The following is a 41,011-nucleotide window of genomic DNA, read 5'->3' as shown; positions in this document are numbered from 1 at the left end:
TCGGCGTGCATCCCGGCCCGGTTCAGCAGCTGGGGCCAGAGCAGCTCGTCCTCGGGGGGCCGCCACCGAGCCTGACGCCCGCTCAGGCGCCGCGATGCCCGAGCGGGTGGGCCGCCACCGGGCCTGACGCCCGCTCAGGCGCCGCGCGCCGCGACGCCCGAGCGAGTGGGCCGCCACCGGGCCTGACGCGCGCTCAGGCGGCGCGGGGGACGACGACGACCGGGCGGCAGGCGCGGCGCAGCAGCCGCGTGGAGACCCCGCCGAGCAGGACCCGGCGGGCCGGGCCGTAGCCGCGGGAGCCGCAGAACAGCACGTCCACCTCGGCCAGGTCGGCCAGCGTCTCCACCACGTCGCCGGAACGCAGCTCCCAGTCGGCCCGGACGCCGGGCACCGACTCGGCGGCCTTGCGCAGCGCTTCCTCGTACGTCTCGCGGGCGGTGTCCAGGAAGGCCCGCTCGGCGTCGTCGCCGAGCAGGAACGGCACCGCGGCGTCGCCGCGAGCGACGACCGTGACCAGCAGCAGCGGGCTTCCGGTACGCCGGGCCAGCCGGGCCGCCTCGTCGAGCGCGGCCCGCCCGTCGGGGGTGTCCACGTAGGCCACGCCGATCCGGCCGAGCGCGCCGGGCTCGTGGGGCATCCCGGCCGGGGCGATCGCGACCGGGCAGACGCTGCCGGCCAGCAGCCGCTCCGCCGTGCTGCCGGCGAACAGCCGCGCGGCCGGCCCGGACGAGCTGGAGCCCACCACCAGCAGCGCGGCGCCGACCTGCTCGGCCAGGTCGTGCAGGCCGTGCGCGGCGGAGCTGGAGGCGAGCACCCGGTACTCCACGCCGGTCGGGTCGCCGAGCGTGGCGCGGGCGCCGGCCAGCACCTCCTCGGCGGCCCGGTGCCGGTCGGCGATCCACTCGGCGTCGATCCGGCCGGAGCCGAGCGCCGACGGCGCCGGGTGGACCGCCGAGACGATCAGCGGAACCTCCAGCAGCCGGGCGGCCCAGCTGCCCAGGGCGAGCGCGTCGGCGGCGGCCGGGCCGTGGTCGACGCCCACCACGACCGGGCCGGTGGGCGGGGCGGTCACGGCTTGCCTCCGTCCCCGTCCGGCCGCGGCTCGTCGGGACGGCTGGCCGGCACCGCGTCGGACGACTGGCGCAGGCGTGAGTGGCGGTAGCCGTAGACGGCGTAGATCACTATGCCGAGCGCCAGCCAGCCGATGAACCGGATCCAGGTGTCCAGCGGCAGGTCGGCCATCAGATAGACGGCGAAGACGATCCCGATGATCGGGAGCAGCGGCGACCACGGCACCCGGTACGGCCGCGGCATGTCCGGCCGGGTCCGGCGCAGCACGATCACCCCGATGTTCACCAGGACGAACGCGAACAGGGTGCCGATGTTGACCAGCTCCACGATGGTGCCCAGCGGGACCAGGGCGGCCAGCACCGAGATCAGTAGACCGAGAATGATCGTGAGGCGGGCCGGGGTGCCGTACCGCTGGTTGACGGTGGCCAGGCGGCGCGGCATCAGGCCGTCGCGGCACATGGCGAAGAAGATGCGGGTCTGGCCGTAGAAGATCACCAGAACCACGCTGGTGATCGCGACGACCGCGCCGAGGGCCAGGATCGCCGCCGCCCAGTTGAGCCCGGCGCCCTCGTCGAGGGCGGTGGCCAGCGGCGCGTCGCTCCCGGACATCTGCTCCGGAGTGGCGATGCCGATCGCGCCGGTCACCGTCAGCACGTAGAACACCGTGCAGATCAGCAGCGAGCCGATGATCGCCAGCGGCAGGTCCTTGGCCGGGTTGCGGGCCTCCTCGCTGCCGGTGGAGACCGCGTCGAACCCGATGTAGGCGAAGAAGATGATCGCCGCCGCCGCGGTCACCCCGTCCACACCGGCCGGGGCGAACGGCGTGAAGTTGCCGGTGCTGAAGTTCGCGAACGCCACCACGATGAAGAAGATCAGCACGGCCAGCTTGACGACCACCATGATCAGGTTGACCCGGGCGCTCTCGGTCACGCCGCGGACCAGCAGGAACGTGATCGCCAGGACCACCAGCACGGCCGGCAGGTTGAAGACGCCGCCGTCCTCGGGTGACGTCGCGATCGCGTCCGGCAGGGCCACGCCGAACGCCGCGTCCAGGAAGGCGTTGAGGTTGCCGCCCCAGCCGACCGCGATCGCGGCCACCGACACCCCGTACTCCAGGATCAGGTCCCAGCCGATGATCCAGGCGACCAGTTCGCCGAGGGTGGCGTACGCGTACGTGTACGCGCTGCCGGACACCGGGATCGACGAGGACAGCTCGGCGTAGGAGAGCGCCGAGAAGGCGCAGGCCACGGCCGCCAGCACGAACGACAGGATGACCGCAGGCCCGGCGATCGCCGACCCCTCGCCGATCACCACGAAGATGCCGGTGCCGATGATGGCGCCGACGCCCATCGCGGTCAGCTGGGTGGCGCTGACCGCCCGTTTGAGCTCGGTCCCCGTCTCGTGTGTCTCGGTGACCAGTGATCCGACGTCGCGGATCGCGAAGATCCCGGCCCGCTTACCCGGTCCGGCCATGGCGCGCCTCCCCCCGGGGCGGCCGCGTCGCCGCCGTTCTGACACCGTGGCCGAGGCGTGCCGGGCGCCGCAAGATGATCGGCGCGATGCGCCGAAACCGGTCGTCCGAGTTGCCGAGCCGGGAGAACAGTGGGAGAAAACCCGTTCGGCGTACGCCCTGTGCGCTGGACGCACGGAACCGCGCGGCAGCCTGCGAGGTGCGTGTCGACAGTTGTACGGTGAGGCGAACGGGCAGGTCGCCCGGCTCGGAGGGCGTGATGGGCGAGGCCGTGATGACCACACGGCGGCAGGCCGACGGCGGGATCGTCGTCGAGGTCCGCGGCAGTCTGGACGCGGCGACCGTCGACGCATTGCGGACAGCGCTGCTCGACACACTGCAGCGGGAGCGACCCGCTCTGATGATCGTGGACCTGACGTTCGTGACGTTCATGGACTCGATGGGGATCGGCACGCTGGTCGCCGGTTACGAGGCGGCCCGCGACATCGGCGCCCGGTTCGTGCTGCGCAACCCGAGCGAGTTCGTCCACCGGCAGCTGCGGGTCACCGGGCTGGCCGAGCTGTTCGGGCTGCCGCCGGGCTCGGCGTCGGCGCGCAGTTACACCGTCTGAGCCGGCACTCGCCGGGAGGCGGTCACCGGGAAGTGGATCGGGCCGCGGATGATCCCCGCGTTGCGGCGGCGCACCGTGCCGGCCCGGGCCAGGCCGGGCATCCGCTCGGCCAGCATGCGCAGCGCGATCACCGCCTCCAGCCGGGCCAGCGGCGCGCCCACGCAGTAGTGGATGCCGCTGGAGAAGGCGAGGTGGTCGGCCTCCGGGGTGCGGTGGATGTCGAACCGGTCGGGATGCGAGTAGACCTCCGGGTCCCGGTTCGCCGCGGCCAGCAGCGTCACCACGAACTGGCCGCGCCGCACCGTACGCCCGGCCAGCTCGACCTCCTCGACGGCGCACCGCGCCGTGCGCTGCACGGGTGGATCCCAGCGCAGCGTCTCCTCGACCGCGGCCTCGGCGAGGCCGGCCGGGTCGGCGCGCAGCGCCGCCCACTGCTCCGGGTGATCGAGCAGCGCGTTGACCGCGTTGCCGATCAGGTTGACCGTGGTCTCGAAACCGGCCACCAGCAGCAGCCGGCACATCGGCAGCAGCTCGTGCGATCGGATCTGATCGCCCTCGGCGGTCAGGATCCGGCTCACCAGGTCGGTGGCCGACTCGGTGTCGGCCGGCTCCCGGCGGCGCAGCACGAAGAGCCTGGCGAAGACGTCGTCCAGCTCATCGCTGGCGGCCTTGAGCCGGGCGCCGTGCCGCAGCGACCGGATGCCGTCCAGGGCGCTGCCGATCGTCGCGCCGTGCCGGGCGAACCGGTCGGCGTCCGCGTCCGGCACACCCAGCAGGTCGGTGATCACCGTGATCGGCAGCGGCGCGGCGAACTCGCTGACCAGGTCGAAGCTGCCCTTCGCCGCGGCCGCGTCGAGCAGCTCGCCGACGCGCTGCTCGATCCGGCCGGCGTAGTCGGCCATCCGCCGCGGGCTGAACGCCGGCTGGGCGAGGCGGCGCAGCCGGGTGTGGTCGGGCGGATCCCGGTCCAGGAACGACATGTCGACCTGCTGATCCGGCGTTGCCCGGCCGGTCAGCTCCGCGGCGCGCACGCCGAACCGCCGGTCCCGCAGCACGGTGTTGCAGACCCGGTGGCTCGGCGTCACGAAGTTGCCCAGGCGGGTGGGGACCAGGTCCCCGCCCGCCCGGATCCGCTCATACATCAGGTACGGGTCGTGGCGGCCCGGTCTGAGCTGCAGCAGGGCCATCGGGTCCCGCCGCACGTATCCGTGAAACATGAAGTCCAGCCGCCGGGCGTACAGCGCCGCGGCGAATCGCAGAGCCCGCACACCCGGCAGCTTAGGACCGTCAGTCCACTTCGGCCACGTAGGAACTCAGCCAGGCCAGCGCCGCGTTCCAGTTGATCGTCAGTTCGTTGGTGGACCAGGACTGGATGTCGTCGATGTAGCAGAACTGCCCGACACAGCCGGCCAGCTTCTGCTGGGCGACCGGGTCCTGGATGGACGAGTTCGGACCGCCGGACAGGGTGCCGGCCGGCGGGTGCGGCAGCGACGGGTCGAGCTGCGCGGCGTACCAGCGGCTGTGCTGGTTCTGCGAGCTGACCTCGCCGTACCCGGTGACGTAGGAGATGTTGAGCGCGTTGCGGCCGAACAGGTAGTCCATGCCGGTGAGCACGCCGTTGCGGTAGCGGTCGAGGCCGGTCAGCTTGTGCGCCGAGGCGAGCACCACCAGGTTGTTGGCGATGATGCTGCTGGAACCCCAGTCCCACACGTTGTTGGTGGGCGCGTAGGCGACGCCGTAGCCGTGGCCGCGCTGGACCGCCAGGTACTCCTCGGCGCCCTTGACCACCTGGGCCTGCACCAGCAGGCGGCCCGGCAGCTTGTTCGGCAGCAGGGCGAGGTCGATCTTGGCCGCGGCAGCGGTGGCCGCCCAGTCGAAGGCGACCGGGCCGAACACGTCGGCCTTGTGCTCCGGCGAGTTGAGCACGTCGGTCGCGTACTGCTTCTCGCCGGTGGTCAGGAACAGCTCGGCGGCCGCCCAGTAGAACTCGTCGGTCACCTTGTCGTCGTTGTAGGCGCCACCGCCGACACCGTCGGTCACCGGTGCGTACCGCGCGGGGTTGGCCTTGGCGGCGACGTAGGCGGTGCGCGCGGCGGCCAGCGCCCGCGCGGCGAAGGCCGCGTCGAACGGCTTGTAGATCCGCGCGGCCTGCGCCGCGGTCGCGGCCAGGTTCAGCGTCGCCGCGGTGGAGACCGGGTGCAGCTCGCGCGGTTGCGGGTCCAGGTGCGGCAGCAGCGGCAGGCCGGTCCAGGCCGCGTCATGGATCTTGTGATGGGCCATGCCGGCGTACGGCTTGCCGGCCGGAACCTGCATGCTCAGGAGGAAGTCCAGCTCCCACCGGGCCTCGTCGAGCAGGTCCGGGGTGGTGTTCCCGCTCTCCGGGATGGTCAGGTTCAGCGTGCGGGAGCCGCGGTTGTGCTCGTACTCGCTGAGCAGGCCCCAGACCGAGATGCCGCCGTTGACCACGTACTTGCCGTGGTCGCCCGCGTCGTACCAGCCGCCGCGCACGTCCAGGGTGTAGTCGCAGACACCGGGCTGGCAGGGGACGTTGCCGTCACCCTGGTTCGGGGCGACGTCGACGTGACCGGCCGGGCGGGCGTACCCGGGGCGCAGGTCGTCGCGGATCTCGATGCCGGAGCGCTGCGTGTAGTAGAGCTTCAGTGCGTCGGTGCGCAGCTTGTCGTAGGCGTTGCCGCCGATGTCGAAGGGCCGGGAGGTATCGCCGTCAGCGGTCAGGGTGAAGCCGGTGCCGGCGCGCTTGTACCTCCCGAAGTCGATCGTGTGCACGTTCTGGCCGGACGAGACGTCGACGCCGTGCGGCTTGGTGCTGCCTTTCGCTACGGTCTTGCCTGCTTTGTCCTTCAGCTCCCACGGCAGGGCGGTGGTCTTCTCGGTGACCACGGTGGCGCCCTTCGGGCCGTTCTTCACGTAGGCGACCTGGTTGACTCTCACCCTGGGGCCGGTGTCAGGCTCGTACTGCTCGGGCGGGACGCCGCCGACGAGGGAGACGTTGTCGACGCAGAAGCGCCACGGGTCGGGGCTGCCACCGACCTGGAAGGCGACCTGCCCCTGCGCGGTGGAGGTGTTCGCGGTGAACGTGTACTCGTAATGCGTCAGGTCGCCGAGGACCGGCGACTGCTCGAAATAGGTGTCGTAGGGCGCGACCGAGAGACCCGTGACCGCCCGGACCACGTGGCCGGCGGTGCCGCTCGCGTCGAAGCTGAACCGGTAGGACTCGCCGGCGACCAGATCGATGTCGTTCTGGCCGATCGCGACGTCCCAGCGGTTGGTGGTGCCGCCCGGCACGTCCAGGCAGGCCTGCCCGTCCGTCAGGGTGATCGGCACGCCGGCGGTGGACCAGAACGGGTCGGCGGTGCTGTCGAAGCCGCCGTTGACGACCTGCTCGACCTCGTCGGCCTGAGCGGGCGCGGCGACGCCGAGCGTGAGGAGGAGTGTGGCTGTTCCTATTTTTAGGGAGCGCTCCCATAGAGGCATGCAGACATATTGATTGCGGGTGTGTTACCGCGTCAACGCCCTTGGTCGCGGATCCAGGCGTCGATCAAGCCACCGAAGTGAGCGAGGAACTTCTCGTGCTCGTGCACCGGATACATCGCCCGGACAGTCTCACGCAGCAGCGACCGGAACTCCTCGGAGATCACCCAGTCGTAGACGATCTCGTCGACGTTGCTCAGGTGCTTCGCGCAGAACTCCTGGTAACGGTCCACCTCGAAGTAGTCGTCGGCCAGCTTGCGGTACGCGGACAGCTTGTCGGCGTACGACAGGCCCGGCTCGTCGGCGATCGTGAAGTACTCCGACGTGTCGGTGTCCAGCCGCGCCCTGCGGCCGGTGACCACGCAGTAGACGGTCCAGCGCAGCAGCGCGGTCATCGCCCACGGGAAGTAGTAGTGCAGCGAGGTCAGCGCCACGTCCGGGCAGGCGTTGGCGTAATCGATCGGGTGCACCTGGTCGCCGCGGACCAGCGACTCGCAGGAGTTGAACTCCCAGCGGAAGAAGGCGTTGATCAGGCGGGAGATCGTCACCACCTCGTCGCCGGCCGACGCCGACAGGAAACCGTGGTCCACCTCGTAACGGGCGTGCATCGGCTGGTCCGGGCGGAACTTCATCACCATCGTCTCCGGGCCGATGCTCAGGCTCCGGGCGAAGACGTCGTAATCCTCGACCGACGCCTGAAGGTGCATCAGCCGCTCACCGGACGCGTCGTACGCGGCGTGCAGCTCGTCGGCGTTGCGGATCCGGGAGACGCCGACCCAGGCGCCGCCGTCGTAAGGCTTCATGTAGAGCGGGTAACCGACCGACGCGGCCGTCGCCTCCAGATCGAACGGCCGGTTGTACCGGGCCGCGGTGTAAGCCCAGCGCGAGTTCTCCAGGGGGTTCTTGAACGGCACCAGCACCGTCTCCGGCACCTTCAGCCCGAGCCGCATCATCGCGCAGTAAGCGGCGTGCTTCTCCATCGACTGGAAGGTGAACGGGCTGTTCAGCAGGTACACGTCGTCCATCAGCGCGATCTTCTTGAGCCACTCGCGCGGGTGGTAGTACCAGTGCGCCAGGCGGTCGATCACCAGGTCGTGGCGGGGCCGGTCACGCAGGTTGAAGGGCTCGATCGTGACGCGGACCGACAGCGACCGGTGGGTGCGGCCGTCCGGCCCGGACACGGTGCCCAGCCGGCGCAGCAGCGCCTCATAGGCGCGTGGCCAGTCGTCCTCGGTGCCCAGCAGCAATCCGATGGTGTGCTCGACGTCGGCCACAGCCGCCTCCCTTGGTCAGATCAGTTCGGCCACACCTGCCGCAGCAGTGAGGTCAGATGCGGGTCCAGGGCATCCCGCCAGCCCACCCACGTGTGCGCGTCCGGGTTCTCGGCGTGCGTGATCGGATACCCCTGTTTCGCCAGGGCATCCACCATGTCGCGGTTGTTCGCCAGGTTCTCCTCGGCGGCGCCGCACGTCATCGCCGCCGGGACGGCCGGGCCGCGGCGCGCCCGCAGGGTCCGGGCGGTGAACCGGACGATCCGCCGCCAGTGCTCGAAACCGGACTCCTGGCTGTCATGACGGGGCTGGAAGAAACTGCCGGACTGCAGGAACAGCCCGGCGAAACCGGCCGGATGCCGGCGCTGCGTGTGCAGCATGGCGAGCGCGCCCAGACTGGCCCCGGCGCCGATCACCGGGCCGCCGTCCAGGCCGGCACGCAGGCGCGGAATGATCTCCCCGGCCAGCGCCAGGGCGTAAGCGCGCGACGCCGAGTACCACTGCAGGCGGTCCCCGGCCGGCAGCAGCACCAGGTGGTACGGCGCGAGCCGCCCGGCGCCGATCATCCCGGCGGTGTAGCGGCCCAGCTCGCCGAACCGGTCGTAATCGGGGCCGTCGTGCGCCACCAGGACCCGGCCGGTCGGCTCGCCGGGGGACCAGATCCGCACGCTCAGCTCGGTCCGCAGCCGGCGGACCGGCAGCCGCACGGTCCGCCAGGCGCCGGGCGCGGGCGGCAGCTCCCGCCAGGAGGGCGCCCGGTAACCGGGGCAGAGCAGCACCGACGAATCACCGAAACCGCCGGGCGCGCGTTCCGGGTTCGCCGGATCGCAGACCGTCTCCGACGTGCCGTCGGCGTGCCGCAGCTCCAGCCGGTACTCCAGGCGCTGCAGCGGTGGCGTCCGGTGCCGCAGCTCCCAGAACCCGCCGTCGGCGAAGGTGAGATCGGCGCGGAAGGCGGAGCTGAGCACCCGGACCCCGGCCAGCTTCCGGGCGGGATCCGGGTAACGGAACGAGAGCGTGGCGCCCTCCCACCGTGCCCCGCCCGCACCCGCCATGAACGCACCCTAACGCCGCGCCCGGCCACCCGCCCGGTATGCGCCGCCTCAGCCGAGCGCCGCGAGGAAGCGGGACACGAAACGGGCCCGCAGGTCCGAGGTCTCCAGGTTGTCGGCCGGCCACCACGGGCAGGCGACGTGCACGGCGACGACCCGGCCGGTCGCCAGCAGACGGCCGGCGGCGGCGAGCACGTCGTCCAGCGACGGTCCGCCCGGCGCGGGGAAACGCAGGCCCGGCAGCTCGCCGGGATCGACGACGTCGGCGTCGAGGTGCAGCAGGAACTCGCCGGACGGGGTGGTCGCGGCGGTCACCTCCGGCACGGTGACCCGGCGGACCGCGCCGGTCGCCAGGTAATCGGCCTCGGCCGGATCGGTGTCCCGGGCGTCCACCAGGACGGCTCGCTCCGTCGGCACCGGGCGGAGTCCGAAAAGGCCCGCGTACCGCTCCGGGTGCGCGCCGGTGACCAGCCGCAGCGACAGTCCGCCGAGATAGCCGGAGGTGGTGGTCTGCAGGGTGTGCAGGTCGGCGTGCGCGTCGAACCAGACGACTCCCGGGTCCCGGCCGGCCCGCTGCAGCCCGGCCAGGACCCCACCGGCGACCAGGCAGTCGCCGGAGAAGACCGCCGGTGGGGAACCGCCCGCGGCCGAGGCGGCCACCGCCGACGCCACCGCCTCCTGCACGGCCGCGATCCGCCGCCACGAGTCCGCGGCGGACGACGGCGCGCTGACGGTGACCGCCGCCCGCACCGGGACGTCACCCGGCGGCAGCGGCTGATCTTGGTGGTACGGCACCATAATGATCGTCACGCCGCCCAGACTGGCACGATGGACGGCATGGCGCTGCCCCCGGACAGTCACGTGCACAGCGAGTGGTCCTGGGACGCGCCGCTCGGCTCGATGGAACGCACCTGCGCCCGCGCGGTCGAGATCGGCCTGCCGGCGATCGCGTTCACCGAGCACGTCGACCACACCGCGTGGCCGGCGCCGGTCGACGGTCCCTACGCGAACGAGCGGATCACCGCCCACGCCGACGCGGCCGGGCTGTTCACCCCGCCGGCCTTCGACGCCGCCGGATACCTGGCCGCGGTCGAGCGCTGCCGCGACCGCTTCCCCGGGCTGCACATCCTCACCGGCCTGGAGATGGGCGAACCGCACCGGCACACCGCCGAACTCGCGGCGATCCTCGCCACCGGCCGCTTCGACCGGGTGCTCGGCTCGCTGCACTGCCTCGCCGACGGCGACCACTACGCGGAGCCGTGGGGCATCTTCCCGCACCGCGACCCCACCGAGGTGGTCCGCACCTATCTGGCCGAGGTGATCCGGCTGGTCGAGACCGCCGACAACTTCGCCGTGCTGGCGCACATCGACTACCCGGTCCGCTTCTGGCCCACCCCGCCCTTCGCCCCGGCCGCCTTCGAGGACGAGTTCCGCGCGGCCCTGCGCGCGACTGCCCGCTCCGGCCGGGCGCTGGAGATCAACACCCGGCTGCCGCTGCACGAGACGCTCCTCGGCTGGTGGCGCGACGAAGGCGGCCTGGCAGTCACCTTCGGCAGCGACGCCCACCTGCCCGGCGCGGTCGGCCACGGCTTCCGCGAGGCCGCCGCGATGGCCGACGCCTACGGCTTCCGGCCCGGCGCCACCCCCTACGACTTCTGGCGCCGCTCGGCATGAAACTCACGCTGGTCAGCTTTTGAGGTACGCGTTCTGCGAAGCTCGGTGCCACCCGCGCGATCACCCAGCCACTCCAGGCCCCACCGCGACCGCCGGGCGTAAGCACCGGCCGAGCCGCCAGATCCGCGCCCCGGCCGGGCAGTCCCGTCGCCAAGCCGGGCACACCCTCGCGGCCCGCACCCGCCGGCCGCGGCCGGGCAGTAGGCCACCTCCGCGCCGGTATCGCCCGCCCTCCGGCGGCCCGCAGCCGGTGCGGCGCTCACTGCTCACCGTTCCGGCGCCCGCCGCGCACCTGGCCATTGCCGGGACTTCGGTGGGAACCTGCTCAAGCCCGGCGGTCGCGGTGGGGCCTGGAGTGGCTGGGGGATCGCGCGGGTAGCACGGGGCTTCGGAGAACGCGTACCTCTGGGTGGGTTTTAAGGTCTTTTCATGCGTATGCGGATCGAGGGGCATGACCTGCCGGGCCGGGCCGGCGCCCCGCAGGCTGAGCAGCTGCGGCTCGGTGGGGTGCATGTGGGTGTGCAGCGCAAGAGCGAGGTCGTCGAGCGGGTGCCGGTGCACGCGGAGCGGGCTGTCTGGGAGTTCGAGGTCGCTACCCGTGAGGTGGACGGGCTGGTCGATGTGGGCGGGCCGTGGGTGCACGGGCGGCCGGGGGCTCGCTTCCTCTATCTGAGCTGGGGCGCGGTGGACGGGGAGGAGTTCGCGATGTTCCGGCGGGCGAAGCTGCTGTTCGGCGACATTCCGGGGGCGCTGCTGCGCGAGGCCGCCGCGGGCCGGGGTGTGCTGGTGGGGCGGCTCGGCTTGACCGATGCCGATGGTGGTCCGCGTTGTGCCCGGGTGCGGCCGCCGGATCTCGCCTGGACGCTGGAGTGACCGCTCCCCGGCTGGTGGCCGCAGACCGCCGGCTCGCCACGGCCCTCGGCGGTGGCTGAGCAGGGCGTTCGGGAAAGTGTCAGAGGGGCGGCCTAGAGTCGGCGACGTGCTGAACCACCGTGGCTTGCCAGTTCACCGCCCCGTTTCGCCGGTTGGCGCCGGGCGGTGGCGGTCGTGAGCGCGCTGGTCGCGGTGGCGGCCGACGAGGTTCGGGTGCTGCACGGGTTCCTCGGGCCGGGTGGCGTGATCGGGCTGTGGGCCGAGACCGATGCGGAGCCGGGGGCGGTGGCGGGGCGACGGCGTGGCGCCGTGCCGGAGCATCCGTTCGCGGTGCCCGCTGAGGGGCTGCCGGCGGGGGAGACGTCGCGGTCGGCCGCGCTGATGCTGCCGTCCACCGGGGCCGGCCCGCTGCCGTCGCCGCAGCTGGGGTTGCCGGCGCGGCGGGGGACGCCGCGGCCGCGGGTCTGGCGGGTGCCCGCGATGGAGGTGCCGTTCCTCGATGCTGATCTGGTGGCCGAGTTCGACGGGCGGGTGGCGCCGTCGGTCGGCTGGCTGGTCGAGTTGTGCGGGTTCGCGGCGAGCCTGGTGCGGCGGGGCCGGGTGCTGCCAGGCGTGCGGATCGACGGGGCCCGCCCGGCGGCCTGGTGGCGGCCGGTGCTGATCGGGGCCGACGCGGTGCGGCACGCGTCGCTGCGCGAGCGGATGCCACCGGCCTGCCGGGCTGAGCAGGCAGCGTCCGGTCCGGCGGGGGCGGAGCTGCTCGGGGCGGCGCTGGAGCGCCTGGTGGATGGGCTGGTGCGCACCCGGCTGGCCGAGGCGGGGGTGGGCCTGGCTGACTACGGGTGGCTGGCCGCGCTCACCGGGGAGCCCGAGTTCGAGGCGGCGCCGGCGCTGGTCGACGAGTTGACCGGGCGGCTCGACGCGTGGTTCGGGCAGGCGGCGCGCGGAGCCGAGGTGCGGGTCTGCTTCCGGCTGAGCGACCCGCGTGAGCACGAGCCGGTGATGCCCGACGACGTGCCGCTGCCGGAGGACGCGTGGCGGCTCGAGTTCCTGCTGCAGGCGGCCGACGAGCCGAGCGTGCTGGTCAGCGCCGCCGACGTGTGGCGCGATCGATATGCACCGTTGTCCCGGTGGACGTCGCATCCGCAGGAGCGGCTGCTCGCGGGGCTGGGGCGGGCGGCCCGGCTCTATCCCGACCTCGGCGAGGCGCTGCGCGGCGCCCACCCGGTCGAGATGCTGCTCGACACCGAGGGCGCCCACCGCTTCCTCAGCCATGCCGGGCTGCTGGAGGAGGCGGGCTACGGGGTGCTCCTGCCGGCCTGGTGGCAGCGCCGGCCGGGGCTCGGCCTGTCGCTGCACGTGCGCGGGCGTGACCCGGTCTCCACCGTGCTGCGTGACCGGGCGGTCGGGCTGCGCGAGATGGTCGACTACCAGTGGGGGCTGGCGCTCGGCGGGCGCACCCTCACCGCCGACGAGCTGACCGACCTGGCCCGGGCCAAGGTGCCGCTGGTCCGGCTGCGGGGGCGCTGGGTCTTCCTCGACCAGCGGCGGCTCGCGGCGGGGCTCGACTTCCTGCGGCGCGGCGGCGGCACGATGACCGCGGGCGACGCGCTCAAGGTGATGCGGCTGCTCCCGCCGGAGGAACTGCCGCTGCCGGTGACCGACGCGCGTGGCGAGGGGTGGCTGGCCGACCTGCTCACCGGGCGTCTCGACCAGCGGCTGGAGGTTCTCGACCCGCCGCCGGGGCTCAGCGGTGAGCTCCGGGCGTATCAGACGCGGGGTTTCTCCTGGCTGGCGTTCCTGGATTCGCTGGGGCTGGGCGCCTGCCTGGCCGACGACATGGGGCTGGGCAAGACCGTGCAGCTGCTCGCCCTGCTGCTGCACCACCGGGCCGGGCCGGCGCTGCTGATCTGCCCGCTCTCGGTGCTGGGCAACTGGCAGCGCGAGGCGGAGCGGTTCGCGCCGTCGCTGCGGGTCCGCGTGCTGCACGGCGCCGACCGGGAGGACCCGGCCACCCTGGCCGACGGCGCCGACCTGGTGCTGACGACCTATGCGACGGCCGTTCGTGACGCCGACGCCCTCGCCGGGATCAGCTGGGACCGGGTGGTGCTCGACGAGGCCCAGCACATCAAGAACGCCGGCGGCGCCACGGCGAAAGCGGTCCGCCGCTTCCCCGCGCGCAACCGGATCGCGCTCACCGGCACCCCGGTGGAGAACCGGCTCTCCGAGCTGTGGTCGATCCTCGACTTCGTCAACCCGGGCCTGCTCGCGTCGGCGCACACGTTCCGGGCGCGCTTCGCGGTGCCCATCGAGCGCTACGGGGAGGAGGCCGCCGCCGCCCGCCTGCGCCAGGCGACCCGGCCGTTCCTGCTGCGGCGCACCAAACTGGATCCCGCGGTCGCCGGTGAGCTGCCGACGAAACGGCACGTGCGGCACCTGTGCGGGATGACGACCGAGCAGGTCAGCCTCTACCGGGCGGTCCTCGACGAGTTGCAGGACCGGCTCGCCGAGCCGGGCGAGAAATGGCGCAAGGGCCTCGTGCTGGCCGCCATGACCAAGCTCAAACAGGTCTGCGTGCACCCGGCGCTGCTGCTCAAGGACGGGTCGCCGCTGCCCGGCCGGTCCGGCAAGATCGACCGGCTGGAGGAGATCCTCGACCACGCCCTCGGGGCGGGGGAGAGCGTGCTGTGCTTCACCCAGTTCGCCCGCTTCGGCGGCATGCTGACCCCGCACCTGGCCGCCCGCTTCGGTGTGCCGGTCCGCTTCCTGCACGGCGGCACCCCGCGCGGCGCCCGGGATGCCATGGTGGCGGAGTTCCAGCGGGCCACCCGGCCGGGCGTCTTCGTGCTCTCGCTGAAAGCCGGCGGCACCGGTCTGAACCTGACCGCGGCCAACCATGTCGTGCACGTGGACCGCTGGTGGAACCCGGCCGCGGAGACACAGGCGTCCGACCGGGCATACCGGATCGGCCAGCGCCGCGACGTGCACGTCCACAACCTGGTCTGCCTCGGCACGCTGGAGGAGCGCATCGACCAGCTGGTCGCCGACAAGGGCGTGCTGGCCGAGCGGGTGGTCGGCAACGGCGAGGGCTGGCTGAGCGCCCTCTCCACACAGGAGTTGCGCGAGCTGTTCGCGCTGGCGCCGGAGGCGATCGTTGACTGAGCCGACCCGCGGCGGGAAGCCGGTGCAGACCCACAGCGAGTTCCCGGTGGCGTTCCTGGGCATGTTCGAGTCGCTGCGGATGGGGCCGACGTTCGCCCGGGGCCGCCGTGACGAGCGGGCCGGGCACGTGCGCAGCCTGACCGTCTCCAGCAGCCTCGCCGTCGCCCTGGTGCGTGGCCCGGAGGATCCGGCGGCCTTCCGCTCCCGGATCGCGGTGCGGGCGTTCGGCGCGTCCGACTGGGCCCGGGTCGAGAAAGCCCTGGTCGCCGAGGCGCGCTATGTCGCCGACCTGCTCGACGGGCGGATGCCCGCCGGGATCGAGGCGGTCTTCGCCGGCGCCGGGCTGGGGCTGCTGCCGCTGTCGCTCGACGAGGTGGCGATGGACTGCAGCTGCGAGCGGTGGCCGATGCCGTGCATCCACCTGGCGGCGACCACCTACGCGCTGGCGCGGGCGTTCGAGACCGACCCGTTCGAGGTGTTCACCTGGCGCGGGCGCTCCCGCGACGAGTTGCTGATGCGGCTGCGCCGGCTGCGGGAGTCGGCCGCGGTCGACGTGCTGGACACCGGGTCGCCGGCCGCCGAGGAGCCGGCACCGCCGGTGCAGCCCGTGCCGCTGGTCGACCCGAACGATCCGGCCGCCTTCTGGGGTGTGGAAGCCGCCGGGGCGCCGGAGCCGGAGAGCCCGGCCGGGTTGCGGCCGGACGCGCTGCTCGACCAGCTCGACCCACCGGCGCTCAGCCACCACGGGAGACCGGTGACCGAGGTGCTGCGTCCGGCCTACCAGGCGTTGAGCGACGAGGTTGCGCGGCCCGGCTAGGGTGGGGCCGTGATCTGGTGGGAGGCCCTCTGGCGCTTGGTCGGCGTGCTGACCGAGTCGGGCCCGACCGGTCTGCTGCTCGGCGCCGGTGCGATCGCCGGTGTGCTGCTGGTGACCGTGCTCTCCGCGAGCGTCCTGCTCGGTGCGCGGCTCACCGCCGCCGACCCCACGGTCAGCCGTCGCGTGCTGCGCGACCGCGCCCGGCGCACCGGGGTGCCGCGATACCGCGACCCCGACGCTGACGGGCGCGTCCGGCCGAGAGGACCCACCGCGGCCCTCGCGGCCGCCTGAGCGATCCCTTTTCCCGGCCCGCTCGCCGGCCGCTGGTGACTGTTCTCGTCCCAGCTCCCCGAGGGGTTCCTTCTCCATGTCCTCCGTCATGGCCGCCGTCTACACGGCGATCTCCGCAATCCTGCTGTTCTGGCACGCCGCCTGGCACCGGCTGGTCGGCGACGCCAGCGCCTGGCACACCGACTGGGCCTGGGTGCTCGGCATCGTGTTCCTCGTCCTGACCGTCCGCATCGCACTGTTTCCCCTGGTAGTAAGGCAGATCCGATCCCAGCGCGCGGTCCAGCGGCTGCAACCGAGGATCGCCGAACTGCGCGACCGGCATCGCGGTGACCCGCAGACGATGCAGGCCGAGCTGCTGAAGCTGTACCGCGCCGAGAAGATCAAACCGATGGCGAGCATCCTGCCGCTGCTGCTGCAGGCGCCGATCCTGTTCGGTCTGCTGCACGTGCTGCGCCACGTGCGGCCGAGCGTCACCAGCGAGGCGTCCCGCACGCTCTACGGGTGGACGCTGACCCAGTTCGACAGTGCCGTGCACGCGAAGCTGTTCGGGGCGCCGATCGTTGCCGGCTTCACCTCCGGCGCCGATCAGCTGAGCGTTCTGGGGGCCTCGGCGGTGACCGTGAAGCTCGTCGCGGCGGCACTGATTCTGATCATGACGGTGACGACGTATCTGACGACCCGGCAGATGATCAGCAAGACCGGTCCGGCGACGGATCCGCAGGGGCGGCTGGTGCAGCGGATGATGCTGTACGGGTTTCCGCTGTCCCTGCTGGTCTCCGGGGTGATCTTCCCGATCGGGGTGGTGCTGTACTGGGTGGTGCAGAACCTGTTCGCGCTGGGGCAGCAGGCGTGGATCCTGCGCAAGTATCCGCCGCCGGCCGCGGCCGGCCAGGGTGGGGATACACGGGCGGGCAAGGCCGGCCTGGCGTCCGCGGCTGGTTCTGCCGGGGCGGACGGCTCCGGCCGGTCGGGTGTGGAGGCGCCGAGGGTCGGCGCCAGGCCGGCGCGGTCCAAGCGCCGCCGGCGATGACTCAACCCGGGTCCGGCCCGGAACGCCGGGAGCGGCGGCCGCCTCAGCGCGTCCTTGCTGATCAGGGTGGCGCCCAGTGCGGGGGCGAGCCGCGCGGCCAGGGTGCTCTTCCCCGAACCCGGCAGGCCGTTGATCAGTATCAGTCGGTCGGCCACGCCGGGAAGGATCGCACGAGCCTGCCTTTACGGCCCCGGCCGGGTCGTCCAAACGGTCAGCATTCCGGCAAAGGCCTCAGAGCCTATTGCTGAGCGTGATGAGCTACGCACGTCATGGCGTCTTTGTCCGGAAAAGGTGTGACATGAACAAAGCAATGCGTTTGCTGGCGCTGGCCGGGGCGAGCCTCGCCGCCGGCGCGATGATCGGATCCGGTCCGGTCCAGGCCGCGCCGGCCGCGGCCCCGTCCACCGGCTCCAGCACCGGGAACCACGTGCAGAGCTGGGCCGACGACTACGACTACGTGGTCGGCTACTACCGCTGGCAGCGGGCCTGCCGCAACGCCGGCTGGACCGGCGTGAAGTTCGGCGCCTGGGACAAGTTCAAGTGCTCTCCCGTGCGGATCGGCTGGCACCGGTGGGCCTGGGAACTCGAGGTCCGCCAGCAGTACTGGAACTGGGACGACTGGGACGGCTTCTGGCCCGGTCACTGGCCGAACAAGCCGGACTTCATGGGCGGCCCGTTCGACATCGGCAAGCCGTACAAGCACAAGGGCTTCCCGTGGAAGCACTACAAGGGCAACAAGTTCGACGACTGGAAGGACAGCCCGAACGGGCCGGGCGAGCCCTGGAAGGTTCCGCAGGGTCCGGGCGGCATCAAGGATGGCGGTGACCCGTGGAAGGGTCCGCAGGGCCCGGGCGACATCAAGGGCCAACCGTGGAAGGACGACCACAAGGGGCCGGACGACATCAAGGGCCACCCGTGGCAGAACCAGGGCGATGACAAGGGCATGCCCTGGAAGACCGGTCCGAACACCTGATCGGTCACCGTACGAACCGGGCCGCACCGTACCCACGGTGCGGCCCGTTCGTTTCCGGCTCACCAGGCGACCGGGAGGTAATCCTTCAGGAAGCAGCCGTACACGTCCTCGCCCTGCTCACCGCGGACGATCGGGTCGTACACCCGGGCCGCGCCGTCGACCAGGTCGAGCGGGGCGTGGAACCCCTCCTCGTGCAGCCGCATCTTCGTCGGGTGCGGCCGCTCGTCGGTGATCCAGCCGGTGTCGACGCTGGTCATCAGGATGCCGTCGGCGAACATGTCGACCGCGCTGGTGCGGGTCAGCATGTTCAGCGACGCCTTCGCCATGTTGGTGTGCGGGTGCCCGGCGCCCTTGTAGCCGCGCGCGAAGATGCCCTCCATCGCGGACACGTTCACCACGTAGCGGCGCGGGAAGGGCGACGCCAGCATCGCCGCGCGCAGGCGGCTGACCAGGATGAACGGTGCGGTCACGTTGCAGAGCTGCACCTCGAGGAGCTCCAGCGGGTCCACCTCGTGCACCCGGTCGCTCCAGCTGTTCGTCGGCGTGGTGTCCGGCACCAGGCCGCCCGCGTCGATCGCTGTCGAGCGGGCGGTCAGCGCCAGCTCGGTGATCTGCTGCGGGGACAGCGACGTCGAACCGGCCGTCAGCGCGGCCGCCGGGGACGTCCCCGCGGTGCCGAAGTACTCCAGCTCCGGGAGCTTCCCGCCGGGCAACGGCTCGGCTTCCGCCGCGGCGATCGCTGCATAGGCGCCTGACGTACGCCGTACGGTCTGCGCCGCGTTGTTGATCAGGATGTCCAGCGGCCCGCGGGCCGCGACCGAATCCGCCAGACCGACCACCTGGGCGGGGTCGCGCAGGTCGATGCCGACGACCCGCAGCCGGTGCAGCCAGTCCGCGCTGTCCGGCATCGCCGCGAAGCGGCGGACGGCGTCGTGCGGGAAGCGCGTCGTGATCGTCAGATCCGCGCCGTCGCGCAGCAGGCGCAACGCGATGTACATGCCGATCTTGGCGCGGCCGCCGGTGAGCAGCGCCTTGCGGCCGGTCAGATCGGTACGCGCGTCGCGGCGCGCGTGGTTCAGCTCCGCGCACGACGGGCAGAGCTGGTGGTAGAAGGCGTCGACCACGGTGTACCGCTGCTTGCACACGTAGCAGCCGCGCGCCTGCTTCAGCACCCCGGCCGTCGCGCCCCGCGTCGTGCTGCGCAGCGGGATCCCGGCCGTCTCGTCGTCGATCCGCCCCGGCGCGCCGGTCGCGGTCGACTCGGTCACCTCCCGGTCGTGCGCCAGGACAGCGTCGCGGCGCTCCCGGCGCCGCTGCATCTTCGCCGTCTTGAACAGCCCACCGACCGCCCGCCGGACCCGCACCGCATCCGGATGCTCCACCGGCAGCGCCTCCACCTCGGCCAGCACGGCGAGGCATTCCGCGAGGCGGCGCGGATCCACACCCACGGCGTCGCCCGTCATTCGTTCGTCCCCCTCTGTTTCCACCGCAGGCACTGTACTTTCCCGGCCGTCCTATCGGCCGCCGGCGGCCTCGGGCAAGGGGTGCCGGTCACCTTCCGGCGCCGGGCTGCTCACGCAGCCCGGCGGTCAGCTGTGCGCGGGTCCGGGTTCCGGTTCGGTCGCGGTGGGCTCGCCGCCGGCCCGCGATGCGGGCCCCGGGTGGTCGGCCAGCGACGACGGGCGCCGGGCGGGCCGATCGTACGTGTTGTCGCCCGCCCCCGTGGCACGGGAGTGGGGTCCACCGTTCCCGGCCCTGCGGCGCCGGGCCGCCTCGTCATCGGCCAGGGTGGCGGGGCGGGTGCCGCGGGGCCGGTCCTCGGTGGGCGTGGCTCCGCTGAGCCAGTCGTCGAGGGTCTTCGGCCGGCGGATGCCGCCGGTGGTGGTGGTCAGGTCGCCGAGCGTGCCGGGGCGGTCGGAGGCGGTGGCCGGCTCGGGTTCCGGGGAGATGGGGCCGCCCTTCAGCCACTCGTCCAGCGTCTGCGGCCGGCGGATGAAGCCGGGGGCGCCGCTGACGGGCGCGGTCGGCTCGGATGCTTCCGCCTCGGATGCGTCCGGCTCGGCGGGCGTCTCCCGCTCGGCGGGCGTCTCCCGCTCGGCGGGCGCCTTCCGCTCGGCGGGCGTCTCCCGCTCGGCAGGGGTCTCCCGCTCGGCAGGGGTCTCCCGCTCGGCAGGGGTCTCCCGCTCGGCGGGCGTCTCCCGCTCGGCGGACGTCTCCCGCTCGGCCGTAGCGGCGTCGCCGTTCACCGGTTCTTCCGCTTGTTCCGCGCGCATGTGCGGGGCGGCGGTTTCCTGACCGACCGGAGCTGCTTCGTTGGTCTCCGGCTGCTCCGGGTGAGCCTCCGTGGCCGAGGCGGTGGGCACGTCCGGGACGGAGATGCCCGCTTCGTCAGTCGCGGGTGAGGGAGCGGGACGGTTGGAACCGGGGCTGACCGGGGCGATGGAGAGGTCGCCCAGGGTTTCCGGGCGGGAAGGGCGCTTGTTCTCCGCGGCTGTGCCGCTCAGCCATTCGTCGAGAGTCTGCGGGCGGGCTGTGGTTGCTGGAACCGCGCTGACCGGCGACGCCAGGTCGTCGAGCGTCCGAGGGCGGTTCGGGTCGGCGGCGGGGCGGCCTGTGCTGTGCGAGGCCGCCGGGGTGCTGCCGGCGAGGTCGCCCAAGGTCTGCGGGCGGGAGCCGCCGGTCGGCTCAGCCTTGGCCGATTCTTCGCCGGCCGGTTCCAGCTCGGCCGGTTGCTGCCCGGCCGGTTGCTGCCCGGCCGGTTGCTGCCCGGCTGATTCCTGTCCGGCCGGGGCCGGTTGGGCGAGCCAGTCGAATCGATCGGTGGCCGGGGTGATCAGGCTGGCGAGCCTAGGATCGGATCGCCAGGTGAACAGATCCTCCACCTCGGCGGGCACGTTGGCCGGGCCGACGGCCGCTACCGGCTTGTCTCCGGCTGCGGAATGGCTCGCCTCGTCCGCGGGCGCGGCTCGGGCGATCTCTGCCTCGGGCTGGGCGAGGTCGCGGTCGTCCGCTGATCCGGCCTGGGCAGCGGGGAGCGCGTCGGTGGGCCTGGTCTCCGCGGCGTCGTGGCCGGATGCCGATTCGGCCTCGGTAGAGGCGGGCGCGTCGATGGGCTCGGACCGCGTGAGGTCGCGGTCGTCTGCCGACTCGGCCTGAGCAGCGACGATCGGGTCAGCGGGCTTGACCTGCGGGGTGGCGACGTCCTCCGTGGCCTCGGCCTGCGCGGGAACAGTCAGGTCCGCGGGCTCGGCGAGTTCGGCGTGGGTGTCGGCGGGTTCGGCCTGCGTGGCCGTGACCTGGTCCGGCACCGGTGTGCGGGCGTCCTCGGGTTCGGCCGGCGTGGTGCGGGCTTCCTGGGGTTCGGCCGGCGTGGTGCGGGCTTCCTCGGGCTCGGCCTGCGGGGTAGTGACGTCCTTCGGGTGGTCGGCCGGCGCAGGGGTGAGGGCGTCCACGGACTCAGCCTGCGCGGGAGCGTCCACGGATGCCACCTCGGCATCAGGAAGAGCCTGTGCGCTGGCGAAGGCCTGCGGGAAGGCCGGAGCGGCGGCCGGTTCTTCGGCTGAGTCGCGGGGGGAGGAGGGCGCGGCGGGAGCGAGACGGGGCTGCTCCGCGTCAGGGTCCACGGGCGGTTCGGTCGCCTTCGGGGCAGCTGTGCTGGAGGAGGGTTCCGGCTCCGGGGAAGTGGAGGAGGCGGGCTCCGGCCGTGGCGAGAGCTCGATGTCGGCGGGATCGGGCGAGGGCGCGGCTGGGACGCCGACCTCGGGGGTCACCGTGTTCGACGTCGCGGTGGGTTCGGGGTCGGCGGTGAGGGCGGGGCCCTCCAGGACTGGGGTCGCTTCGATCTCGTCTCCGGTCACGGCGTCGCGGGATGCGGGCTGCGACCCGGAATCGGCGGCGTCGTTCAGGTCAAGCTCGGAGACTGCCTGGTCGAACAGCGGCGGCCGGTCCGTGTCGCTGAGCACAGCCTCGGCGGGCGAGGTGTCGCTCAGGTGGAGGTCGGTGATCGTCTGGTCGAACAGTGGGGGCAGGGCATCATCGTCAGCCGGCTCGCCGAGCCTGTCGAGAGGGGGCGCTACCAGCGGCGATGCCGCGGGTTCGGGGAGCGTCCGGTCAGTCAGGTCGTCGGCGGCAGCCTTGAGCGGTGCGTCGTCGCCGGTGTCCGCTGCCACGGCTTCGGACGCCGGAGCGGCGACCGGAGAAAGAGGAGCGGGAGATTCGGCCTCGGCGAGGGGACCGGACGTCAGGTCCATGGCGGAGTCGAGGGGTTCGGCCGCGGGCTCGACTGCGGAGTCGGCGGTCGAGGGGAAAGGCTCCGCGGCCGAGGGGAGAGGCTCGGCTGCCGGGTCCGTGGCTGCGGAGGGAGGCTCGGCAGCGGCCTTGGCCTCCTCCTCGGCCTCGGCGTCGACGGTGTCCTCAGCGAAGAGCGACGGATACTCCGCCGCGCCCTCGGTCAGCTTTTCCGGCTCCAGGCCCAGCAGGGACGTCACCGGCAGGTCGACGACCTCCGGCTCCTCGTCGTCGGAGGTGGCGGGCGCGTCGTCCGTACCCCGGACCAGCGGAAGCACGGTGGTGACCTCGCCCGGGCCGGCGGGCAGGGCCGGGACCGGCCGCGTCAGCGGCGGGGTGCCGGACTTCTCCTTCTCGGCGAGGTAGTCGAGCACCGCCTCGTAGTCGAGCACGACCGTCTGCGACGCCGACGGGCCGGCGGGCAGGGCGCCCGCCGCCGCGAAACCGGCCGGCAGGGCGAACGTGACGGTATCGTCATCGGACAGGAAGGCAGCCGAGGAGGAGGCAGCGGGGGACAAGGCAGCGGAGGAGGAAGCAGGGGAGGAGAAAGCGGGGGACGGCTTCTCCACGTGCCAGTCGGTGATCTCCGCCTCGCCGGCGTGCTCGGCCAGGCCGGCGCGCTCCTGCAGGCGGCGCAGCGGGCCCGGCGCCCACCAGGCCGCGTCGCCGAGCAGGGCGAGCACGGACGGGACGAGCAGCATGCGGACGACCGTGGCGTCCAGGACCAGGGCGACGATCATGCCGACGCCGACGAACCGCATGGTGGTCACCGAGGAGAGGGCGAACGCGCCGGTCACCACGATGAGCAGCAGCGCGGCCGCGCTGATCACCCGGCCGGTCCGGCTGAGCCCGATGGTCACCGCCTCCGCGCTGGTCGCCCCGCGCAGCCGGGCCTCCACCATCCGGGACAGCAGGAAGACCTCGTAGTCGGTGGAGAGACCGAACACCACGGCGGCCATCAGCACCACGATGCCGGCTTCCAACGGCGCCGGCGTGACGTCGAGCAGCCCGGCGCCGTGGCCCTCCTGGAAGATCCAGACGAGGATGCCGAAGGTGGCGCAGAGGCTGAGCGCGCTCATCAGCACCGCCTTGACCGGCAGCAGGACCGAGCCGAACGCCAGGAACATCAGGATCAGGGTGGCCCCGGCGAGCAGCCCGATCATGAGCGGCAGCCGCTCGGCGATCGCGGCGAGGCTGTCCACGTTGCGGGCGGTGGCGCCGTCGACGAGCACCTCGGTGTTCGCCGGCACGGGCAGGGCGCGCAGGTCCTCGACGGCCTGCCGGGCCTCGGGGCTGAACGAGTCGGTGCTCTCCAGGTCGGCGTTGAGCACCACCACGTCGTCCCCCGAGCCGGAGACGGTGACCTCGACGACGCCGGGCACGTCGGCGGCCGCCTCGGTGAACTTCTCGACGTCCGGCTTCTTGCCGTCGGTGCCGCGCACCACGAGCTGCACGCCGTCGGTGCTGAACTGCGGGTAGTCGGCCTTCAGCGTCTCGATCGCCACCCGGGACGGGTCGCCGGCGGGCAGGACACGTTCGTCGTTCTCGCCGAACCGGGCGTCGGTGATCGGCAGGGCCAGCACCAGCAGGCCGGCCAGGATCGGCAGCGCCACCAGGAACGGGCGGCGCAGCACGGCGCCGGCCAGCCGCTCCCACCCGCTGAGCCGGTCGCCGTCCGCCTGACGGCGGCCGGGCAGGCGTACCGGGAGCTTGTCGACGCCGGGGCCGATGATCGCCAGGATCGCCGGCAGCAGGGTGAGCGAGAGCAGCATGGCGAGGAAGACGGCGGCGAGGCCGCCGTACGCCAGGGACTTCAGGAATCCCTGCGGGAAGAGCAGCAGGCCGGCCAGGGCGGTCATCAGCAGGGTCGCCGAGAACAGCACGGTACGGCCGGCGGTCGCGACCGTACGCCGGACCGCCTCGGCGGTGCTGTGGTTCGCCTGCTCCTCGCGGAAGCGGCCGACCATGAACAGGCCGTAGTCGATCGCCATGCCCAGGCCGAGGAGGCTGGCCACGTTGACCGCGAACGAGTTGACCTCGTGGTTGAGCGCGACCGCGTTGAGCACGCCGAGCGAACCGAGCACCGCGCAGCCGCCGACGAGGACCGGCAGGGACGCGGCCACCAGCGAGCCGAAGATCAGCAGGAGCAGGATGAGCACGATCGGCAGCGAGATCAGCTCGGCGAGTGCCAGGTCCTTGGTCGAGCGCTCGGAGGAGGTGTGACTCAGCGGCACGCCACCGGCGAGCTGGACGTGTGCGCCGGGAACCTGGAAGTCCTCCTCGATCTCCCCGTACGCGTCGGCCTTCGCGGCGTCGTCGTCGCCGGCCAGGGTGATCACCGCTACCGCGCTGGACTTGTCCTCGGCGGCGTAGTTGGCCTTCGCTGCCGCCTTGACCGTCCAGTACGAGCTCTGCGCGGTCACCACCGACTCGGGCAGGGCCGCCAGCCGCTCCTTGATCCGCTTGGTGAGGGCGGCGTCGTCGATGGTCCCCTGGTCCGGGGTGTAGATCGCGATGACGTCGCCGTCCGGCCCGTCGAGCGCCTCCGCGACCACCTCGGCGGCCCGGCCGGACTCGCTGTTCGGGTCGTTGTAGCCGCCCTCGGAGAGACGGTCGAACACACCGAATCCCCACACCCCGGCGCCGAGCACCGCGACCAGCGCGACGGCCAGCACCGACCAGCGGAGACGGGCGACCCGCGTTCCCCAGCCCGCGAACACAAGCTCCCCTTTCCCGGCCACCGCGACTCACGCCGGGCCGGTACGTGTCGTTTTTGCGAGTTACCGCAGTTCAGCGCAGGGCTGCGGCGAGCAGGACGACCCCGCCGCAGTCATCGTCGAAGGACTCCTCGGTGATCCACTCCACCGAGATCTTGCCAGTAGCGGTGGCGCCGTAGTGCACGGTGTAAACCGCCGTCGAGAGCTGCGATCCGCGCTGCGCCCACCGGTCGGTCCAGGCCTTGCCACCGGTGGACAGCCGCAGCCGCAGGCGGCCCTCACCGGACGAGACGCCGAGATAGAGCAGCAGCGTGCGGCTCTGCGCGCCGGCCGGCGCGGAGAGCGTGAAGCCCTTGCCCACTCCGCAGGTGCGCACCCCGCTGGTCACGCCGGTGGCCCGGGCCATCGGGCTGCCGCCGGTCCACCGGTATCGCTGCGGGCTGTCGTCCAGCCGGGCCCGCGGGGCGTCCGGGGTGTCCTCGAGAATGGCGAAGTTGCCGTTCGCCTTGCGTTCCAGCGAGTATTCGCCCTGTTCGCCCCAGTGCACCCAGTCGGCCTCGCCCTCGGCGGCCAGGTTCACGGTGTCACCGACCGGCACCCGCTCCACGGTGATCGAGTTCAGCAGCCGGATCGAGACCGACGGCGAGGGGCTGGGCAGCGGGATCGGCACCTGGGCGGCGGTCGGCTCGGCCGGGCCCGGCGTGGTCGCCGCCGGGGCGGCGCGGTCGGCCGAGCGGGCCCGGACGACCAGGCCGAAGGAGAGCACGGCGAGCACCCCGAGCAGGATCACGCCGGCCGTCGCGAAGTGTTCCTGCCAGCGCCGCCAGCCCTTCTCGAGCAACACGTCGGGCACCGCGGCCGGCCTCGGACGGCGCGCGGGCGTCTGATCGGGCAACGGCCCTCCAGATCAGGCGGTAGGCGGGGGGATCCCGGCGGGGCAGCCCGCGGGAGCGATAAACGATCTCATCTTGGGCGGCCGGAAAGAAGAGGGGGTGGCGTGTCGGGACGTACGGTTGATCGCCCGCCTCGGCGATTCGGCGGAGGTTCGGCGCGAGTTTGATCCCGGTCCCGAGTACCGTGTCCGAAGTTTCCGACCGCTGGACAGGGGATGCGATGACTGACACAACCGGCTCGACCAGCAAGGGCCGCGGCCGCGCCGTGGCCGGTGTGCTCACCGGCGTGCTGGTCTTCGCCGTGCTGACCGGGATCTTCCTGATGGTCCAGTCCGGCGGGGACGACGAACCCGCCGCGGGTCAGCAGCAGCAACAGCAACAGGCGTCGGCGACCAAGTCCGCCGACCCGCTGTCGGTGGAGCCCGAGGTGAAGCCCGGCACCGGGAAGGTCGACAAGATCGCGGTCACCGAGCTGATCGCGGGCAGCGGCCCGGTGGTGCAGAAGGGCCAGACCATCACGGTGAACTACAAGGTGATCTCCTACACCACGGGGGAGCCGGTCGACTCCTCCTGGGAGCGGGGGCAGCCGTTCACCTCGGAGATCGGCGTGGGCCGCCTGATCCCGGGCTGGGACCAGGCCGTTCCGGGCCTCAAGGTGGGCAGCCGGGTCCAGCTCGACGTGCCGGCCGCCCTCGCCTACGGCCCGGAGAAGGGCGACCTGCGCTTCGTCGTCGACATCCTCGACGCGAAGTAGCCGTTACAGCTCGGCCACCACGACGTCGAGGGCGCGCGGCCGGCCGGCCGCGCCCGGCGTCTCCTCCACCGTGAACTTGAGGTCGCGCAGCGCGGTGACCAGCTCGTCCACCGAGCCGGGCGCCGCGCCGTCCTCGGCGAGCGCGCGGACCAGCCGGCCCTTGGTGGCCTTGTTGAAGTGGCTCACCACCGACCGTTTCGGCACCCCGCCGACGACGCGTTCGTGCAGCACCCGCAGCGAGGCGGCCCGCTGCGCCGTGCCCGCCGGCGGCGACCACATCGCGGCGTAGGCGCCGGAGCGCAGGTCCAGCACCACGGTGTCCGCGGTGGCCGCGTCCAGCGCCGGGCGCAGGGCCTTCTTCCAGTAGGCGGTGAGCCCGCCGACCGGCGCCGGCAGGGTGACGCCGACCGAGCACCGGTACGCCGGGATCCGGTCGCCGAGCCGGACGACGCCCCACAGCCCGGAGAAGACCACGGCCGTGCGGTCCAGCCACTCCCGCGCCGCCGGGGCGAGCGTGTCCGCGCCGAGCGCCTCGTACAGCACCCCGGTGTAGACCCGCGCGGCCGGCGCCGCCGGCGCGGTGGGCAGCTCGGCGTTGCGGGCGATCTCGGCGCGCTGGCCGGCGCTGAGGCCGAGCGTGGCGAGCGAGTCGGCGATCGAACGTTCGCTGGTCCGCTTGCAGAGCGCGACCAGCCGGGTGAGCACCCGGGTCCGCGCCTTGGCGAGTTCGGGCAGCCAGAGGGTGGCCGGGTCGACGGGGTCGCCGGCCGCGGCCGCGGTCTTGCCCTCGGACGGGGGAAGCAGGATCAGCACGCGGCGAGACTAACCGCCGGGCCCGTCGGGCCGGTTGGCGAGGGCGTCCTCGACACTCGGGTAGACCCCGATCCGGTGGGTCAGGCCGACCGTGTCGAGCAGCCGTTCCATGAACTCGCCGGGCGCGGCGAGCCGCAGCCAGCCGCCGGACGCGCGCGCCCGGTTGTGCCCGACGACGAACGTGCTCAACCCGATCGAATCACAGAACTCGACCCCGGACAGCTCGACCACCACCTGTGGCCGGGGTCTCGACAGCGCCTCGTCCAGCTTCGTGGCCAGGGCCGGCGCGCTGTCCAGATCCAGATGGCCCCGCACCGTCACCACGACGGCGCCGGGTTCTTCGGCAAGGGAGACGTACACGGGTGTCCTTCTGCCCAGAAAGAGTCCCGGTGTCACCTCTCGACGGTGACGGTCGTTCTCACGGTCGCCCGGTCGATCTCACTGGTCCGGATGGTGAAGGCCAGCTCGTAGGTGCCCGGCAGCGGGAAGGTCACCGAGCCGAGGGCCTGGTGCGACGGGGCGTCCAGGCCGGCGATCGGCTGTGGGACCGCTTCCAGATCCTGATCGAGCAGGCGGGCGGTCAGCTGCCACTCGGCGGCCCGCAGCGGGGCGCCGGACGGGGAGTAGAGGAACGCGTGCACGGTGTTGTACTCGCCCAGCTCCAGCGGGTAGATGTTGAACTGGAGCGCGTAGATCGGGCTGTCCAGGGTGTCCGACGAGCCCCGGGCGGTGATCGCGTCGCCCTTGACCGCGGCGGTGCGACCCGGGTCCACCTGCACCAGCACGGCGCTGAGCGCCAGGATCACCACGGTCGCGACGACCTCGATGCCGACCGTACGTCGCAGGCCCGAGCCGTTGCGGGCGGTGAGCACGAGCTTGCGGGCGACCGCCGCGGCGCCGAGGACCAGCGCGAGCACGCCCAGCTTGGCGAGCAGCAGCTGGCCGTACCCGGTGCGCCAGAGTGCCTCGGGCGAGCCGAGCTGCACCGCCGACTGCAGCGCGCCGGCGATGGCGAGCCAGAGCACGGACATGGCCGCCCAGCGGGACCAGACCGGCAGGATCCTGGCGAGGATCCGCCGGTGGGTGCCGCGCAGCAGGAGCGCGATCAGGGTGACCAGGCCGCCGATCCAGACCGCCATGGCGGCCAGGTGCACCACGCCGACGGCGACCGTGACCGCGGGCATCGGCGCGGCGGCGGCGTGCCCGGTCAGCGGCCAGGTGGTCAGCCCGGCGACGGCGAGCAGCAGCACCGCGACGGCCCGGACCCGGTGGGCGCGCGGCTTGACGGCGGGCGGAGCGACCCGCGGGACCGTGATGACCGCGGGGGCGTCGGTCGAGACCAGGGTGAGGGCGGGACCGCCGGCGGGCACCAGTTCGCGGGCCGGCGTGGGCGCGGGGGAGGGCCGGGTGGCCGGGGGCCGGCGCGGGCCGCGCAGCAGCGGGGGCAGCAGGACCGCCAGGATCGCCAGGATCGCCAGCCGGGCCCCCAGCAGCAGCCCGAACTGGCTGGTCAGCACCTCGCCCAGCTCGCCGGCGCTGACCTGCCACAGGGCGGAGCCGCTGCCCTGCTGCGCCTGCAGGCCGAGCGCGCCGGCGGTCGCCACGGCGGTCAGGGCGATGCCGGTGTGCACGGTGATCAGCGCGGGCCGGCGGGAGCGGCGCGGTGGCCAGAGGAAGGCGAGGAACAGCGCCGGGCCGGCGATCAGTGCCAGCCCGGCGTAGCCGAGGAATTTCAGGGTGGGGACCGCGGCCACCACCGACGGGTGCGGCCCGGTGCTGGTCGCGGCCTCGGGCCGCTCGGAGGGCGCGCCGACCGAGAAGGTGATGGCGCCGCCGACCGGGTGGCTGTCGGCGGAGATCACCCGGAAGCTGATCAGGTAGGTGCCGAGCGGGCGGCCGGGCTTGCGGACCGGGATGCGCAGGACGGCGCCCTCGACGGTCGGCGTGCCGTTGATCCGCTCGCCGTCCGGGGCGATCACCTGGATCCGTCCGCTGACCACGGCGATCGGCTCGCTGAAGGTGACCGTCACGACGCTCGGCGAGGCGCCGATCACGCTGCCCGGCGCCGGGTCCGAACCGACTGGCGTGGCGTGCGCGGACGCCGGAGCGGCGGGGGTGAGCAGCGCTCCGAGCACGATGAACAGCATCAGGAGTGCGGTGTTGCGAACCCTCGTCACGTCAGGTAGTTCGGAAGCGGGGCGCGAAAGGTTCAAGCGGGGCGCCGCTGGATACCATCCGGCACAGGTCCATGCTCCTCAAGGAGGCCGCGATGTCTGTCCACCCCCGTGCCGGCCGGCCGGCCGAACCCGCCGACCTGATCGATGTGCCCAAGGTCATCTCGCGTTACTACACCGAGCATCCGGATCCCGGGCAGGCGGGGCAGCAGGTGGCGTTCGGGACCTCCGGGCACCGCGGTTCGAGCCTGCGCTGTGCCTTCAACGAGGACCACATCGCGGCGACCAGCCAGGCGATCGTCGAGTACCGCCGGGAGCAGGGCGTCGACGGCCCGCTGTTCCTGGGCCGGGACACGCACGCGCTGAGCGAGCCGGCGATGATCACCGCGCTCGAGGTGTTCGCCGCCAACGACGTGACGACGCTGATCGACAGCCGGGACGGGTACACCCCGACGCCGGCGCTGTCGCACGCGATCCTCACCTTCAACCGGTCGTCGGGCCGCAAGGCGGACGGCGTGGTGGTCACCCCGTCGCACAACCCGCCGGACGACGGCGGGTTCAAGTACAACCCGCCGAACGGCGGCCCGGCCGACACCGACGCCACCAAGTGGATCCAGGACCGGGCCAACGCGCTCATCGCCGCGGGCATGAAGGGGGTCCGGCGGATCAGCGCGGCGCGGGCCCGCGAGTCGGCCACCGTCTCCGGGTACGACTACCTGGCCACGTACGTCGACGATCTGCCCTCGGTGATCGACATCGAGGCGATCCGGCGGGCCGGGGTGCGCATCGGCGCCGACCCGCTCGGCGGGGCGAGCGTGCACTACTGGGGTGAGATCGCCGAGCGGCACGGGCTGGACCTGACCGTGGTCAACCCCACGGTCGACCCCCGGTTCGGGTTCATGACGCTGGACTGGGACGGCAAGATCCGGATGGACTGCTCGTCGCCGTACGCGATGGCCTCGCTCATCGAGCGCAAGGACAGCTTCCAGATCGCCACCGGCAACGACGCCGACGCCGACCGGCACGGCATCGTCACCCCCGACGGCGGCCTGATGAACCCGAACCACTACCTCGCGGTGGCGATCGGCTACCTGTTCCGGGCCCGCACCGACTGGCCGGCCGGCGCCGGCATCGGCAAGACGCTGGTCTCCTCGTCGATGATCGACCGGGTCGCCGAGGACCTCGGCCGTCGCCTCGACGAGGTGCCGGTGGGCTTCAAGTGGTTCGTGCCCGGCCTGCTGGACGCGTCGATCGGCTTCGGCGGCGAGGAGAGCGCGGGCGCGTCGTTCCTGCGCCGCGACGGCAGCGTGTGGAGCACCGACAAGGACGGCATCCTGCTCGATCTGCTGGCCTCCGAGATCATCGCCACCACCGGCAAGACGCCCAGCGAGCACTACCGGGAGCTGACCGCGAGGTTCGGCGAGCCGGCGTACGCCCGGATCGACGCCCCCGCGAGCCGGGAGCAGAAGGCGATCCTCGGCAAGCTGTCGCCGGAGCAGGTGACCGCGAAGGAGCTGGCCGGCGAGCCGATCACCGCGGTGCTGACCAGCGCGCCCGCCAACGGCGCGGCGATCGGCGGCCTCAAGGTGGTGACCGCCTCCGGCTGGTTCGCGGCCCGCCCGTCCGGCACCGAGGACGTCTACAAGATCTACGCCGAGTCGTTCCACGGCCCCGAGCACCTCGCCCGGATCCAGGAGGAGGCGCGCGCCGTGGTCTCCGCGGCCCTGGGCGGCTGACCGGGTTCCACTCAGGTTCGGTCCGGTTTCGCCGACAGGTAACCCGCAAGGACTTTGCGACCTGGCGAGGAGCCGTACGAACCCGATGAGCGCACCCGAGACCGCCGGCGCCCGGCAGCGAGCCGGTGGGCTCACCCCCGTGGTGGTGGCCGTCGTGGTCACCATCGCGGTGCTGGTGTGGCTGCTGGTGGACACCTCCGTGCTCTACCTGGGCTATCTGGGCAACCCAATCGCCATGGCCGCGGGGGTCTTCGCGTGCCAGCGGATCGCCCGGGAGGTCCGGCTGTCGCGCCCGGTGCGGGCGTTCTGGCGGCGCCTGGAGCACGCCGGTGTCTGCCTGCTGGTGGGCGCGGTGGTCGCGTTGCTGCGGGCCAACAACAACACCGGGCTCTCACCGTACGTCGGGGTGCCGTTCCTGATCGGCCTGGTGTTGCTGATCAGCGCGTTCCTGATGCTGCCCGGCCCGAAGCGCACCGCGGTGGGCTGGATCCGCGCCCTGCTCGACGGCGCCACCGTGGCCGTCGCCAGCGGCCTGATCTTCTGGTACGCCGTGCTCGACCTGGCCCCCGAGGGCACCTCGATGGTGGGCCGGATCGCGGCCGCCGTGATCGGCATGGGCGGCATCCTGCTGCTCGTGGTGATCGGCAAGGCCGCCGCCCGGCGGGAGAGCATGGTCGCGCCGGGCGCGCTGCGCGTGCTGGCCGCCGCGCCGATCGCCGCGATCACCGGCAACATGCTGCTGATCGCCGGCGACGACTGGAGCCGGCTGGCCCTGTCGGTGCTCGCCGTCCCGCTGATCGGCGTCTCGTTCTGCGTGGGCGCGCTGATCCAGCGGCGGGCGCTCTCCGCCGGCCAGCCGCAGGAGTCCGCGCTCTCGCACCGCTCGCTGCTCAACCTGCTGCCGTTCCTCGCCGTCACCGCCACCGCCGGCCTGGTGATCACCGTGAGCGCCCAGGAGATGACCAGCCGTCAGCGCACCGTGATCATCGGTGCCGTGCTGATCGCCGGTTTCGTGGTCGCCCGCCAGCTGCTCAGCCTGCGCGAGAACACCATGGCCCTGAAGGGCATCCAGCGGCAGCAGGCCGAGCTGGAGCGGATGGCGCTCAGCGACTCGCTGACCGGGCTGCCGAACCGGGCCCGGTTCGGCGCCGCGCTGGCCGAGCGGATCAGCGCGCACCAGCCGGCCACCGCGATGCTGATCGACGTCGACGACTTCAAGATGATCAACGACACGCTCGGCCCGGCCGCCGGTGACCAGCTGCTCTACCAGGTCTCCCAGCGGCTGCGGGAGCGCTGCGAGGCCGGCGAGATGCCGGCCCGGCTGGGCGGCGACGAGTTCGCCGTGCTGCTGCCGGTCGACGAGGCGGAGCCGGCCGAGGCGGCCGCCGCCCGGCTGCTGCTGGCCCTCGCCGACCCGTTCCGGGTCGGTGACCAGATGCTGCTGCTGCACGCCAGCGCGGGCATCGCCCCGGCCGACACCGGCGAGAGCGCCGACGAGGTGCTGCGCAACGCCGACATCGCGATGTACGCGGCCAAGGAGTCCGGCAAGGCCTCCTGGGTGCGGTTCGAGCCGCGGATGCGCCAGGACATGGTCAACCACGCGCGGCTGGCCAGCGAACTGCAGAACGGGATCATCCGCGGGGAGCTGCGGCTGCTCTACCAGCCGGTGTTCGACCTGGTCACCGGCCGGCTGCACGGCGCCGAGGCGCTGGTCCGCTGGCAGCACCCGACCCGCGGGTTCGTCTCGCCGGGCGAGTTCATCCCGGTCGCCGAACGCTCCGGGCTGATCGTTCCGCTCGGCGCCTGGGTGCTGCGCGAGGCGTGCACTCAGCTGGCCCGCTGGCGTTCCTCCTTCGGGGCCGGCGCCATCGAGGCCATCAACGTCAACGTCGCGGTGCGCCAGCTGCGCGAGGCCGGTTTCGTCGACGAGGTCGCCGCGGTGCTCAGCGACACCGGGCTGGTCCCGGCCAACCTGATCCTGGAGGTCACCGAGTCCTCGGTGATCGACGGCTGGCAGGTCCGCGAGACCCTGCAGGCCCTGCACGAGATGGGCGTACGCCTGGCGCTGGACGACTTCGGCACCGGCCAGTCGTCGCTGAGCCTGCTGCGCGCCTTCCCGGTCGACGTCCTCAAGCTGGACAAGTCGTTCGTCGACGGCATCGCCGACGGCGAGGACCGAGGCCGCCTCGCGGTCGCGGCCGCGGTCGCCCAGCTGGCCGAACATCTGCAGCTCAAGGCCGTCGCGGAGGGCATCGAGAGCCAGGAACAGGTGGACCGGCTGCGCGACATGGGCTATCGCTACGGCCAGGGATTCTTCATGGCCAAGCCGCTGCCGGCCGACGAGTGCGGGGCCCTGATGGCCGCCGACCCGGTCCGCGCCGCCTGAAAAGGGGTGGACCTGAAGGGCTCTTGAGGTCGTACGGTCTACGGCATGACCGTCATCCGGGGGCACGTGAAGACCTTCTACCAGCTGCTGGCCAACACCCTGCTGGTGTCGGTCATGAACTTCACGATCTGGTTCGCGGTCACCTTCTGGGTCTATCTGCAGACCCGCTCGGTCTTCGCCACCGGCATGATCTCCGGCATCTTCCTGGTGCTGACCGCGCTCACCGGCATCTGGTTCGGCAGCCTCGTCGACGGGCACCGCAAGAAGACCGCGTTGCAGGGCTCGGCCGTGGCGTCGCTGCTGCTCTACGCGGCCGCGTTCGCCATCTACCTGGGCACCCCGGCCGACGAGTTCCGCGACCCGGCCAGCGCGGTGCTGTGGGCGTTCGTCCTGCTGCTGATGTTCGGCGTGATCGCCGGCAACATCCGGACCATCGCGCTGCCCACCCTGGTCACCCTGCTCATCGAGGAGGACACCCGGGACCGGGCCAACGGCCTGGTCGGCACCGTCTCCGGCACCACCTTCCTGGTCACCTCGGTGATCAGCGGCGTGCTGGTCGCCCTGGACGGGATGTACTCGGTGCTGCTGCTGGCGATCGTCGTGCTCGGGCTGGCCGTGGCGCACCTGAACTTCGTGCCGATCCCGGAGCGGGAGGTCGTGCACACCGAGGACGGCGCCGCCAAGGCCGGCGTCGACCTGCGCGGCACGCTGCGGATCATCGCCGGGGTGCCCGGGCTGACCGCGCTGATCCTGTTCAGCACGTTCAACAACTTCCTCGGCGGCGTCTTCATGGCGCTCGCCGACGCCTACGGGCTGTCGCTGGTCTCGGTGCAGACGTGGGGCCTGCTGTGGGGCGTGCTCAGCACCGGCTTCATCATCGGCGGGCTGCTGGTCGCCCGAACCGGGCTCGGCAAACGCCCGGTCCGGTTGCTGCTGCTGATCAACCTGGTGCTGTGGACGATCATCATCGTCTTCCCGCTGTGGGCGTCGATCATCCCGCTCGCGCTGGGGTTCTTCCTCTACATGACCCTGGTTCCGTACGCGGAGGCCACCGAGCAGACGATCCTGCAGCGGGTGGTGCCGTACGAGCGGCAGGGCCGGGTGTTCGGGCTGGCGCAGAGCGTGGAACAGGCGGCCTCACCGCTGACCGCGTTCCTGATCTCGCCGATCACGCAGTTCGTGTTCATCCCGTTCATGACCGACGGGGCGGGCGCCCGCACGATCGGCCCGTGGTTCGGCACCGGCGCCGACCGGGGGATGGCGCTGGTCTTCATCCTGACCGGGATCATCGGGGTGATCGCGACGTCGATCGCCCTGGTCAGCCGCCCCTACCACCGGCTCAGCCGGCGCCTGGCCGAGGAGCCGGCGGGCACCGCGCCGGAGGCGGGCGCCGCGCCGGACGGCGACGAGCGGCTCAGCCTCGACCGAGGCTGAGCCGCCGGCTCGCGCGGGGAATCAGGCCTCGACCTCGGAGCGGTCCTCGGTCGCCCAGAGGGTGTGGAACGAGCCGTCCCGGTCCACCCGGCGGTAGGTGTGCGCGCCGAAGAAGTCGCGCTGGCCCTGGATCAGGGCGGCCGGCAGGCGCTCGGCGCGCAGGCCGTCGTAGTAGGCCAGCGCCGACGAGAAGCCGGGCGACGGGATGCCCTGCTGGGCCGCGGTCGCCACCACCCGGCGCCACGCGTCCTGCGCGCCGCTCACCGCGTCCAGGAAGTACTGGTCGACGAGGAGGGTGGCCAGCGACGGCTGCTTGTCGTACGCCTGCTTGATGAAGTCGAGGAACTTGGCGCGGATGATGCAGCCGGCCCGCCAGATCTTCGCCATCGCGCCCGGGTCGATGTCCCAGCCGTACTCCTTGCTGGCGGCCTGGATCTGCTGGAAGCCCTGCGCGTACGCAACGATCTTGGAGGCGAACAGCGCCTGCTCGACGTCGGCGACCAGGTCCCCGGCGTGCGAGCCGGCGACCGCCGACGGGCCGGGCAGACCGGCCGAGGCGGCCGCCGAGCGCACGTCCGCGCCGCCGGAGAGGGCGCGGGCGAAGACCGACTCGGCGATGCCGGAGACCGGCACGCCCAGGTCCAGCGCCGCCTGCACGGTCCAGCGGCCGGTGCCCTTCTGCTCGGCCTGGTCCAGCACGACGTCGACGAACGGGTTGCCGGTCGCCGCGTCCACCTGCTTGAGCACCTCGGCGGTGATCTCGATCAGGTAGGAGCCGAGCCGGCCGTCGTTCCACTGGCCGAACACGCCGGCGATCTCCCGCGGCGACAGCCCGCCCACCTGCCGGAGCAGGTCGTACGCCTCGGCGATGAGCTGCATGTCCGCGTACTCGATGCCGTTGTGCACCATCTTCACGAAGTGACCGGCGCCGTCCGGGCCGACGTGCACGCAGCAGGGCTCGCCGTCGACCTTCGCCGCGATGTCCTCGAGCAGGGGGCCGAGCGCGTCGTACGACTCCTTGGGCCCACCCGGCATGATCGAGGGACCGTGCAGCGCGCCCTCCTCGCCGCCGGAGACGCCGGCGCCGACGAAGTGCAGGCCCTTCGCCTTGAGCGCCGCCTCCCGCCGCCGGGTGTCCGCGTAGTGCGCGTTGCCCGCGTCGATCAGCATGTCGCCCTCTTCCAGCAGCGGGGCGAACTCGTCGATCACCGCGTCGGTGGCCGGGCCGGCCTTGACCATGATGACCACGCGGCGCGGGCGCTCCAGGCTCGCGACGAACTGCTCGGCGGTCTCGGCGGGCAGGAACGTGCCCTCGTGGCCGAACTCCTCGACAAGCTCCTTGGTGCGCCCGTAGGACCGGTTGTGCACCGCCACGGTGTGCCCGTGCCGGGCGAAGTTGCGGGCCAGGTTGCGGCCCATCACCGCCAGGCCGGTGACTCCGATCTGCGCCTTCTGCGACATCACTAGTCCTTCCTCAGTACCCGCCCGTTACGGGCCCCGCCGTCATTCTTACGGGAACGGGCCCCGCGAAGTTCGATCACGTCCACGTGGTGAACACCGCTCAGGTGCGCGGCCCGGCTGCCGATCGCTGTCGGAGTGACCCGCACGGCCTACCTCGTCGCCACCGGCGCCCTCACCCTGGCCATGCCCCTGCACCAGCCGGCCGGCCGTCATCTGCTGTTCCTGCTCGTCTCGCTGATCGCGGCGATCCCGGTCTGGTCGCTGGCGCCGCGGGTCCCGCGCGCCGACCGGGCGCCGTTCCTGGTGCTCAGCATCGGCCTGGTCCTGCTCGTCGGCAACAACACGATGACCTGGCTCGGCGGCGACGAGGTCGCCGTGCTCAGCGACCTGCTGGTCGCGATCACCCACCTGCACGTGCTGGTGGCCGCCGTGATGCTGGTGCTGCGCCGCGGCCGTAACGACGTCGGTGGCCTGCTGGACGCCAGCGTGACCGCGGTCGTCGTGGCCGCGCTGACCTGGACGCTGCTGCTGCAACCGCATCTGAGCGCCGCCGGCGTGTCCCTGGCCCAGCAGGCCTCGCTGCTCGCCAGCGTGCTGTTGCTCTCCGGGGTGCTGGGCGCGCTGGCGCGGCTGCTCGTCGTCGCGGATCACCGGCCGGTCCCGCTGGTCCTGCTGGTCGCCGCGGTGCTGGTGGACCTGCTCGGCAGCGTCCTGACGATCACCGCGACCGGCTCGCTGAGCGTGCAGTCCGCGCCCTGGCGCGAGATGGTGTTCCTGGTCTGCTACGTCCTGCTCGGCCTGGCCATGCTGCACCCGCAGGCCCGGCACCTGTCCCGGCCCGGCCCGGCGCCGGACGACCGGCTCGCCGCCACGCGGGTCGTGTTCCTCAGCCTGGCGGCCACCGTGGTGCCGATGGTCTCCGGGATCCGCGAGATGGCCGGCGTACACAGCGACGCCGCGCTGCTCACCGTCGGCAACGTGCTGATCGTGGGGCTGGTGGCGCTGCGCGTGGCGCGGCTCGCCGCGCAGCGGGAGCAGGCCCAGCGGGCGCTGCGCCACCAGGCCACCCATGACCTGCTGACCGGCCTGCCCAACCGGGCGGAGCTGTGGACCCGGCTGTCCGCGGCGCTGGACCGCGAGCGCGCCGCCGGGCAGCCCCGGGTGGTGCTGCTCTTCTGCGACCTCAACGGCTTCAAGGCGGTCAACGACCGGCTCGGTCATCTGGCCGGGGACCGGCTGCTCACCGAGGTGGCGGAGCGGATGCGCGACAGCCTGCGCGACGGCGACACGGTGGCCCGCTACGGCGGCGACGAGTTCGTGCTGCTCTGCGAGGACGCGGACCAGCAGGCCGCGGCCGGCCGCCTGACCGCGCACGTGCGCGCGGCGGTGGACGGCACCCTGGTCGGCGCCAGCATCGGGGTCGTCCTCTCCGACGGACGGCTCAGCGCGGACGAGCTGATCCGGCGTGCCGACGAGGGCATGTACCGGGAGAAACACGCGCGCCGCGCGGCCTAGGGGCGAACGTCGCGGAGATCGGTGCGGCGGTACGCTTCCTGCCATGCCGATCCGGACCACCTGTGACCTCCGGATCCCGCAGACATGAGACGCGGCGAGATCTGGACCATCGGCGACCGCGCCGACCTGCGCTATCGCGTGCTCGTGCTCTCCGCCGACAGTTACAACGAGCGCGGCAACGCCGCGCCGATCTGCGCGCCCATCGTGCGCCAGCGCGGGGTCACCGAGCTCCCGCCGTACGCGGTGGCGCTCACCGAGCAGGACCCGATCACCGGCGTGGTCGTGGTCAACCGGATGCGCCGGCTGCCGGCGTCCACCGGGGCGGAACGCATCGGCATGGTGACCGGGGCGAGCATGGCCCGGCTCGCCGAGGCGGTCCGCGACCTCTTCGAGCTCTGAGCCCGGCTCTTCGAGCTCCGCGCCTGACCCTTCGCGCTCGGCGCCCGACGGGCGTACCGGGACCGCCCCCGAAAGTTCGACGCCCGACCGGGTGACCTGTGAAATACGACGCCGCAGGCAGGGCAGGTGGCCGGATGAACGGGGGATGTCGATCGGGTGGCGCCTGGCGTAAGCAGGAACCCGGAGCGGGCGGGAGGTCTCAGGTGGGAGGTCAGGCGCACACGCGGGCATCGAGCAGCCTGCGTCCCGGGGCGGGCGTGGAATCGCCGGACGGGGCGCGGTCCACAGTCGACCGGGCGGTCGGGCTGCTCGCCGGCCGCGCCCGGTGCCGTCTCGCCGAGGCGCACCGGCACCTGTTGCGGATGGCGGCCGAACAGCGGTGCGACGTGGCGGACGTGGCCGGCCGGGTGATCCGGCTCTTCGACAGCGCGGACGAGGTCGCCGACCGGCCGCCGCCGGAAACCGTTCCGCAGATCGTGGCGGCCGCGATGGTCAACCCCGCGGTGGTCAGCCCGGCGCCGGCGCTGACCGGCGCGGAGCCGGCCGGCCGCCGGTTCCGGCCGTGGCTCGCCACCGTGCAGGGTGTCCTCGACGCGCTGCCCGGCATGGCCGTCTACCTCACCCCGGAACGCGACGACCAGGGCCGGCTGGTCGACCTGGTGTGGGCGGCGGCCACCCCGGAGGCGGTGACCCCGGACGGGCGGCGCGGCTGCCAGCTGATCGGTCAGCCGGTCAGCCGCTACTACCCGGAGGTGCTCGCCGAGCAGCGCTGGCAGGTCTACCAGCACGTGCTGGACACCGGTGAGCCCGCTGACGTGGGACCGGTCCGGGCCGGAGAGGGTGAGATCACCGTGCAGGCCCGGCCGCTCGGCCCCGGCCTGCTGATCAGCTGGCAGCGCCGGGAGGACCCGGAACGCGAGGTGGACCGGCTGGACGGCATGGAGCAGCTCGGCAACCTCGGCTGGGGGGAGTGGGACCTGGTCAGCGGTGAGATCTACTGGTCGCCGCAGCTCTACCGGATCTACGAGCGGGACCCGGCGCTCGGCCCGCTGCGGCAGGAGGAGGCGGAGGCCCTCGCGGTCGCCGACGACCTGCCGCTGCGCGCCACCGCCGAGGAGGCGTTCCGGCAGGGCCGCCGGGTCGACATGGTGAGCCGGATCCGGATCGGCGAGCGGGTCAAGCACCTGCGGATGGTCGCCGACGCGGTCCGCGACACCGAGGGCCGGCCGCTGCGCCTCTACGGCATCGTGCAGGACGTCACCGAGCAGCAGGCGGGGGCGGCACGGCTCGCCGAGGTGGAGCATCAGCTCGACGAGCAGAGCCGTACGCTCGCCGCCGAGCACGACCTGGCCGCCCGGCTGCAGCGGATCATCCTGCCCATCCCGGACCGGCCGATCGACCTGCCCGGGTTGCGGGCCGCCGTGCGCTACCTGCCGGCCGGTGACGACACCCTGGTCGGCGGCGACTGGTACCACGCGGCCGCGCTGCGCGACGGCTCGGTGCTGCTGGCGGTCGGTGACGTCGCCGGGCACGGCACCCAGGCGGCGACGACGATGGCCCAGCTGCGGCACGCCCTGCGGGCGCTGAGCATCCTCACCAGCGACCCCAGCACGCTGCTCGAACACCTCAACCGGCTGACCTGCGAGCTGGAGCGGGAGACGCCGGAGCTGGCCGCCACCGCGATCATCGCGCGGTTCGACCCGCGCCGGGGCGAGCTGGTCTGGGCCCAGGCCGGGCACCCGCCGCCGCTGCTCAGCCGGGGCGGCCGGACCGCGCCGCTGGCCCGCCCGGCCGGCCCGATGCTCGGCGTGGTCGAGGACGCCACCTACGCGGACGCGGTCACCGAGTTCCGCTCCGGCGACGTGCTGCTGCTCTACACCGACGGCCTGGTCGAGCACCGGCGGCGCAGCCTGGACGCCGGGCTGGACGCGGTGATCGCCACGGTGGACGACGCGGTGCGGGCCGCACCGCAGCAGCCCCTCGCCGAGCTGCTGGCCCGGCTGCGGCGGGCCAACCCGGACGACGACACCTGCATCCTGGCCGCCCGCCCGTGCCACGACCTGGCCCGGCAGCACGGCCTCGCCGCGATTACCGGGGCCGGGACCGTCCGCTGAAGCCGTGGTGGCGAAAACAGCTTGCCGGCCCCGGCATGATCGAGGCGTGCAACCGTCGGTCTCGTGCGTCTTCGTCTGCCATGACGGCTCCGGCCGCATCCTGCTCGCCCGGCGTTCCGCCGCGGCCCGGGACGAGCCCGGCGCCTGGGACTGCGGCGCCGGCGCCCTCGAGTTCGGCGAGACCTTCGAGGCCGCGGTCACCCGCGAGGTCACCGAGGAGTACGCGACCGCCCCGCTGGAGATCACCCAGCTCGGCGTGCGCAACGTGCTGCGCGCCGACCCGCCGTCGCACTGGGTCGCGATCGTCTTCGCGGTCCGGATCGACCCGGCCGCCGCCCGCATCGGCGAGCCGCACAAGTTCGACGAGCTGGGCTGGTTCGCCCCGGACGCGCTGCCCGCTCCGCTGCACTCCCAGCTCGCCGCGACCCTGGCGCTCGCCAAAGTCGGACGTATGGGGCAGATCGGATAGGGTACCGGCATGGCATGATCCGGTACGGGGACGAGGTGGCGTCCATCGCCCGGCCGCTGCGTGACCCGGGCG

31 protein-coding genes and 1 pseudogene (1 of these 32 running past the window's edge) are annotated in these 41,011 nt (G+C 72.8%); 17 read left to right on the top strand and 15 right to left on the bottom strand.

What is annotated here, in order from left to right:
- Positions 1-193: 193 nt before the first annotated feature.
- A complete protein-coding gene (locus tag AB0F81_RS07775) occupies positions 194-1,072 on the bottom strand; it encodes a universal stress protein (protein ID WP_360192657.1) in 879 nt (292 codons plus the stop codon).
- The gene (locus AB0F81_RS07770; protein WP_360192654.1) at positions 1,069-2,544 is read right to left on the bottom strand and encodes an amino acid permease; all 1,476 of its coding nucleotides are present in this window, start codon (positions 2,542-2,544) and stop codon (positions 1,069-1,071) included. The genes AB0F81_RS07775 and AB0F81_RS07770 overlap by 4 nt, the downstream gene beginning before the upstream one ends.
- Positions 2,545-2,801: 257 nt before the next feature.
- Between AB0F81_RS07770 and AB0F81_RS07765 the strand changes: the two genes are divergently transcribed.
- Positions 2,802-3,152 carry an STAS domain-containing protein gene (locus AB0F81_RS07765; protein ID WP_360192650.1) on the top strand — a complete coding sequence of 117 codons (351 nt, stop codon included), beginning with the start codon at positions 2,802-2,804 and terminating at the stop codon, positions 3,150-3,152.
- On the opposite strand, the gene AB0F81_RS07760 is transcribed toward AB0F81_RS07765, so the two are convergent.
- The 5 genes from AB0F81_RS07760 to AB0F81_RS07740 are packed head-to-tail and all read right to left on the bottom strand — an operon-like array spanning position 3,140 to position 9,777.
- Entirely contained in the window at positions 3,140-4,420 is a 1,281-nt protein-coding gene (locus AB0F81_RS07760) for a cytochrome P450 (RefSeq protein WP_360192647.1), read from the bottom strand. The two genes, AB0F81_RS07765 and AB0F81_RS07760, sit on opposite strands and share 13 nt — an antisense overlap.
- Positions 4,421-4,439: 19 nt before the next feature.
- Positions 4,440-6,647, bottom strand: coding sequence for a glycoside hydrolase family 9 protein (locus AB0F81_RS07755; protein ID WP_360192644.1), 2,208 nt, complete (start codon positions 6,645-6,647; stop codon positions 4,440-4,442).
- A 32-nt stretch (positions 6,648-6,679) separates the two neighbouring features.
- Positions 6,680-7,918 carry a hypothetical protein gene (locus AB0F81_RS07750; protein ID WP_360192642.1) on the bottom strand — a complete coding sequence of 413 codons (1,239 nt, stop codon included), beginning with the start codon at positions 7,916-7,918 and terminating at the stop codon, positions 6,680-6,682.
- 20 nt (positions 7,919-7,938) lie between these two features.
- The gene (locus tag AB0F81_RS07745; RefSeq protein ID WP_360192639.1) at positions 7,939-8,970 is read right to left on the bottom strand and encodes an alpha/beta hydrolase-fold protein; all 1,032 of its coding nucleotides are present in this window, start codon (positions 8,968-8,970) and stop codon (positions 7,939-7,941) included.
- Between the two features lie 48 nt (positions 8,971-9,018).
- Positions 9,019-9,777 (bottom strand): arginase family protein, encoded by a 759-nt coding sequence (locus AB0F81_RS07740; RefSeq protein WP_360192636.1) that lies wholly within the window; start codon positions 9,775-9,777, stop codon positions 9,019-9,021.
- A gap of 27 nt (positions 9,778-9,804) precedes the next feature.
- Between AB0F81_RS07740 and AB0F81_RS07735 the strand changes: the two genes are divergently transcribed.
- The 6 genes from AB0F81_RS07735 (at position 9,805) to yidC (ending at position 16,814) form a co-directional block, all read left to right on the top strand.
- Positions 9,805-10,641, top strand: coding sequence for a PHP domain-containing protein (locus AB0F81_RS07735; RefSeq protein ID WP_360192634.1), 837 nt, complete (start codon positions 9,805-9,807; stop codon positions 10,639-10,641).
- 429 nt (positions 10,642-11,070) lie between these two features.
- Complete coding sequence (locus AB0F81_RS07730; RefSeq protein ID WP_360192631.1) at positions 11,071-11,514, top strand: DUF5990 family protein; 444 nt, start codon at positions 11,071-11,073, stop codon at positions 11,512-11,514.
- Between the two features lie 174 nt (positions 11,515-11,688).
- On the top strand, positions 11,689-14,676 hold the full coding sequence (locus AB0F81_RS07725; protein WP_360192628.1) for a DEAD/DEAH box helicase: 2,988 nt from the start codon (positions 11,689-11,691) through the stop codon (positions 14,674-14,676).
- The gene (locus AB0F81_RS07720) at positions 14,669-15,493 is read left to right on the top strand and encodes a hypothetical protein (RefSeq protein ID WP_360192625.1); all 825 of its coding nucleotides are present in this window, start codon (positions 14,669-14,671) and stop codon (positions 15,491-15,493) included. Before AB0F81_RS07725 ends, AB0F81_RS07720 begins: the two co-directional genes overlap by 8 nt.
- Before the next feature lie 9 nt (positions 15,494-15,502).
- The gene (locus AB0F81_RS07715; protein WP_360192622.1) at positions 15,503-15,784 is read left to right on the top strand and encodes a DUF6412 domain-containing protein; all 282 of its coding nucleotides are present in this window, start codon (positions 15,503-15,505) and stop codon (positions 15,782-15,784) included.
- Positions 15,785-15,860: 76 nt separating this feature from the next.
- The gene (gene yidC / locus AB0F81_RS07710) at positions 15,861-16,814 is read left to right on the top strand and encodes a membrane protein insertase YidC (protein ID WP_360192619.1); all 954 of its coding nucleotides are present in this window, start codon (positions 15,861-15,863) and stop codon (positions 16,812-16,814) included.
- Between the two features lie 50 nt (positions 16,815-16,864).
- Here yidC and AB0F81_RS07705 read toward each other — a convergent pair.
- Positions 16,865-16,969 (bottom strand): annotated as a pseudogene (locus AB0F81_RS07705) (AAA family ATPase); the annotation flags it as partial.
- A gap of 143 nt (positions 16,970-17,112) precedes the next feature.
- Between AB0F81_RS07705 and AB0F81_RS07700 the strand changes: the two are divergent.
- Positions 17,113-17,787 carry a hypothetical protein gene (locus tag AB0F81_RS07700; RefSeq protein ID WP_360192616.1) on the top strand — a complete coding sequence of 225 codons (675 nt, stop codon included), beginning with the start codon at positions 17,113-17,115 and terminating at the stop codon, positions 17,785-17,787.
- 59 nt (positions 17,788-17,846) lie between these two features.
- Here the strand turns inward: AB0F81_RS07700 and AB0F81_RS07695 are convergent, their stop codons facing one another.
- From AB0F81_RS07695 to AB0F81_RS07685, 3 genes are all read right to left on the bottom strand, one after another.
- Positions 17,847-19,250, bottom strand: a complete 1,404-nt coding sequence (locus AB0F81_RS07695) for an SDR family NAD(P)-dependent oxidoreductase (RefSeq protein ID WP_360192613.1) — start codon at positions 19,248-19,250, stop codon at positions 17,847-17,849.
- Between the two features lie 126 nt (positions 19,251-19,376).
- A complete protein-coding gene (locus tag AB0F81_RS07690) occupies positions 19,377-24,794 on the bottom strand; it encodes an MMPL family transporter (protein ID WP_360192610.1) in 5,418 nt (1,805 codons plus the stop codon).
- Between the two features lie 70 nt (positions 24,795-24,864).
- Positions 24,865-25,635 (bottom strand): hypothetical protein, encoded by a 771-nt coding sequence (locus AB0F81_RS07685; protein WP_360192607.1) that lies wholly within the window; start codon positions 25,633-25,635, stop codon positions 24,865-24,867.
- 269 nt (positions 25,636-25,904) lie between these two features.
- Here AB0F81_RS07685 and AB0F81_RS07680 point away from each other — a divergent pair, with 269 nt between their 5' ends.
- A complete protein-coding gene (locus AB0F81_RS07680; protein WP_360192604.1) occupies positions 25,905-26,438 on the top strand; it encodes an FKBP-type peptidyl-prolyl cis-trans isomerase in 534 nt (177 codons plus the stop codon).
- 3 nt (positions 26,439-26,441) lie between these two features.
- On the opposite strand, the gene yaaA is transcribed toward AB0F81_RS07680, so the two are convergent.
- The 3 genes from yaaA to AB0F81_RS07665 are packed head-to-tail and all read right to left on the bottom strand — an operon-like array spanning position 26,442 to position 29,428.
- Positions 26,442-27,251, bottom strand: coding sequence for a peroxide stress protein YaaA (gene yaaA / locus AB0F81_RS07675; protein ID WP_360192602.1), 810 nt, complete (start codon positions 27,249-27,251; stop codon positions 26,442-26,444).
- Between the two features lie 9 nt (positions 27,252-27,260).
- Positions 27,261-27,611 carry an STAS domain-containing protein gene (locus tag AB0F81_RS07670; RefSeq protein WP_360192599.1) on the bottom strand — a complete coding sequence of 117 codons (351 nt, stop codon included), beginning with the start codon at positions 27,609-27,611 and terminating at the stop codon, positions 27,261-27,263.
- Between the two features lie 32 nt (positions 27,612-27,643).
- Positions 27,644-29,428, bottom strand: coding sequence for a copper resistance protein CopC (locus AB0F81_RS07665; RefSeq protein WP_360192596.1), 1,785 nt, complete (start codon positions 29,426-29,428; stop codon positions 27,644-27,646).
- A 92-nt stretch (positions 29,429-29,520) separates the two neighbouring features.
- On the opposite strand from AB0F81_RS07665, the gene pgm reads away from it, so the two are divergent.
- From pgm to AB0F81_RS07650, 3 genes are all read left to right on the top strand, one after another.
- Positions 29,521-31,161, top strand: a complete 1,641-nt coding sequence (pgm, locus tag AB0F81_RS07660) for a phosphoglucomutase (alpha-D-glucose-1,6-bisphosphate-dependent) (protein WP_360192593.1) — start codon at positions 29,521-29,523, stop codon at positions 31,159-31,161.
- Between the two features lie 85 nt (positions 31,162-31,246).
- Entirely contained in the window at positions 31,247-33,547 is a 2,301-nt protein-coding gene (locus AB0F81_RS07655; protein ID WP_360192590.1) for an EAL domain-containing protein, read from the top strand.
- Between the two features lie 45 nt (positions 33,548-33,592).
- Positions 33,593-34,981, top strand: coding sequence for an MFS transporter (locus AB0F81_RS07650; protein WP_360192588.1), 1,389 nt, complete (start codon positions 33,593-33,595; stop codon positions 34,979-34,981).
- Between the two features lie 21 nt (positions 34,982-35,002).
- On the opposite strand, the gene gndA is transcribed toward AB0F81_RS07650, so the two are convergent.
- Entirely contained in the window at positions 35,003-36,442 is a 1,440-nt protein-coding gene (gene gndA, locus AB0F81_RS07645) for an NADP-dependent phosphogluconate dehydrogenase (protein WP_360192585.1), read from the bottom strand.
- Positions 36,443-36,577: 135 nt separating this feature from the next.
- Here gndA and AB0F81_RS07640 point away from each other — a divergent pair, with 135 nt between their 5' ends.
- From AB0F81_RS07640 to AB0F81_RS07620, 5 genes are all read left to right on the top strand, one after another.
- Positions 36,578-37,957, top strand: coding sequence for a GGDEF domain-containing protein (locus AB0F81_RS07640; RefSeq protein WP_360192583.1), 1,380 nt, complete (start codon positions 36,578-36,580; stop codon positions 37,955-37,957).
- 84 nt (positions 37,958-38,041) lie between these two features.
- The gene (locus AB0F81_RS07635; protein WP_196414146.1) at positions 38,042-38,356 is read left to right on the top strand and encodes a type II toxin-antitoxin system PemK/MazF family toxin; all 315 of its coding nucleotides are present in this window, start codon (positions 38,042-38,044) and stop codon (positions 38,354-38,356) included.
- A 257-nt stretch (positions 38,357-38,613) separates the two neighbouring features.
- Positions 38,614-40,470, top strand: coding sequence for a SpoIIE family protein phosphatase (locus tag AB0F81_RS07630; RefSeq protein ID WP_360192579.1), 1,857 nt, complete (start codon positions 38,614-38,616; stop codon positions 40,468-40,470).
- 46 nt (positions 40,471-40,516) lie between these two features.
- On the top strand, positions 40,517-40,939 hold the full coding sequence (locus AB0F81_RS07625) for an NUDIX domain-containing protein (protein WP_360192576.1): 423 nt from the start codon (positions 40,517-40,519) through the stop codon (positions 40,937-40,939).
- Positions 40,940-40,953: 14 nt separating this feature from the next.
- Positions 40,954-41,011: the 5' portion of an erythromycin esterase family protein gene (locus tag AB0F81_RS07620; protein ID WP_360192573.1), read on the top strand. The gene runs 1,199 nt beyond the window's last position; only the first 58 of its 1,257 coding nucleotides appear in the window; it begins with the start codon at positions 40,954-40,956; the stop codon falls past the right edge of the window.

Origin of the sequence: Actinoplanes sp. NPDC024001 (genome assembly GCF_040638955.1) — a bacterium.
Classification (GTDB): domain Bacteria; phylum Actinomycetota; class Actinomycetes; order Mycobacteriales; family Micromonosporaceae; genus Actinoplanes.
The sequence above is the reverse complement of the archived record's forward strand: the minus strand, read 5'-3'. Positions and strand labels throughout refer to the sequence as shown.

Bases quoted from the DNA above. Each gene is read 5' to 3' on its own strand.
- gndA (WP_360192585.1), bottom strand. From the start codon at position 36,442: ATGTCGCAGAAGGCGCAGATCGGAGTCACCGGCCTGGCGGTGATGGGC.
- AB0F81_RS07730 (WP_360192631.1), top strand. From the start codon at position 11,071: ATGCGTATGCGGATCGAGGGGCATGACCTGCCGGGCCGGGCCGGCGCC.
- pgm (WP_360192593.1), top strand. From the start codon at position 29,521: ATGTCTGTCCACCCCCGTGCCGGCCGGCCGGCCGAACCCGCCGACCTG.
- AB0F81_RS07770 (WP_360192654.1), bottom strand. From the start codon at position 2,544: ATGGCCGGACCGGGTAAGCGGGCCGGGATCTTCGCGATCCGCGACGTC.
- AB0F81_RS07635 (WP_196414146.1), top strand. From the start codon at position 38,042: ATGAGACGCGGCGAGATCTGGACCATCGGCGACCGCGCCGACCTGCGC.
- AB0F81_RS07745 (WP_360192639.1), bottom strand. From the start codon at position 8,970: ATGGCGGGTGCGGGCGGGGCACGGTGGGAGGGCGCCACGCTCTCGTTC.
- AB0F81_RS07695 (WP_360192613.1), bottom strand. From the start codon at position 19,250: ATGACGGGCGACGCCGTGGGTGTGGATCCGCGCCGCCTCGCGGAATGC.
- AB0F81_RS07700 (WP_360192616.1), top strand. From the start codon at position 17,113: ATGAACAAAGCAATGCGTTTGCTGGCGCTGGCCGGGGCGAGCCTCGCC.
- AB0F81_RS07680 (WP_360192604.1), top strand. From the start codon at position 25,905: ATGACTGACACAACCGGCTCGACCAGCAAGGGCCGCGGCCGCGCCGTG.
- AB0F81_RS07650 (WP_360192588.1), top strand. From the start codon at position 33,593: ATGACCGTCATCCGGGGGCACGTGAAGACCTTCTACCAGCTGCTGGCC.
- AB0F81_RS07755 (WP_360192644.1), bottom strand. From the start codon at position 6,647: ATGCCTCTATGGGAGCGCTCCCTAAAAATAGGAACAGCCACACTCCTC.
- AB0F81_RS07765 (WP_360192650.1), top strand. From the start codon at position 2,802: ATGGGCGAGGCCGTGATGACCACACGGCGGCAGGCCGACGGCGGGATC.
- yidC (WP_360192619.1), top strand. From the start codon at position 15,861: ATGTCCTCCGTCATGGCCGCCGTCTACACGGCGATCTCCGCAATCCTG.
- AB0F81_RS07735 (WP_360192634.1), top strand. From the start codon at position 9,805: ATGGCGCTGCCCCCGGACAGTCACGTGCACAGCGAGTGGTCCTGGGAC.
- AB0F81_RS07655 (WP_360192590.1), top strand. From the start codon at position 31,247: ATGAGCGCACCCGAGACCGCCGGCGCCCGGCAGCGAGCCGGTGGGCTC.